43 protein-coding genes and 2 pseudogenes (1 of these 45 running past the window's edge) are annotated in these 57,252 nt (G+C 70.1%); 21 read left to right on the top strand and 24 right to left on the bottom strand.

Going from position 1 to position 57,252, the window contains the following annotated elements:
* Positions 1–1,881: the 5' portion of a hypothetical protein gene (locus tag WMF19_RS11440; RefSeq protein ID WP_437899115.1), read on the bottom strand. Its footprint begins 168 nt before the window's first position; the window shows 1,881 of its 2,049 coding nt (coding positions 1–1,881); it begins with the start codon at positions 1,879–1,881; its stop codon lies beyond the left edge, outside the window.
* Positions 1,882–2,326: 445 nt separating this feature from the next.
* On the opposite strand from WMF19_RS11440, the gene WMF19_RS11435 reads away from it, so the two are divergent.
* The gene (locus WMF19_RS11435; protein ID WP_437899114.1) at positions 2,327–2,758 is read left to right on the top strand and encodes a hypothetical protein; all 432 of its coding nucleotides are present in this window, start codon (positions 2,327–2,329) and stop codon (positions 2,756–2,758) included.
* A gap of 246 nt (positions 2,759–3,004) precedes the next feature.
* Here WMF19_RS11435 and WMF19_RS11430 read toward each other — a convergent pair whose 3' ends face one another.
* Positions 3,005–5,092 carry a hypothetical protein gene (locus tag WMF19_RS11430; RefSeq protein ID WP_437899113.1) on the bottom strand — a complete coding sequence of 696 codons (2,088 nt, stop codon included), beginning with the start codon at positions 5,090–5,092 and terminating at the stop codon, positions 3,005–3,007.
* Between the two features lie 155 nt (positions 5,093–5,247).
* Here WMF19_RS11430 and WMF19_RS11425 point away from each other — a divergent pair, with 155 nt between their 5' ends.
* Positions 5,248–6,039, top strand: a complete 792-nt coding sequence (locus WMF19_RS11425; RefSeq protein WP_437899112.1) for a sulfite exporter TauE/SafE family protein — start codon at positions 5,248–5,250, stop codon at positions 6,037–6,039.
* A gap of 58 nt (positions 6,040–6,097) precedes the next feature.
* On the opposite strand, the gene WMF19_RS11420 is transcribed toward WMF19_RS11425, so the two are convergent.
* The gene (locus WMF19_RS11420; RefSeq protein WP_437899111.1) at positions 6,098–8,026 is read right to left on the bottom strand and encodes a DUF6798 domain-containing protein; all 1,929 of its coding nucleotides are present in this window, start codon (positions 8,024–8,026) and stop codon (positions 6,098–6,100) included.
* A gap of 135 nt (positions 8,027–8,161) precedes the next feature.
* Between WMF19_RS11420 and WMF19_RS11415 the strand changes: the two genes are divergently transcribed.
* Genes WMF19_RS11415 through WMF19_RS11405 form a run of 3 tightly spaced genes read left to right on the top strand, consistent with a single transcriptional unit; the run spans position 8,162 to position 11,243 of the window.
* Positions 8,162–9,079, top strand: a complete 918-nt coding sequence (locus WMF19_RS11415) for a methyltransferase domain-containing protein (RefSeq protein ID WP_437328709.1) — start codon at positions 8,162–8,164, stop codon at positions 9,077–9,079.
* Between the two features lie 18 nt (positions 9,080–9,097).
* A complete protein-coding gene (locus WMF19_RS11410; protein ID WP_437899110.1) occupies positions 9,098–10,099 on the top strand; it encodes a glycosyltransferase family 2 protein in 1,002 nt (333 codons plus the stop codon).
* Positions 10,092–11,243 (top strand): lysylphosphatidylglycerol synthase transmembrane domain-containing protein, encoded by a 1,152-nt coding sequence (locus tag WMF19_RS11405; RefSeq protein ID WP_437899109.1) that lies wholly within the window; start codon positions 10,092–10,094, stop codon positions 11,241–11,243. Before WMF19_RS11410 ends, WMF19_RS11405 begins: the two co-directional genes overlap by 8 nt.
* Before the next feature lie 36 nt (positions 11,244–11,279).
* On the opposite strand, the gene aqpZ is transcribed toward WMF19_RS11405, so the two are convergent.
* The 3 genes from aqpZ to WMF19_RS11390 form a co-directional block, all read right to left on the bottom strand.
* The gene (gene aqpZ, locus WMF19_RS11400; RefSeq protein ID WP_437899108.1) at positions 11,280–12,011 is read right to left on the bottom strand and encodes an aquaporin Z; all 732 of its coding nucleotides are present in this window, start codon (positions 12,009–12,011) and stop codon (positions 11,280–11,282) included.
* A gap of 349 nt (positions 12,012–12,360) precedes the next feature.
* The gene (locus tag WMF19_RS11395) at positions 12,361–12,750 is read right to left on the bottom strand and encodes a DUF4156 domain-containing protein (RefSeq protein ID WP_437899107.1); all 390 of its coding nucleotides are present in this window, start codon (positions 12,748–12,750) and stop codon (positions 12,361–12,363) included.
* Between the two features lie 158 nt (positions 12,751–12,908).
* Entirely contained in the window at positions 12,909–14,831 is a 1,923-nt protein-coding gene (locus WMF19_RS11390) for a GNAT family N-acetyltransferase (protein ID WP_437899106.1), read from the bottom strand.
* Between the two features lie 272 nt (positions 14,832–15,103).
* Here WMF19_RS11390 and WMF19_RS11385 point away from each other — a divergent pair, with 272 nt between their 5' ends.
* Together WMF19_RS11385 and WMF19_RS11380 are read left to right on the top strand one after the other, a co-directional pair.
* On the top strand, positions 15,104–15,337 hold the full coding sequence (locus tag WMF19_RS11385; RefSeq protein ID WP_272101652.1) for a DUF433 domain-containing protein: 234 nt from the start codon (positions 15,104–15,106) through the stop codon (positions 15,335–15,337).
* Positions 15,306–15,722 carry a DUF5615 family PIN-like protein gene (locus WMF19_RS11380; RefSeq protein WP_437899105.1) on the top strand — a complete coding sequence of 139 codons (417 nt, stop codon included), beginning with the start codon at positions 15,306–15,308 and terminating at the stop codon, positions 15,720–15,722. The genes WMF19_RS11385 and WMF19_RS11380 overlap by 32 nt, the downstream gene beginning before the upstream one ends.
* Before the next feature lie 49 nt (positions 15,723–15,771).
* On the opposite strand, the gene WMF19_RS11375 is transcribed toward WMF19_RS11380, so the two are convergent.
* Complete coding sequence (locus WMF19_RS11375; RefSeq protein WP_437899104.1) at positions 15,772–16,575, bottom strand: class I SAM-dependent methyltransferase; 804 nt, start codon at positions 16,573–16,575, stop codon at positions 15,772–15,774.
* A gap of 281 nt (positions 16,576–16,856) precedes the next feature.
* On the opposite strand from WMF19_RS11375, the gene WMF19_RS11370 reads away from it, so the two are divergent.
* On the top strand, positions 16,857–17,399 hold the full coding sequence (locus WMF19_RS11370) for a DinB family protein (protein WP_437899103.1): 543 nt from the start codon (positions 16,857–16,859) through the stop codon (positions 17,397–17,399).
* An 82-nt stretch (positions 17,400–17,481) separates the two neighbouring features.
* Here WMF19_RS11370 and WMF19_RS11365 read toward each other — a convergent pair whose 3' ends face one another.
* On the bottom strand, positions 17,482–18,597 hold the full coding sequence (locus WMF19_RS11365) for a hypothetical protein (protein ID WP_437899102.1): 1,116 nt from the start codon (positions 18,595–18,597) through the stop codon (positions 17,482–17,484).
* On the opposite strand from WMF19_RS11365, the gene WMF19_RS11360 reads away from it, so the two are divergent.
* Positions 18,581–18,994: a hypothetical protein gene (locus WMF19_RS11360; RefSeq protein WP_437899101.1), complete on the top strand. Its 414-nt coding sequence runs from the start codon at positions 18,581–18,583 to the stop codon at positions 18,992–18,994. The genes WMF19_RS11365 and WMF19_RS11360 overlap by 17 nt on opposite strands.
* A 615-nt stretch (positions 18,995–19,609) precedes the next feature.
* The gene (locus WMF19_RS11355; RefSeq protein WP_437899100.1) at positions 19,610–20,434 is read left to right on the top strand and encodes a hypothetical protein; all 825 of its coding nucleotides are present in this window, start codon (positions 19,610–19,612) and stop codon (positions 20,432–20,434) included.
* Positions 20,435–20,494: 60 nt separating this feature from the next.
* On the opposite strand, the gene WMF19_RS11350 is transcribed toward WMF19_RS11355, so the two are convergent.
* A complete protein-coding gene (locus WMF19_RS11350) occupies positions 20,495–21,460 on the bottom strand; it encodes a LysR family transcriptional regulator (RefSeq protein WP_437899099.1) in 966 nt (321 codons plus the stop codon).
* Positions 21,461–21,659: 199 nt separating this feature from the next.
* On the opposite strand from WMF19_RS11350, the gene WMF19_RS11345 reads away from it, so the two are divergent.
* On the top strand, positions 21,660–22,283 hold the full coding sequence (locus WMF19_RS11345) for an RNA 2'-phosphotransferase (RefSeq protein ID WP_437899098.1): 624 nt from the start codon (positions 21,660–21,662) through the stop codon (positions 22,281–22,283).
* Positions 22,284–22,365: 82 nt separating this feature from the next.
* On the opposite strand, the pseudogene WMF19_RS11340 reads toward WMF19_RS11345, so the two are convergent.
* A pseudogene (locus WMF19_RS11340) lies at positions 22,366–22,491 on the bottom strand (GFA family protein); the annotation flags it as partial.
* A gap of 553 nt (positions 22,492–23,044) precedes the next feature.
* Between WMF19_RS11340 and WMF19_RS11335 the strand changes: the two are divergent.
* Both WMF19_RS11335 and WMF19_RS11330 read left to right on the top strand, forming a co-directional pair.
* Positions 23,045–25,801, top strand: a complete 2,757-nt coding sequence (locus WMF19_RS11335) for a PKD domain-containing protein (RefSeq protein ID WP_437899097.1) — start codon at positions 23,045–23,047, stop codon at positions 25,799–25,801.
* A 98-nt stretch (positions 25,802–25,899) separates the two neighbouring features.
* The gene (locus WMF19_RS11330) at positions 25,900–26,292 is read left to right on the top strand and encodes a hypothetical protein (RefSeq protein ID WP_437899096.1); all 393 of its coding nucleotides are present in this window, start codon (positions 25,900–25,902) and stop codon (positions 26,290–26,292) included.
* Between the two features lie 182 nt (positions 26,293–26,474).
* On the opposite strand, the gene WMF19_RS11325 is transcribed toward WMF19_RS11330, so the two are convergent.
* From WMF19_RS11325 to WMF19_RS11290, 8 genes are all read right to left on the bottom strand, one after another.
* Positions 26,475–27,953 carry a hypothetical protein gene (locus WMF19_RS11325; RefSeq protein WP_437899095.1) on the bottom strand — a complete coding sequence of 493 codons (1,479 nt, stop codon included), beginning with the start codon at positions 27,951–27,953 and terminating at the stop codon, positions 26,475–26,477.
* Positions 27,954–27,980: 27 nt separating this feature from the next.
* The gene (locus WMF19_RS11320) at positions 27,981–29,063 is read right to left on the bottom strand and encodes a hypothetical protein (protein WP_437899094.1); all 1,083 of its coding nucleotides are present in this window, start codon (positions 29,061–29,063) and stop codon (positions 27,981–27,983) included.
* Between the two features lie 66 nt (positions 29,064–29,129).
* Complete coding sequence (locus WMF19_RS11315) at positions 29,130–29,441, bottom strand: hypothetical protein (protein WP_437899093.1); 312 nt, start codon at positions 29,439–29,441, stop codon at positions 29,130–29,132.
* Between the two features lie 23 nt (positions 29,442–29,464).
* Positions 29,465–31,354, bottom strand: coding sequence for an ATP-binding protein (locus tag WMF19_RS11310; protein WP_437899092.1), 1,890 nt, complete (start codon positions 31,352–31,354; stop codon positions 29,465–29,467).
* Positions 31,355–31,515: 161 nt separating this feature from the next.
* Entirely contained in the window at positions 31,516–32,790 is a 1,275-nt protein-coding gene (gene ltrA, locus WMF19_RS11305; RefSeq protein ID WP_437894755.1) for a group II intron reverse transcriptase/maturase, read from the bottom strand.
* Between the two features lie 437 nt (positions 32,791–33,227).
* Positions 33,228–35,579, bottom strand: a complete 2,352-nt coding sequence (locus WMF19_RS11300) for a protein kinase domain-containing protein (RefSeq protein WP_437899091.1) — start codon at positions 35,577–35,579, stop codon at positions 33,228–33,230.
* 175 nt (positions 35,580–35,754) lie between these two features.
* Positions 35,755–37,509: a sigma-54-dependent transcriptional regulator gene (locus tag WMF19_RS11295; protein ID WP_437899090.1), complete on the bottom strand. Its 1,755-nt coding sequence runs from the start codon at positions 37,507–37,509 to the stop codon at positions 35,755–35,757.
* A 335-nt stretch (positions 37,510–37,844) separates the two neighbouring features.
* Entirely contained in the window at positions 37,845–38,135 is a 291-nt protein-coding gene (locus tag WMF19_RS11290; protein WP_437899089.1) for an RtcB family protein, read from the bottom strand.
* A gap of 77 nt (positions 38,136–38,212) precedes the next feature.
* Here WMF19_RS11290 and WMF19_RS11285 point away from each other — a divergent pair, with 77 nt between their 5' ends.
* Both WMF19_RS11285 and WMF19_RS11280 read left to right on the top strand, forming a co-directional pair.
* Entirely contained in the window at positions 38,213–39,115 is a 903-nt protein-coding gene (locus tag WMF19_RS11285) for a haloalkane dehalogenase (protein ID WP_437899088.1), read from the top strand.
* Entirely contained in the window at positions 39,112–39,948 is an 837-nt protein-coding gene (locus WMF19_RS11280; RefSeq protein WP_437899087.1) for an RNA polymerase sigma factor, read from the top strand. The genes WMF19_RS11285 and WMF19_RS11280 overlap by 4 nt, the downstream gene beginning before the upstream one ends.
* A 50-nt stretch (positions 39,949–39,998) precedes the next feature.
* Here the strand turns inward: WMF19_RS11280 and WMF19_RS11275 are convergent, their stop codons facing one another.
* Together WMF19_RS11275 and WMF19_RS11270 are read right to left on the bottom strand one after the other, a co-directional pair.
* A complete protein-coding gene (locus tag WMF19_RS11275) occupies positions 39,999–41,561 on the bottom strand; it encodes an RtcB family protein (protein WP_437899086.1) in 1,563 nt (520 codons plus the stop codon).
* A gap of 238 nt (positions 41,562–41,799) precedes the next feature.
* Positions 41,800–43,701, bottom strand: coding sequence for a hypothetical protein (locus WMF19_RS11270; protein ID WP_437899085.1), 1,902 nt, complete (start codon positions 43,699–43,701; stop codon positions 41,800–41,802).
* A gap of 942 nt (positions 43,702–44,643) precedes the next feature.
* Between WMF19_RS11270 and WMF19_RS11265 the strand changes: the two genes are divergently transcribed.
* Positions 44,644–45,981, top strand: a complete 1,338-nt coding sequence (locus WMF19_RS11265) for a hypothetical protein (RefSeq protein WP_437899084.1) — start codon at positions 44,644–44,646, stop codon at positions 45,979–45,981.
* On the opposite strand, the gene WMF19_RS11260 is transcribed toward WMF19_RS11265, so the two are convergent.
* Together WMF19_RS11260 and WMF19_RS11255 are read right to left on the bottom strand one after the other, a co-directional pair.
* Entirely contained in the window at positions 45,970–49,209 is a 3,240-nt protein-coding gene (locus WMF19_RS11260; RefSeq protein WP_437899083.1) for a serine/threonine-protein kinase, read from the bottom strand. The two genes, WMF19_RS11265 and WMF19_RS11260, sit on opposite strands and share 12 nt — an antisense overlap.
* Before the next feature lie 33 nt (positions 49,210–49,242).
* Entirely contained in the window at positions 49,243–50,637 is a 1,395-nt protein-coding gene (locus WMF19_RS11255; protein ID WP_437899082.1) for a sigma 54-interacting transcriptional regulator, read from the bottom strand.
* Between the two features lie 338 nt (positions 50,638–50,975).
* On the opposite strand from WMF19_RS11255, the gene WMF19_RS11250 reads away from it, so the two are divergent.
* From WMF19_RS11250 to WMF19_RS11230, 5 genes are all read left to right on the top strand, one after another.
* Positions 50,976–52,124, top strand: coding sequence for an endonuclease/exonuclease/phosphatase family protein (locus tag WMF19_RS11250; RefSeq protein ID WP_437899081.1), 1,149 nt, complete (start codon positions 50,976–50,978; stop codon positions 52,122–52,124).
* Between the two features lie 317 nt (positions 52,125–52,441).
* Positions 52,442–53,128: an RNA polymerase sigma factor gene (locus WMF19_RS11245; protein WP_437899080.1), complete on the top strand. Its 687-nt coding sequence runs from the start codon at positions 52,442–52,444 to the stop codon at positions 53,126–53,128.
* Positions 53,125–53,853, top strand: a complete 729-nt coding sequence (locus WMF19_RS11240) for an NrsF family protein (protein WP_437899079.1) — start codon at positions 53,125–53,127, stop codon at positions 53,851–53,853. The genes WMF19_RS11245 and WMF19_RS11240 overlap by 4 nt, the downstream gene beginning before the upstream one ends.
* A 277-nt stretch (positions 53,854–54,130) precedes the next feature.
* Positions 54,131–54,394: a hypothetical protein gene (locus WMF19_RS11235; protein ID WP_437899078.1), complete on the top strand. Its 264-nt coding sequence runs from the start codon at positions 54,131–54,133 to the stop codon at positions 54,392–54,394.
* Positions 54,395–54,684: 290 nt separating this feature from the next.
* Positions 54,685–55,083 (top strand): hypothetical protein, encoded by a 399-nt coding sequence (locus WMF19_RS11230; RefSeq protein ID WP_437899077.1) that lies wholly within the window; start codon positions 54,685–54,687, stop codon positions 55,081–55,083.
* Positions 55,084–55,219: 136 nt separating this feature from the next.
* On the opposite strand, the pseudogene WMF19_RS11225 reads toward WMF19_RS11230, so the two are convergent.
* Positions 55,220–56,655 (bottom strand): annotated as a pseudogene (locus WMF19_RS11225) (DUF2252 domain-containing protein).
* Positions 56,656–56,749: 94 nt separating this feature from the next.
* On the bottom strand, positions 56,750–57,058 hold the full coding sequence (locus WMF19_RS11220) for a hypothetical protein (protein WP_437899076.1): 309 nt from the start codon (positions 57,056–57,058) through the stop codon (positions 56,750–56,752).
* Positions 57,059–57,252: the final 194 nt, after the last annotated feature.

The following is a 57,252-nucleotide window of genomic DNA, read 5'->3' as shown; positions in this document are numbered from 1 at the left end:
GAGCGCGCTCCGCGCCCGCTCCAGCGCGCCCCGCGCGCGGGCCGGCAGATCGCCGCGGCCGAGCTGCCGCTCGAGGCCCGCGGCGAGCATCGCCTGCTGCCACGACCAGGTGACCGTCCCGTGGTAGTGGGCCGCCGTGAACTCCCTCCAGAGCGCCGGATCCTGCGCGAACGCGGGGTTCGCGACGAGGATCCCCACCGGCGTCCGCAGGCCGGCCGGGAACGGGCGGATCAGGCGGCCCGCGATCTCCTCCAGCGCAGCGGGCGGCGGGTCCGTGAACAGCATGACGAAGCTGTCGTCGGAGTGCATGATGGGGATCGGCTTCCCCTCGCTGTCGAGCGCGACGGCAGGAAACGAGAGCGGCCCCGAGAGCGACGCGAGCGCCGGCGCCGCGTCCAGGCCCAGCGACTCCGCATAGGACGACACGCGGCGCCTGGCCTCGTCCTCCGGCAGCTCCACATGGAAGAACACGCCGGCGTCCTTCCAGGCGCGCGCGAGCCGCTCCGCCCGGCCGGCGCGCTCCGCGTCCGCGCCGAGCAGCGGGCTCGCGAGCAGCCGCGCCGACGCGCGGAGCGCGGCCGGAACCAGCGCGGCGTTCACGTCGTAGGGGATCCGGCCGCCCGCGAGGCCCTGCTCGCTGTCACGCCACTCGCCGACCTTCGTGCCCGCCTTGAGCCCGACCAACTTCATCGGATCCCCTGTCTCGGCGAACGGGGCGGCGAGGTGGAGCACGAGCGACACGTTCCGCGCGAGCGCCTCCGCGTACGTGTCGCCCCGCGGCGTCCTGCGCGACAGGAACTCCGCCGCGCGCTCCCGGCCGGCCGCGGTGCCGAGGAGGTACTCGGCGGCGACCGGCGCGAGGAGGAAGTCGCCGTCGATCATCTTGTAATCGTAGATGGGCTCACGCAGCGCCCCGGGGATGCGCGAATCGAGGTGCATGAGCGCGGCGTACTCGCCGATCGCCTCCTCGTGCGCGACCTCGCCGGCCAGGCTCAGCCGGTCGAGGACCGAGCCGATGCCCGCCTCGGCCACCGCCGGCTCGAGGACGGGCAGGAGCATCCTCACCGCGAGCAACGTGTCCCGGCCGAAGTACGTGAGGAAACGCCAGGACCCGGCCAGCAGCTTCTCCCGGTACGCGAGGAAGCCGAGCGCCTGGCGGTGGCGCAGATCGTCGCTGGCGCGCTCCGTCACGAGCTCCTCGAGGGGCACCGGCGTGAGCGGCGCCTCGTCCGAGAGCGCCGTCACCCGGACACGGAGGCCGCTCGGCCCCGCCGCCAGCTCGATCCGGCCGTCGTCCCCGAGCGCGGCCGTCGTGCCGTCCTGCGGCTCGATGAGCAATTCGAGGTGGTGCTCGCCGTCCAGCGTGGTGCGCCGCACGGCGATCGCCGCCCCCCGCGGCGACGCGAACGCCTCGACATCGTTCCGTAGCCAGGCCGGAACCTCGGCGTCGCGCCCCACGTCGCGGAGCGTACGGACGCTCCCGAGGATCACCCGATGGACACGCAGCGCCGGCGCCGCGCTCGCGAGGAGCGCCGACACGCCGCGCATGACGCCGGGCCGCTCCGCGCGATCCATGCGCTCGACGCGCTCGACGCGCTCGACGCCAGAGAGGTCCCCCTCCACCGAGAGATCGACCGGCGCGGGCAGAGAATCGAACCACACAGCGATTCCCATGTTGCCCGCCGGAAAAGCGACGATGAGCCGCGGCGAACCACCCGAGGTCGTCAAGAGATGGGCGGCGATATGACCACGACGGAAGAAGTGGTTGTCTATCAGGCCTTCTCGCAAATCGAAGGCCAGGAGCTCGGCAGGTGGCGGCGCGGAGGGCGCCTCGCCGTGCGGTGCGCCGGAGACGCAGGAGGCGGCAAGCAGCGTGGACAAGGTGGTTCCCCTCAGAAATCGCTCGATCTTCGCGGGCCTCGTGGGCACCGCGGGACCGTACCCAGCCGCGGCGCGCCTGCCAAGGACCAAGGATCTTCCGGTGGCCGCCAGCTTACGTCTCCGACGCGCTGGCCGTTTATCGCGTGTTTTCAGCGAATTTACCGAGGCAGAGCGGATTCGGCAGCACGCCTGGAAGGGCGTCGCCGCGGCCTCACGCCGCGCGGCACGTCTGGCCCCGGGAACGGACGCAAGAGGCAATGGACGCAACGGACGCAACGGACGCAACCAACCAGAGCGCCAGAGGGCGCGATCGTGATGACCAGATGACAAAGAAAGAGTTCACGCCATTGTTGCCCTGTGATAACCCATCCGAGAACTCGGTTGTTGATAATGGGTTGGCAGCAGGCGAATGGCCTGCGAGCCATTTTGAGGAAGGGGGTTCGAGATGAACGAGAGCATCTCCGGCCAGGCCGCGTCCGGCAGCAATGGTTCCGATCGCGCGAGGCTCAGCATTCCGCAAGAGGGCCTGATCTACACCTGGGTTGACGGCAGCCTCGGCGTCGTCGAGGAGGTCGTGCGCGCGGGGTTCGGCTTCCTCGAGGACGTGCGCGTCGAGACGCAGGAGCGGCTCAGCGCCACGCTCGACCTGATCGAGGGGGTCGATCGCAGCGTGTTCCGGATCGCGCGCAAGACGCTGGCCCGCGTGGACGGAATCAGCGAGCGCGCCCTTTCGAGCAGCCAGATCGGCTGGTTCGCGCTGCTCGGCACGATCCGCCGCACGTCGCAGGGCGCGGCGGGGCTCGCCTCCGAGACGGTGGTCGCCGTCGTGGGCGAGCGCAGGGCGACGCAGCAGCTCATCATCCAGCAGTCATCCTGAGTTCGACGAGCCCCAAACGCCGCTCGGCCCGCCGGCGATAACCCTCTTCACAATCCTAGCGGGGCGCAGATCCGTGGGATACGGGCTCAGCCGCCAGGCAGGCGAGTGAGGCGTACGAAAGTACGCCGCAGCGAGCCGAACGACGCGGATGAGCCCGTAGCGCACGAAGATGCGCCCCGCTAGAGCGGGTGCAGATCCGTGGGATACGGGCTCCGCCGCCAGGCAGGCGAGTGAGGCGTACGCCGGTCAGCGCCCCTCGGCCCCCCGCCCTGGCTTCCCACGGCGGTAGAGCCCGATGGCCAGCGCGAGCACGGCGGCGCCCAGCGCGGCCGCGGCGATGAGCCGCGCCGTCGTGCTCCACCGGCCGAGAGGCCAGGGGCTGGCCTGTCCCGCGCCGTCTGCCTCGCCGCCCGCGCGGGGGAGCGGGACGAGCGCGCGGCGCGCCGCCGCCGCCTCGGCGCGCGCGCGGCGGACGCCGGCGGCGTCGAGCGAGGCGCCGGCCGGGATCAGGGCGCGCAGCGCGGAGCGCGCCCTGAAGAAGGGGGCGCCGTCGGCGCTCCACGCGGCGGGGGCGCTGTCGAGCGCCTCGTCGAGCGCGGCCGGGATCACCTCCTTGACGATCGCGTCCACCGCGCCGGGCGACGCCGACCTCGCGAGCGCGATGTAGCCGGCGTCCTGGATCCCGCGGCGAAGGCTCTTCAGGCGCATCGAGGGGAGCACGCCGGGAAAGCCGACGGATCGGGAGGAGAACGCGCCCCGCTGCGTCCCGGGATAGAGCAGCATGCCGTCGCCGAGGCACGCGTCGCCGTCGCGGTTGTGGAAGTTCTCGGCGACCGTGAACGGGTCGATGGGCCCTCGGCCGCCGCGGTTGCCGTCGTGCCAGAACGCCGTCTCCCACAGGAACCAGCGGTCCACCTCGTGGGAGGCCGCGATCCAGCCGTCGGCCATGAGCCCGGTGAGCGGCGCGTCGATCATGAACGTGCCGGTCCGCGGCAGCGCGCCGTTGTACACCCAGAGCCGCTTGCCCGCCTCGCGCGCTGCCCGCGCCCACGCGGAGTCGAAGCGGTTCGCCGGCGTGAGCACGAGGTCGACGTCCTGCTCCACCGGAGGGACCTCGCCGCACGAGTGCCCCACGAGGACGCGCGACGACAGGCGCGAGCCGCGGATCAGCCGGCGCCAGCCGGGCCCGCGGGGGCTCTCGCACTGCTCGTCGATCGCGTAGAGCATCACGTCGTCCACCGCCGGCGGGAGGAGATCCGCGACCGCCTCGACGCGGCGGAGGGCCGCTTCCCCGGGATCGCCGAAGCCGCCATAGGCGCCGAGCGCCACCGCCGCGGGCGGCACGCCCGCGCCCGGCCCCCGGTAGCCGTGGGCCTCCGTGAAGAGCGAGCCGTCGATCGCCGCGCGCAGCCGCTCGACCTCGGCGGGGCTCCGGACCGACGCGAAGCCGTCGACGTGGTGCTCGTGGAGCAGCTGCCAGAGCTGCTGCTCCACGGCGGGCCCGTCGCCGACCCGCGCGGCGACCTCGTCGACGTCGTAGAACGCGATGAAGTCGACCGCGCCGTACGGCAGCGTCGCGGGGGCGACGTCGAGCCTCAGATCGAGCGACGCGAGCTCGCCGTGCGACGCCGATCCGACCACCACCCTCCCCTCGTACGCGCCGGGGATGGCGCCCTCCGGGACGTGGAGATCGATCCAGACCGCCCGGGTCTCGCGCGCGCCGACCTCGAGCGGGTACGGCGCCCAGGGGGGCGCGAGCTCGACCGGGATGAGCGCGTCGGGGAGGAACCCGAGGTGCAGGTCGTCGGGCGGCCGCGCCGCGGGGCTCCACCCGAGCGACTCCCGGGGGCGCTGCTCGTTGCGCGAGCGCTGGGTGATCTCGACGTAGTGCTCGACGAACCGGCGGATCGAGATCGCCCCCGCGGGCGCCGCGCCCGCGGCCTGTCCAGGCGCCGTTCCCTGCCCGTGCGCGGGCTGCTGCGGCGCCGGCGGCGCCTTGGCCGGCGCGCCAGGGCCGGCCGCGGGGCCGAGCGCGGAGAGCTCGACCGTGACGCCGCGCACGGGCTCGGCGCCGGCCTCGACGACGACCTGGAAGGCGACGACCTCCGCGCGGAGCGCGCCGAGCCGGATGGGCTCGCCGGGCCGGAAGACCGCGTTTCCTTCGCCGCGCGAGAGCGGCAGGCCGACGTCCTCCCGGCGGACGCGCGTGCCGTCGTCGGCCACCCAGACGCGCGCGCGCTCGGGCTGCCCCTCGCCGGCGGCCGCTGGAGCGAGCGCGCCACAGGCCATGGCGAAGAGCAGCGCGGCGGGGAGGTGCGGGAAGGATCGCGGCATGTCGCTCGGCTCTTCGAGGAGGAGCGACCGCCGGTGTCGGCCGCGATGCCATCCTAGGGGCGCCGCGCCCGCCCGCTCAAGCGCGGCGCGGCCGGCGGCGCGCGGGCGGCGGCGCGGCGGTTGACAGGCCGGCGGGGCTCGGGCGATCTCGCGCCGTGGATCTGACAAGAGCGGCACTCCTCGCCGGCGGCGCCGCCGTGGCCGGCGCCATCAACGCGGTGGCCGGGGGCGGCACGCTTGTGTCGTTCCCCGCTGCGATCGCGGCGGGGCTGCCCCCGCTCGCCGCGAACGCGACGAACGCCGTGGCGCTCACGCCGGCGTCGCTCGCGTCGGCGTGGGCGTACCGCCGCGAGCTCGCCCGGGACTACCGGGTCCTCGGCGTCCTGTTCCTGCCGTCGCTGCTCGGCGGCGTCGTGGGCTCGGCGCTCCTGCTCGTGACCCCGCAGCGCGTGTTCGACGCCGCGGTGCCGGGGCTCGTGCTCATCGCGACGCTGCTCCTGCTCTGGCAGAACCTGCGCCCGGCGAAGCCCTCCGCGAAGGACGGCGCGGACCCCGGCGCGGAGCGCTTCGCGCTGCCCTCCCGGCCGTGGGTCGTGTTCCTGCTCCAGTTCCTCGTGAGCGTCTACGGCGGCTACTTCGGCGCGGGCATCGGCATCATGATGCTGGCGCTGCTCTCCTCGTTCGCGGGCGACGTGGACATCCACCGGCTGAACGGGATCAAGACGGTGCTCGCGAGCCTGATCAACGGCGTGGCGGCGCTCGCGTTCCTGTTCGCGGGCGCGGTCGACGCGGTCGCCACGCCGATCATGATGGCGGCGGCGGTGGTCGGCTCGCTCGCCGGCGCCGTGGTCGCCCGCCGCATCGAGCCAAGGAAGGTGCGGTGGTTCGTCGTCGCGCTCGGCCTGACGCTCACGGTCAAGCTCGCGTGGGACCGGCTCGGCGCATAGCCCGGACGCTACGCGACCCGCGGCGAGCTTCAAGTTCCGATCAAGTCCCGATCACGTCTCAGCCGGCGAGGGCGAGGATCACGAAGCGCGAATTCTGATAGACGATCTTCCCGGGCAGATCCCTCTGCCGGCCGCGGCCCACCACCACGTAATCGAACTTGTATTTCTTCTGCAGCGGGTCGAGCCGGGCGGCGTCGAGATCCCCGTAGCCGTCGGCCAGGTCGTCCGAGCGCCGGAAGCCCTTGCGCCCGGAGACGTCCTCCAGCCGCCGGTACCATTCCACCAGCTCGCTGGGCACGTAGGCGCTGCCCTTCCAGTCGACCACGATGGCGCGCTCGCCGAGGAGCCGGAAGCGCTCCAGCTGAGGCGGCGTGAGGAACACCGCGTCCTTCGGGGTGTTGGCGCGGATCCAGGCGTACATATCGGCCTCGGGCCCGCGCATGCCCTTGATCACGTTGGACCGCTCCTCGTAGCCCCTCACCTTGGGCACGCCGAAGCGGAGGCAGGCGAACGCCGCGTAGGCGACGATCGCATAAGCGCCGAAGCGCAACAGAAATGCGCGCGCCGGGGCGAGACCGACGCCCCGGCGCTCGAGCAGCGACGCCGCCGCGCCGACGAGGGCGCCCGCGGCGCCGGGCGCGAGGGCCAGCAGGAGCGGCGGCGCCAGATCCCCCTCCTTGTCGAGCATGGCCAGGGCGACGAAGCCGCCCAGCGTCAGCGCGAGGCCCGCGGACGGGATGCGCCGGAAGAGGGAGGGGCGGGCCGCGATGCTCGCCGAGGCCGCGCAGGCGAGCAGCTGCATGAGGAGGTCGAGGAACGGCGCGAAGCGCCACACGAAGAGCTGCGCGACGCGCGGGATCTGCACCCAGGTGGTGAGCAGCGTCCCGGTCCAGATGACGATCGCCATCGCGAGCACCACCGCGCCGAGGCGGCGCCCGCGCCCCTCCCGGCCGCGCAAGAGCCACGCGCCGGCGCCGAGGCCGAACATCTGCCACGCCGCCACCGGGAAGAAGTTACCCTTGTAAGTCCTGGGCGCGTAGTGGTGCGGCGAGCGGATGTTGAAGAGGATCTCCTGCGCGAACGCCGCGTCCGGCGAGCGCACCGAGCGGAGGATGAGCGGGGAGAGGAGCAGGAACACCGCGATGGCCGGCCCGACCTGCATGGCGATGCGCCGCGCCAGATCCTTCCAGCCGTCCCTCCAGCCGAGCAGGAGCTGGGCGAGGCCGAAGGTGCCGATCCCGAGGACGAGATAATTGGCGTGGAACAGCCCGCTCAGACCGAGGAACACGCCCGAGAGCAGGGTGCGACCGGCCACGAGGGGAGGCAGCGCCGCGAGCAGGAAGAGGCTGCCCAGGGTGGAGGGCTGCAGGATGAAATCGAAGATGTAGCTGGACGCAACGCTGTCGGTGCGGGTGACGAAGGCGATCGCCATCACCAGCAGGAAGGTGGCCAGCGCGAGGCGCCGGTCCTTCAGCAGCTCGGCCGCGAGCCAGTACACGCACATGGCGCCGAGCGTCGCGGTGACCACGAGGCCCCAGCCCACCGCCGCGCCGCCGCGGTCGATGGCGAGCAGCAGCCAGCCCACGTAGGAGAAGGCCGGGTGGTAGTTGGCCGGGCCGGTCGCGTACCAGTCCTTCGTGAGCACGCTGGGATCGAGCAGCCGGAGGGCGCCCAGCATGTACGCCGTCTGGTTGCTGGCGCCGTAATTGACGCCGTAGCTCAGCCCGAAGCAGACGGAGATGACGAGCGCGATGAGCGCGGCCGGCAGCTCGGGGAGGAGCGGCGCGAGCCTCTGCCGCGGCGACGGCCGCGCCGGCCCGGCCGCCGGCGCGGCGGCCTCGGGCCCCGCGGCGCGCGGGGAGCTCTCCCCGCCGTCTGCGCCCTCCGCGCCGGAGCTCTCCCCGCCGTCTGCGCCGGCGGTGGTCTCGTCATCCCCGGCCATGTCGGCCTCGGGTGCACCGGGCCCGGTCCCCATCTTGGTCCCCATCTCGCGGCGCGAGCCCTAGCACAGGTGACACGAGGCGTGCGTGATGTCTTGACAGCGCGCGGCGGGTTCGGCCAAGTTCCGGCCGTGATCGCGGAGCTGCTCCGAAGCCGCCGTTCCTTCGGATCCTCTGGGTCCGTGGAGGCGCCCACCTGCCCCATTCCCTCCTTCTCGGGCGTGCGGGCGCGTGTCTTCCTCGACGTGCAGGCCGAGGAGGGCGTGGAGTCGTCGTGGGGCGTGCGCACCAGCGAGGCGCGCATCTTCGAGTGCCCCGCCTCGGGCCTGCGCTTCCGGCTGCCGGCGCCGCGCGAGAAGATCGCGGCGTTCTACCGCTCCGAGTACCACGAGCGGATGGGCGGCGAGGAGGACGCGCGGCGCGCCGAGGCGTACCGCAAGGAGAACCAGGAGCGCGTCGGCGTGCTGAAGCGCTACGCCCCGTCGGGCCGGGTGCTCGACGTGGGCTGCTCCACCGGCCAGTTCGCGGCCCAGCTCCGCGAGGCGGGCTACGACGCGCTCGGCTGCGACATCTCCGAGGACGCCTGCCGGAAGGCCGCGGCGCTGCTCGGCGAGGACCGGGCGCTGTGCGGGCCGGTGGAGTCGCTCCTCGACAGGCTGCGCGGCTCGCTCGACGCCATCACGATGATGGACGTCATCGAGCATTTCGACGACGTGGTGTCGCCGCTCCGGGCGATGCGCGAGATGCTCCGGCCAGGCGGGACCCTCTTCCTGCGCACGCCCACGCTCCGCTCGCCTTTCTACAAGGTGGCCGACCTCAGCTACCAGCTGAGCGGCGGCCGCTACAAGGACGCGGTGCTCAAGATCTACCACGCCGAGCATTTCTTTTTCTTCACCGAGCGGGCCATGCGCGCGCTGCTCGAGGACACCGGCTACGAGGTGCTGGCGATCGATCCCGACCCGCTGCTCTGGGAGAATTTCCGCTCGGCGGAGATGCGGCAGGGTCCGCTGGTGAACTCGGTGCTGGCGGCTGTGTACTTCGCCGGCCGCCTCGCCGATCGCGGCCACGGCATGAAGGTCGTCGCGCGGCGGCCGGGCTAGCCGGCGGAGGGCGCGGCGGTGAGCGTGGACATCTCGGTCGTCATCCCCGTCTACAACGAGGAGCCGGCCATCGAGCACAGCCTCGAGGTGGTGCGTGCGCACCTCGACAAGATCGGCCGGAGCTACGAGCTCGTCTGCGTGGACGACGGCTCCCGCGACCGCACCCTGGAGCGGCTCCTGGCCGCGGCCGCGGCGGATCCGCGGGTGCGCCCGGTGCCGCTCGCGCGCAACTTCGGCAAGGAGGCGGCGATGGCCGCCGGCCTGAGCGAGGCCCGGGGCCGCGCGCTCATCTTCATGGACGCCGACCTGCAGCACCCGCCCTCGCTCATCGCGCGCATGGTCGAGCTCTGGGCCGAGGGCTACGACGTGGTGAGCGCCGTCAAGGAGACGCGGGCGCGCGAGAGCCTCGTCTACCGGATGATGACCTGGGTGTTCAACGCGCTCATGGCCGGCGCGGCGCGGGGCGACTTCCGGGGCGCCTCCGATTTCAAGCTGATCGACCGCCAGGTGGTCGACGCGCTCATGCAATGCGCGGAGCGCAACCGCTTCTTCCGGGGCCTCGTGACCTGGGTGGGCTTCCGGACCACCGAGATCCCCTTCACCGTGGCCGAGCGCCTGCACGGCACCACCAAATGGTCGGTGGTCGGCCTCATCCGCTACTCCATCCGCAACCTCATCGCCTTCTCGGCGCTGCCGCTGAAGATGGTCACGGCCATGGGCTTCGGCACCCTTGTGTTCGCGGCCGGGCTCGGCGCGCAGACCCTGTGGCGCTACCTGGACGGCGAGGCGCTCAGCGGGTTCACCACGGTGATCCTGCTCCAGCTCATCCTCGGCGGGCTCCTGCTCACCAGCGTCGGGGTCATCGCGCTCTACGTGGCGGTGATCTATGACGAGGTGAAGCACCGGCCGATGTTCCTCGTGCGGCGCCCGCGGCCCGGGGAGGACGGCGGCGCGCGCGAGGACCGCGGCGCCCCGGCCCGGGCCGACGCGGACCGCGCGGGCAGCGGCGCCGATGGCTGAGCCGGCCCCGGTCCACGAGGGCGACGCGCGCGCCCCGCGCGCCGCACCGGCAGCCGGCAACCTCGCCCGGCGCCGCGCGCTGGGGCTCCTCGGATCGCTCGTCGTCGCGGGCTGCTTCGTCTGGCTGATGCGCGCCGGCACCCTGCCTGTCGTGCCGGCGGCCGAGCACCTCGCGCGCGTGCCCGCGTGGGTCCCCGTGGCCTACGGCGCGGTGTGGCTGCTCGTGCTGACCCTGCGCGCGATGCGCTGGTACTGGCTGCTCCGGCCGCTGCGCCCGGTGTCGATGCGGCGGGTGCTCACCGTCTCGTTCATCGGCTACGGCGCGCTCCTGCTCCTGCCCTTCCGCATGGGCGAGCTGGTGCGCCCCGCGCTCATCCGCCAGCAGGGCGGCATCTCGGGCTGGGCGGCCACGGGCAGCGTGGGCGCCGAGCGGGTGCTCGACGGCCTCTACCTGAGCGCGCTGCTCTTCACCGCGCTGCAGATCGCGAGGCCCCTCGACCCCCTGCCGGACCGCATCGGCGAGCTGCAGGTCTCGGCGGCGGTGGTCCCCGGCGCCGCGTACACCGCGCTCGCCGTCTTCTTCGCCGGCTTCGTGACCATGGGGGTGTTCTACTGGCGGCGCGCCTGGGCCCGCCGCACCACCGAGCGGGTCGTCGGGCTTGTCTCGCCGCGGCTCGGCGTCTGGCTGGCCGACCGCGTGGAGCACGTGGCCGACGGCCTGCGCTTCCTGCCCCGCTTCCGCTACACCGGCCCGTTCCTGGCGGTCACGGTGGTGTACTGGGCCGTCAATGCGGCCGGCATCTGGATGGTGTGCCGGGGCGCGGGCGTCGCCGGGCTCACCTTCGGCCAGGCGTGCGTGGTGATGGGCGTGCTCGCGCTCGGGGTGCTCGTGCCCAACGCGCCCGGGTTCTTCGGCGCGTTCCAGATCTCGGTCTACGCCGGGCTGTCGATGTACATCGCCCCGCGCGACGTGGTCGGCCCCGGATCCGCCGCGGTGTTCTGGCTGTACGTGCTGCAGATCGGGGTGACGTTCCTGGGCGCGGGAGCGGCGCTGCTCGTCGAGCGGATCTCGCCGAAGGACGCGCTGGCCGCCGCCGGGGATCAGCAGGCCGAGGCCGGCGAGCCGGGCGCAGGGCCGGCCTGATCCCCGCCGTCGGCCTCCTCCCCTCCCTCGGTCGCCTCAGATGACCGGCGGCGACGTGACGACGACCCGGCTCGGCCTCGGGCCCACGAGCACCGGATAGAGGACGCCCGCGAGCACGCCGCCGGCGAGCGGGGCGAGCCAGAACAGCCACAGCTGAGACAGCGCCCCTCCGCCGACGAACAGGGCAGGACCGGTGGAGCGCGCCGGGTTGACCGACGTGTTCGTGACCGGGATCCCGATGAGGTGAACCACCGTGAGCGCGAGCCCGATGGCGATCGGCGCGAACCCGCGCGGCGCGCCGTGCTCGGTCGCGCCGAGGACCACCGTCACGAAGCCGAACGTGAGGACGATCTCGGCCAGGAGGCTCGCGAAGAGCGAGTATCCGCCGGGCGAGCGCCCGCCATAGCCGTTCGACGCGAACCCTGCGTGCACGGTGAACCCGGCGGCGCCGCTGGCGATCGCATAGAGGATCCCGGCGGCGACGATGGCGCCGGCGATCTGGGCGAGGACGTACGGCAGGAGGTCTCGCGCGGGAAAGCGCCCGCCGGCGATCAGGCCGATCGTGACGGCGGGGTTGAAGTGCGCGCCCGAGATGTGGCCCACCGCGTAGGCCATCGTCAGGAAGGAGAGCCCGAACGCGATCGCCACGCCCAGGAAGCCGATCCCCAGCCTGGGATACGCGGCCGAGAGCACGGCGCTCCCGCAGCCGCCGAGCACGAGCCAGAACGTTCCGAGAAACTCTGCGGCCGTACGCCTGGACAACGACATCTCCATCTCTTCATCTCCCCCTGCGGCAGGCCCCCTCGGCGCGGATCGGGGCGCGGCGGCGGCCGCGCCCGACCGTGGAGCCATCCCGACGGCTGGCGCAGGCCGCACGTTCGACCGGCGGGCACCCCGCCGAGGCGACGCTCCACCGGCCCTTCGTCGACATTGGATGAGCTCCGGCCCGCCGCGTTGCGGTCGGACCGTTTCGAGTGGGCTCTCCCGGTCGAGCGCGCCTCCCCGGCGCGGCCGGACGGGCCGCGCGGCCAGAGGAAACGAGGCTCCCGCCGGCGGCGCCTCCGGGAGCCTCGCGCCGCGGACCATCGCTGCAGCGACCTCGCGGGATCGGGGCGTCTTACAGACCGACGAGCTGCGGCGGGCAGCTGTACGCGTTGCCCATGTGGGTGACGTCGGTCTGCTGGCCGGAGATGTTGCCTCGGTCGCCGGAGATGGTGGTCCCGGCGTTCGTGTTCTCCAGGACCACGTAGTTGCCGCCCAGGCCATGGGCCTTGTTCTTCATGTCGTTGACCGCGCCCTCCTGCAGGTTCGCGTTGCTGGTGAACGCTCCAGACACGGAGCCGCCCTGCTCCCCGATCACCGTCCCCAGGAACCGGCACCCCTGCGGGGCCGGCTGCTTGGTGACGATGACCCGCTCGGCGCCCGGGTTGAGCTCGACGGCGGCACAGGCGGGCAGGGTCATGCAACACACGAGGAGAGCGAACGCACCGTGGATCGATGTCTTCATGGCAAGCACCTTGTGTCGATTGCTACGTGTGCAGGCGAGCGCTTCTTCCTCGCTGAACCTCCAGGACGGCAGGATTCCAACAGGCCTCCTCCACGATCGGCGTCGCGTCGCTCTCTCTCGTGCCGATCTCCCTCATGACGTCGCGGTTCGAGCGCCCCTCACCGGTGCTCGATCTTCCGCAGCCGGTACGCCCGCGCGTCCCACAGCGAGAACGCCAGCTCGCCGCTCGCGAGGACGTCGAACCCGTGGCGGGCCGCGAGCCGCGCGACGTCGGCCGCGTCGCGCGCGGGGTCGCCGCGGTACGAGTAGCCAAGGACGACGAGCTCCCCGCCCGGACGCAGCGCCCGGCGCGCCTCCGCGACGAGCCGATCCACGACCTCCGCGCCCGCGGCGACGATGTACGGGAACGAGTCGATCGCGTACACGAGATCGAAGCGGGCCGACGGCGCGTCGCCCAGATCGACGCCCGACGAGACCGCGAGCACGACGTTCGAGCGCCCCGCGCAGCGGCGGCGCGCGGCCTCGATCATGCGCGGCGAGACGTCGAGCCCCCACGCCTCGCGCACCCTCGGCGCGAGCGCCGCCTCGAAGCGGCCGATCCCGCAGCCGATCTGCAGGATCGTGCGGTCCTCGCCGATCGCGCCCCACCGCTCGAGGAGCTCGACCACCTCCCGCGTCGCCCGCTCGAGGAGCTCCGGATCGCCGAGCGAATACGCAGCGACGCTCGCCTCCTCCGAGCGCTCGCAGAGCTCGTCGAACAGCCGCGCGGTGGAGCGACAGGCTCCCCGCGCGTCCTCCCCGGCGACGCGCGCGCCCCGGTGCGCGCCCAGCATCGCCGCCACGGTCGCGCACCCGGCGCGCCGCTCGTCCAGGCAGCGGCGCAGCGCCTCGAGGCGCGCCGCCCGCTCGCCCTCCCCTGCCGCCAGCCGCGCGGCGTCGATCGCGCCCGCGGCGGCCTCGAGGTTCCCCGCGGCGTCGAGCAGCCGCACCAGGCCGACCTCCGGCGACGCCTCGCCGGACATCACGGCCTGCACCGCGCCCTCGCCGTCACCCTCTCCGACCTCCCGCCAGGGCCTGCGCGCGCCCCGGCGCCGCAGCCGCCGGCGGAACGTCCAGCGGTCGACGGCGCCCCAGTCGTACTTGTACGGCTCGCGGCCGCGGAGGAAGTCCACGGTCCGCGCGCCCTCGCGCGCCGCGTGCTCGATCGCGCTGGCGAGCATCACGAGCCCCGGGCTGTACCACGCGAGCTCCGGATCGAAGCCGGTGATGTACGACGCGAGCCCGCCGCGCTCGGCGAACCCGTAGAGCGACGCGATGATCCGCCCGTCGAGCCGCAGGCCGAAGAGCCGCAGCGCGCCCCGCGCGCACAGCGCGCGCGCGGCCTCGCGGTGGAACGGCCGGAGCGCCTCGTCGAGCACGCCCCCCTCGCCGCGCGAGCGCCAGCGCGCCTTGTGGTTGGCGAACAGCGCCTCGAGCAGCTCGTCCACGCTCGCCGCGTCGGCCACGTCGAGGCGCAGGTCCCCGGCCCGCGCGAGCCGCTTCCGCGCGCGGGCGACGCGCGCGCGCATCCCCGGCGGGAACAGCTCGTCCGGCCCGGCGCCCTCGGGGATCGTCACCGCCGGACACGCCTCGTGCTTCTCGACCTCGTCCGACCAGCCGGGAGGCGCCTCGGCCAGGAGCAGCGGCGACGACGCGCGCAGGTCGTGGAGATCGGCGACGTCCCACGCGTCGGCGCGCTCTTCGAGGCAAGCGAGCGCCGCGTCCGCGACCGCGCGCTCGTACCCGGACGCGGCCAGGACATCGTTGTAATCGGAGGTCCCGGCGCCGAGCAGCGCGACGACGCGCTCGTCGCCGATGCGGTGAACCGCGAGGGGCGCGAGGCCGACGAGCCCCTCGTCCGACCGGAAGACCAGGGCGAGCACCTCCTCGGGCCCGAGCGCGCGGCACCACGGGATCAGCCACTCCGGCCGCTGGAACGCCGTCGCCGCCGGGCAGCGCTGCCACAGCGCGCTCCACGGCTCCCGCAGCGCCTCGAGCTCCTCGCGGCGGCTCAGCACCTCTACGTCGAGTCGTTCGCTCACCTGCCCTCCGAGCGGCAGGCTCAGCGCTCCTCGGTCGTCGTCGAGCGCGCGCGGGCGCTCACCGGGCTCCCCCACCCCTGCCGGCGCCGTATCCTCGCAGACGCGCGCGGCCAGGCAACCGACGCGCGCCACCTCGGCGGGGGTTCTGGAAAGCTCGCGCCGGCCCGCCCGTCGCCCCTGGCCGCTGGTTGCCGAGCTTGCCAGCCCCCGCCGGGTCAGGCGAGGACGGCGCGTCCCGGCCGGTGTATCCTCTCGCGGGAGATCCTCGGACCATGCGAAATTTTGACCGGATCACCGCGCACCCTGGCCGAATGAACGGGCAGCCGTGCATCAGGGACCTTCGCCTGACGGTGAAGCGGGTGCTGGAAGTGCTGGCGACCTATCCGGACCGCGAAGAGCTGCGACGCGACTACCCGGAGCTGGACGACGAGGACATCCGGCAGGCCCTGGCCTTCGCCGCCGCCATGATCGGGGATGAGGTCATCGACCTGCCCCGGAGCGCATGACGCCGACCTTTCGATTGCTCCTGGATCAAGGGCTTCGCGCTCGGCGGCAGAGCGGTTACGCGCGGCCGGCGTCGACGCGATCCATGTAGCCGAGATCGGGATGTGGGCCGCGCTCGATGAGGAGATCCTCGAACAGGCCCGGCAATCGAAGCAGGTGGTCGTGACGCTCGATGCAGATTTTCACACACTGCTCGCACTTGCTGACGCGAACGCCCCTTCTGTGTTGAGGCTGCGGGTAGAACGACTGAACGGAGAGGCATGTGCCAGGATGATCCTGGATGTGCTCGCGGTGTGTGGCTCAGAGCTCCTTGCGGGCGCGGCGGCGACAGCGGACCTTACCCGCGTCAGGCTCCGGCGATTGCCGCTGACCGATCCAGGACGATAGACCGAGGCCTGAGCGCGCTCAGCTGTGGCCGAGCACCGGGTGCGGCCGGTCAGCCGTCGGCGCGCGCCACGGCGAAGATCAGATGACGTTCCAGCCGGATCCCCTCCGGCGCGCGGCGGCGCTCGAGCTCGGCCGCGAGCGCTGCCTTGACCCGCGCGGCTCCCGCTGGATCGAGGTCGGACAGGAAGTTGCCAAACGAGCTGGCCAGGTAGAACGCGACCACGTCGTCCGTGTCCGCGAAATGATCGGTGAAGGACCGGATCTGGAGCCTCGGATCCTCGAAGCCGGCGAGCAGGAGGGTGCTCGTCAGGTCGTCCGAGGTCACCTTGTAGGTCGTGCTGCCGAGCGTCTCCACGGTGCCGGTCAGGCCGAGAGACGACAGCACCCCCTCGATCACCCGCTCGAACTCGTGCGGGCGCTCCCTGGCGGCCGAGCTGATGCCGAGGCGCCCTCCCCGCCTGAGCACCCGGCGCGCCTCGCGCAGCGGGCCGAGCTTCTCGGGCAGCCAGTGGAGCACGCTGTTCAGGAACACGACATCGAAGCTCCCCGCTGCGAACTGCGAGAGATCTTCGGCCTGGCCGACGCTGGCGCGGAAGTTCGGCCGGCGCTTCCCGTTCGCCAGCTCGACCCGGAGCGGCAGCGGATCGACGCCGGCCACCGCGCCGGAGGGGCCGACCTGATCGGCGACATAGGCCCCGAGCCGGCCCGTCCCACACCCGACGTCGAGGACGCGCTCGCCCGGGGAAACCTGGAGATCTTCGATGAGCAGCTTCCCGTGGTTGAACTGCCGATCGCTGACGCGATCGTAGGTCTCGGCCAGGACAGCTGAATCGAGCGAAAGGCTGACCATCATGGCTCCTTGTGAGAGGAGGTGGAGATCGGCGAAAGACGGCTCCGAATGGAATGTCTCCCCGAGCACCACGTCTGTTATCGAGGACAATAGTCCGCCATAACGGACCGAGCAAGCGCGATCTCGACGGCTGCGCGCGATGGCGGCGATGCGCCCGAGGCGCGCGGTCCGGGGGTGCGCGCCGGCCGTGACGCCGCGGGCGACAGCGACGCCGCTGTCCAGGTTTCACCGTCGCGGGCGGGCGTGGTAGCGTTCGCCGGCTCTCGAACAACGAGGAGTCGCTCATGAGCTGGATCGACCAGTACCGCGCCTTGGCTCGCTACAACCTGTGGATGAACGACAAGCTCTTTGCGCTGGTCGGCAAGCTCGACGACGTGGAGCGCAAGCGCGATCGCGGGGCCTTCTTCCGGTCGATCCACGGCACGTTGAACCATATCCTGCTCGCCGACCGCACGTGGATGGGGCGCTTCACCGGCGACGCGGAGCGGTTCGTCTCCCGCGATCCGAGCGGGAAGGCCATCGAGATCACCGCGCTCTCGCAGGAGCTCTATGCGGACTTCGGCGATCTCTCCCGCGAGCGCGCCACGACGGACGCGGACATCCTCGCCTGGGTGCACGAGATCGACGAGCGGGCGCTCGCGGGCGACCTGACGTACACGCGGAGCGGGACGGTCTACACCTCTCCGCTCTGGTGGTCCGTCGGGCACCTCTTCAATCATCAGACCCATCACCGCGGTCAGGTGACCACCCTGCTCACACAGATGGGAATCGACCCCGGCTCGACCGATCTGATCGCGATGCTGCGGGACGAGAAACGCGGGCCGTGACACGCGCACACGCGCCCCACGGCGAGCGCGGCTGTCCGGTGGTTCGATAGCACCTGGGCAGGCGGGCGAGGCCAGCCCTGGATCACCGGGCTGCGCGCCGCCGGCTGTCCTGTCGCGCCTGGCTCGCCGCCCTGACCTCGACGAGCGGATTGCGCGCCTCGGCGGCGCGCAGCCGCTCGAAGCGCTCGATCCGCGCGCGGTTGCCGCTCTGCCGCAGCGTCCGCGCGAGCACCACGCTCTCGGCGAGCCGGATGAACCGCAGGCGGTGGGCCGAGTCCACGTCCTCGACGTCTCTCCTGCCCACCCCGGGCCCGAACTCGCGATGGTAGGCGGCCCGGAGCCGGTGCTCCCCATGGAGGCCCAGCGCGTCCGAGAGCCCCTCGAGGGCGGCCCGCTCCGCCGGGGTCGACCACGAGAGGACCCTGGAATAGGGGGTCGCCATGGTCTCGTGATCGGGCTTGTTGACGTAGCGGCGCAGGAACACATCGGACGTCGCGACCGGCACATCGCCCGTCTCCTGGTGGAGGAGGGCGTACGCGAACGCCTCGTTCATCCCCACGAGCTGGTTCCGGTCGTAATCGGCGCCGTCGACGCGCTTCCCGAGGCGATCGACGCCCGAGAGGGCGGCGAAGAAGAAGCTGCTGAAATCGGTGTAGTCCGCCTCGTCGATCTCGGGTGTGCAGCCCGACGCGGGGCGGTCCCGGGTCGCCGCGAAGAACCCGACGATGTCGCGCTCGACCAGCTCGCCGTCGGGTCGGCCGCCCTCGAAGAGGAGGTTCGCGAAAGAGCCGGAGTAGCACTGGGCCATGACGAGGACGACGGGGGTGCCGGCGGGCAGCTCCTTCATGCGGGCAGCGAGGTCGCGCACGGACAGCGCTCCGCCGCCCCAGAGGTCGAACACGTTGTTGTCGAGGTCGTGCCCTGGATCCGGGCTCCCGTGGCCGGCGAAATAGAGCAGCAACGGGTCGGCGGGGCGCGCGTGGACGAACCTGCGCCAGATCGCGTCGAACCCGGGGCGGGTTGTCGCCCCGTCGATACGCGGCAGCCTGGGCGCGCGGTAGCGCGTCTGCTCGCCGTCGAGGAACTGCACGCTCCGCGTGCCGCGGCGCCCGTCGGCGAAGAGGACGCGCCGCTCCGCCGTGGCCGGAAGCAACGACTGGAAGTACCGGATGTGGCCTTCGATGGCCACCTGGTTCATGGGCGGCCTCGGGCCGCCGCCCACGACGAGCGCGCGCCAGGCAGCGGGCTCGGGGGAAGCCGGCGCAGGCAGGGCCGGCGGGGCAGGCGAAGCCGGGGGCGCCTGCGGGGTGGCCGGCGCAGGCAACAGGGCCTGCGGGGCGGCCGGCGCAGGGCGCGGCGGGCGCCCCGGCGAGTGGGGCGGCGCGGGGCGCGGCGGGCGCCCCGGCGAGGGTGGCGGCGCGGGGCGCGGCGGGTGGGCCAGCGAGGCCGTCGGCGCCGGGCGGGGCGGGCGCGCGCCCGCCGTCGCGGCGGTCGCCGTGGCAACGGCGATCACAGCGACCCGGAGGAGCAGATGGTGCGCGGCGGTCACGTCCTCGGCCTCGGCAGCGCGCCTCGCGGCGCTCGATTCTAGGTAGCACGACCGGCTCACCCGCGTCGACATGCGCTCCCTCGATCTCTCGGCCGCCGCCCACCCGGGTTGGCCCAGCCCACGTGGGCTGCGTCGAGCGCGAGCTACAATGGGGACGCCTGGTTCCGTGGCGAGCGCGCCACCGAGAGAGACGCCGTCGCAGCGTACGCGTGTGCCTCCGCGAGGGTGCCGTGCGCCCCCCGTCGGGCTGTTTCAGTCAGCCAGGCAGTCTGTCTGTCAGCCGTCAAGCAGCCTGTCTACCGGGCAGTCTGCCTGCCTGTCTGCTTCAATCCGAGCCAGGACAACGCCCTCGATTTCGAGCGAGGACCTGCGCCGACCGGCAGTATTTCGCCGCAGGCGGGGCAGATTGCATCGCCGAGCCCATCCTCGGCCACTGCAGAGCTCCCCTCCTTTCACCACGGTCTCGGCCGGTGATCGCGGCGCGTCGGCTGCGCGACGGCACGGCTCGCGGCGGGAGGGATCGGCGGCGCGCCACGCTCGCTCCAGGGAGCCACCGTATGGCCGAGGTCGGTCATCCCCTGCGCGGATCTTCTCATCGGCCTCTGGCACGCAGATTGCCGTTCTGCGCGCCATCGAATGCACGAACACAGGAGGGAAGATCATGTCGGCCAGCTCATCAAAGACGACCATCGCTCATGACGAGATCCGCCAGTGGGCCGAATCGCGCGGAGGCCGCCCGGCGACGGTGAAGAGCACCGAGGAGGGCGGTGAGCCTGGCATCCTCCGCATCGATTTCCCCGGGTACAGCGGGGAAGACACCCTGGAGGAGATCTCGTGGGAGGACTTCTTCGACAAGTTCGAGGCGTCGAACCTCGCCTTCGTGTACCAGGAGAAGACAGCGGACGGGCAGCCGAGCAACTTCTCCAAGCTGGTGAGCCGCCCGGACGACATGGTCCAGAAGGGCAAGCCGGCGTCGCGCGCGGCAAAGGGCAGCACGGAGAAGGCGAGCAGCGCCAGGAGCACGAAAGAGAAGCGCGAGAAGGCCGAGCTCGACGTCGAGGTGGAGGTCCAAATCGATCTCGACGAGGAGCCCGGCGGCGCCGAGCAGCGTCCTCGCGGGAAGCAGGCCCGCCCGAGGGGCGCCGAGGGCGAGCACGCGTCCCATATGACCATCGACCACGACGAGATCCGCGCGTGGGTCGAGGCGCGCGGCGGCCACCCGTCGACGGTGGCGCGGACCGAGAAAGAGGGGGAGCCCGGCGTCCTCCGGATCGATTTCCCAGGGTACAGCGGGGAAGACACCCTGGAGGAGATCTCGTGGGATGATTTCTTCGACAAGTTCGAGGCGTCGAACCTGGCCTTCGTGTACCAGGAGGCCAAGGCGAGCGGCGAGCCGAGCTACTTCTCGAAGCTGGTGAGCCGCCCGGACGACATCGGCGGCAAGAAGGCGAAGCAGAGCAAGCAGAAGTCGAGAAAGGCGGCCTGAGCCAGGAAACGAGGACCGGGGAAGGAGACCGGCGGGCCGCAGGAAAAGCGGTGCTGAGGCTCAGCGCCGGCGCGCGGGCCCCGTCGGGGCGGCATGCGGCGCGCCGGACACGTCCGAAGAGCCCGGTATGACCGGTGCGCCCGACGCATGGTTTCCCTGCCACGCCGAGGCGTTCGTGAGCAGCGCGTCCCGGAGCTCCGCGGCAGCGCCCTGGAGCTCGCCGCCGCGCCTGCGGACGAGATGGAAGACCTTGCGCGGCAGCTCGGGCAGCGGGCGCGCGACGAGGCCCCGGGGGAGGCGGCAGCAGGCGTTGACCACCGCGATGCCGACGCCGAGCTGGACGAAGTGGACCATCAGCTCCCAGCCGTTCGCCTCGACCGCCGGCTCCCAGCGGACACCTGCCGAGAGCAGCGCCTGAGCGAGCAGGGCCCGGTGGGGCCGCGACGGGCCGGGGACGACGAGCCGCGCCCCCTCGAGGTCGCGCAGCCGGACCTGGCGCTTCCGGGCGAGCGCGTGGCCTTCGGGGACGACGAGGACCTGCGCCACCTCGGTGAGGCGATCCGCGGCGAGCCCGTCCGGCGCCCCCTCGAGCGGCGCGACGCCGAGGTGGGCCTCGCCCGCCGCGACGGCCTCGAGCGTGCCCTCGCGGTCGCGCGTGAGCAGCCGGAGCGGGGCCGCGGCGCGCGCGGTGAAGGCGCGGATCCCCTCGCCGAGCAGGTAGAGGTACGAGCCCTCCCCGGCGCAGAGCACCACCGGCTCCCGGCTCTCGCCGTGGCGGAGCACGTCGAGGAACGAGCGCGTCCGCTCGCCGACCTCGCGCCCGAACGCCGCGACGCGCTTGCCGTCGGCCGTGAGCTCCAGCCGCTGCCCGCGCCGCTGGTAGAGCGTGACGCCGAGCGCCTCGCCCAGCTTGCCGATCTGGGCGTGGAGCGCCGGCTGCGAGACGTGGAGCGCCCGCGCCGCGCGCGTGAAGTTGAGGTGCTCGGTGAAGACCACGAAGGCGCCGAGCCAGTCGAGGTTGAGCATGGCGGGAAGCTATCGCGAAACGCGATAGCGACTCCAGAAATACTTCTTCCGGATGATAGCCGGGCGTCTATTCTTTCTCTCGCCGATTCCCTTCACGGTTTCGGTCCCGGTCCCGTCCAGGGACCTTCCGGAGGCCTCTGCCTGCCCGCGCGGATCGCGGGCCGCGGCTCCGGTTCACGAGACGAGAATGGAGCTTGAGATGGGCCGCGATCGCTTGACCGACATGAGCAAGAAGCTCTCCTGGCTGCTCCGCCACGCGGCGCCCGCGCAGGGCGTCGCCATGGACGACGCCGGCTGGGTGGCCGTGGACGATGTCCTCAAGGCGCTCCGGATCTCCCGGTCGGTGCTCGACGAGGTGGTGGAGAACAACACGAAGAACCGCCTCGAGATCCGCGGCGACCGGATTCGCGCCTCGCAAGGGCACTCGCGCGACGGGATGCCGGTGACGCTCGCGGGCCTCGAGGCGTCGTGGGAGGAGGTCCACGGCGACGCGTCGATCTGGCACGGCACGAGCGTGGACGCCGTGAGCGGCATCGCGCGCGAGGGGATCCGGCCGACGGCGCGCACGCACGTCCACTGCACCGACGCGCTGGGCAGCGCGGTGGGCAAGCGCGCGAAGGTCGACGTGATGCTCGAGATCAGCCCCGCGAGGCTCCGGGCGCGCAGCGTGCGCGTCTTCCGCAGCCAGAACGGGGTGATCCTGGTGCGGGAGGTGCCGGTCGAGTGCCTCGTGGGACTCTTGCCGATCGCCGCGCGGGCGCAGCGGGAGGCCGAGGCGCTGCGGGCGATGCTCTTCGGCGAGGGGTCGCGCGGGGCGGCGTGATGGCCTTGTCCCGCAAGGGATTGAGCCGCGCGTGGGAGTTGCCCAGGGCAACCCGTACCGGTGACGAACATCCGGCCAAGCGTTATCGCATGTGCTCGATGTCTCGCGGCATGGTCACCCAGCTGTGCATTCGCTCCTCGTAGACCGAGAATGTCGGCGCAGGAAAGCTTGGGTCAGCGAAGGCGCCAACCGGAATGGCGATGCTCTCCTCGTGCCCGGCCATGACGGGAGGCGCTGCTGCGTTACGTGCTGCGACCCCCGATCGCAAAGGAGCGCGTCGAGCCGCAGCAGGACGGCCTGGTGCGGCTCTTGGCGCGCAAGCGCATCGGACCGCGCCCTGCGAAGCCAGAAGAGCCTACGAAGGCGGACGATGACGCCGCTCCGATACGCAAGCGTGGCGGCTATCGAGTGGTCGACAAACCGCGCCGAGCTCTTGCGCCGCACATTGCGATCGATGTCCTCGAGTGCACAGCTTGCAAGGGGCGGATGAAGCTCGTGCTCGACCGCTCGGGGCATAAGTGAGTCCTGGCCCCTGAAGCGTTCCCAGGTTGGACGCAAGTCCTCCACGCCCGCCTTCGTGCGCGCTCGCGGCCGCTTCACCCGAAACGCGGGATTATTGGGCCGACGGTCGATTCCGTCGATGTGAGGCTCGCGTGCACGCAGCGAGCGGCGCGAGCCGCATTGGCATCAGAGAATCCATGATTCCCAACTCGATACGTCCTCTTGCGGTTTGTGCCCATGTTCCGATTCTCCTGGCGACCATGTTCGCGGCCTGCGCGGACGGCGACGCGCGCCCCGACCCGGTCCAGTCGATCCAGTTGAAGGCGACGTCGGTGCCGAACGGATTCTCGTTCCAGACCGTGCTCTCGGGACTCGAATTGCCCACGATGGTGCGGTTCTCTCCCGACGGGCGCGTCTTCGTTTCCGAGAAGAGCGGCAGGGTCAAGGTCTTCGATTCGCTCACGGATACGAGCCCGACGCTGCTCATCGATCTGTCCACCCAGGTCTACGACTACTGGGATCGCGGCCTCCTCGGAATGGCGCTGCACCCGAGCTTTCCGACCCAGCCCTATCTCTACCTGCTCTACGCGACCGACATCGTTCCCTACGGAGACACGTGTCCCGATCCGCCCGGCGCGACGAACGACGGATGCATGGCGAACGGGGCGCTCGTCCGGATCACGGTCGGCACGGACAACACGGTGCTAGAGACGAGGGATCTCCTCCGCGGAAATTGGTGCCAACAGTTCCCCTCGCATTCGATCGGCTCACTCGAATTCGGCGCGGACGGCGCGCTCTACGTCAGCGCGGGCGATGGAGCGAGCTTCAACTTTACGGACTACGGACAAGCCGGCGGAGATCCGAAGAGCCCGACGCCCCTCAATCCCTGCAACGATCCCCCTCTCGAGGGTGGGGCGCTCCGAAGCCAGGATCTGCAGACCACGTCCGCCTCCGACCCGGTGACGTTCGACGGCGCCATCCTACGGATCGATCCGCTCAGCGGCGAGCCGCTCCCGGGGAATCCGCTCCTCGGAGGCGATGCGCGTGACGATCGGATCGTGGCCTATGGGCTGCGCAATCCGTTTCGAGTCACGACGAGGCCTGACACGTCTGAGCTCTGGATCGGCGACGTCGGCTGGGAGACTTGGGAGGAGATCAATCGCGTCCCCGATCCCACTGCGTTCCCGATCCGGAACTTCGGCTGGCCGTGCTACGAGGGCACGGGTCGCAACCCGAGCTACGATAGCGCGGACCTGCCGATCTGCGAGAACCTCTACAGTACCACGGGCGCGGTGACGCCTCCGCACTTCACGTATCAGCACGGCGTTCCGCTCGAGAGCTGCCCGGAGACTCCCGGGTCAACCTCCGCCATCACCGGGCTCGCGTTCTACGCGGGAGGGAACTACCCGGTCAGCTATCAGGGTGGGCTGTTCTTCGCCGACTTTGCCCGCGCATGCGTATGGGTGATGCTCCCGGGTACCGATGGCCTTCCGTCGCCTTCGAATATCTCCCTTTTCGCGAAGGACGAACCAGCCGTCGCCCTCGTGCGCGGTCCCGGTGGCGACATCTTCACCGTCGACCACAACGGCGGCACCATCCGACGGATCGTCTTCGCTGGCGCCGGCAACGCTCCGCCGACTGCCGTTGCGCAAGCCACGCCGACGCGGGGGAGCGCGCCGCTCGCCGTCACCTTCGACGGGCGCAGCTCTTTCGACCCCGATGGCGATACCCTCTCGTATAGTTGGGATCTCGACGGGGATGGTCAGCTGGACGATGCGTTCACGTCGATGGCATCGTTCACGTACAGCACGCCGGGCACATACGTCGCCACGCTCGGCGTGTCGGATGGCCGCGGCGGCACGGCGACGAATTCGGTCACGATCGCGGTCGCCAACGACGCGCCGTCGGCGACGATCATCACGCCGGCCGTGGGGACGACGTGGGGCGTGGGTGACACCATCAACTTCTCCGGGCAGGGGACGGATCCCCAACAAGACCCGTTCCCGACGTCGTCGATGCGGTGGGTGCTCGACCTCCGTCACTGCTCGCCGGACCAGCCGACCGACTGCCACACGCATCGGCTCCAGGAGTTCGTCGGTGTTCCCTCGGGGAGCTTCGTGACGCCCGATCATGAATATCCGTCGCACCTCGACCTCACCCTCACGGTGAGGGATGCGCTCGGCCTGAGCGATTCGGAGACGCTGTCGCTTTACCCGCGCACGATCGATCTCTTCTTCGACACCCAACCTCCGGGGTTCGCCCTCGTCGTCGGCAGCGCGCAGAAGAACGCGCCCTTCACGCGAACGTTCATCGAAGACTCCATGACGACGATCGCAGCGCCGACGCCGCAATCCTTCGGCGGAGCGACGTACGACTTCGAGTCGTGGTCCGACCGCGGCGCGCGGTTACACACGATCACGGCCTCCGCTGTGGGCACCCTCGCCGCGACGTTCGATGGTCGGCCCGTCGCGGTCGCGACGGCGACGCCAAGCTCGGGGCAGGTTCCGCTCACCGTCTCGTTCTCGGCGGCGGGCTCGAGCGATCCGGACTCCGATTCCCTGAGCTACGCGTGGGATCTCGACGGCGACGGCCAATTCGACGACGCGACGGGCATCACAGCCTCGTGGACGTATTCGGTCGCCGGCACCCACATCGCGAGCGTTCGGGTCACGGACGGAAGGGTCGGGGTCGCCATTGCGACCGCGACCGTAGCCGTCTCCGAGGCACCAGCGAATACACCGCCTGTCGCGGCCCTCGACGCCAGCCCGACCTCGGGCCTTGCTCCGTTGACCGTCAACTTCTCGGCGGGGCGATCCTTCGATGCCGACGGCGACGCGCTCACCTACAGCTGGGATCTGGACGGCGACGGGGTGTTCGGCGATGCCTCGGGAATCTCGCCCACGTGGACGTATTCGAATCCTGGGGCTCGGCTGGTGACGCTGCGCGTCTCCGATGGGCGCGCCGGGACGAGCGCGGCAACTGCGAAGATCCGCGTGCGGGGAGGCGGTTCGCATTGAACGCCTCGTTCAGACCGCAGGCGTCGAAAGACGCCGTGTGGTCAGAGGAATACCCTGCGCGCGCATGGCCTGATCTTCAATCACGAAAGGATCGAACGATGAATCTCAAGTCGTTGGTCATTGCTGGTGTGTTCGCTGCTTCCAACCTGTTCGCGCTGGCGTCGAAGGCGGAGGGCCAGCCCTTCGCAAGGGTAAACTCCCACCCGGTCCCTGGTTCGACCGTGAGCGTCGGCGGCGGGGGCGTCCTGGAAGAGGACGGAACCGCGCACGGCGTCATCGCCCCGTCGATCGAGGGCGATCTCTTCATCGCCCTCCTCGACTCCTGGACGCTCGTCGACGACACAACGGTCGAGATCTGCTACACCCTTCATTGGATCGGCTATAGCGGTGGCATTCCCGACATCGACCTGTGTCAGGAGTACGTCCTCAACACGTGCAACCTGAACGATGACGGGGACGCCTACATCTGCGTGGATGAGGTCGGGCCTTGATCCGGTTCGGCTCGCGGAGGGCGCGGCGGCGTCGTGTCGATATCGTCCACGGTGAACATGACGCGCAGGTAGCCGAGGGGCTCATGCCGATCACGGCGCGGGCGCAGCGGGAGGCCGAGGCGCTGCGAGCCCTGATCCTCGGGGGGTGAGGGCGGCGCTGGCGTGCGCGCTCCTCCCGCAGCTCAGCGCCCCCCTGTCAGCCTCGCTGGCTCCTCGGCTCCGCACTTGCTGCTGACGCCGAGCAGCTCGCAATACCTGTCGCCTATCCACCGCTTCTCTTTGTCCTCGCAATTGCATAGCGATAGGGTGGGCACAAAACTGAAGTCTTGCGCCTTCACCGCACGATGGCAGCCCAGGCAGCTCGACCGCCTCGCCACAGGCGCGATGTCGCACGGCCCTCGCGAGGCGGCCCCGCCCGGCGCGCTCGATCCCACGATATAGGTCTCGATCACCGAATTCCTCAGCGTCGCCGGCTCGGGCTTCGACCCGCTGTGCGGCTTGTACTGCACGCCGATGAGCTGGTAATGCTGGAGCACGGTATCGTTCGACTTCAACCAATCGCGCGCCTGCGCGTTGAGCTTCTGCACTTCCGGCGGGATGGGGTCGACCCGCGTGATCTGCGTTCTGCACACCGTGGAGCCGTTCACATGCACCTGCTTGCTCGTGTTGGGACGGCACGTCGACGCGTCACACCTGGGATCGTTGAACGAGGGCCCGCTGGGCGCCTCGGCAGGCGTCAGGTTGTCCACATGCTCGAACGTGGACCAGATCCAGTCCCCGTAGGGCTTGGATTTTTGCATGATGTGAAAGCCGATCAGGCCCAGGCGGATCTTGCCGTCCCCGGCTCCCGGGCCCGACGGCCGCGGCGAGGCGAGCCTCTGGAGGAACCGACCGCTCTTGCTCTCCGCGTCGGACAGCCGCTTCCAGGCGAGCTTGATCGCCATCGTGCCGACGAAGTCGAAGGTATCCGCTCCGGAGTCTGGGCCCCGGGCCTTGCACTGGCCCGTCCTGAAGTCGATATAAGCGGCATTCGCCGTAGGCTGAGCAGACGCCTCGGCCTCCACCGCATTCATGAGCGTCTCGTGCCACCTGTCGTCCAGCCTGACTTCGTAGAGCACCGTTTGCCCGTTCTGATCGTACACGACCCGGTGCGGCTCGGAGGCCTCGCCCGCGCCCCGCCGGAGCGAGTCCGTCAGGCAATCGCCATGGCAACTCCATCCCAGCGGGTCGTCCAGCTCCGGCGAGTCGTCGTCGGGATCATCGTTCAGACTCCTGTAAATCTGCTCTGGCGTGTACCAGCTATTCCAGCGGGGATAGACGCCCCGAGCGTTCAGCCGGTTGAGCTCGCGCTCGGCCGTCCAGCCGCCGGGATAGGGGACCCGTCCAGGCCAGTTGAGCGCGATGAACAGGCGCCAGGCGAAGAGCTCCATTCCTCGACGCTCCTGGCCGGGATCCTCGCTCCACGGCGAGACGCAGTACCATGTGGCGGGCAGGTTGATGAGCTCGTAGCCGCTCACGAAGGGGAACCCTGGTGCTTCTCCCACGGCCGCCCCGGGGCCCTTGACGCCGGGGGTGAGGCTGCCCCCACGTCCGCTCGCCGTCAGGCACGCGCTCCCGGCGAGCAGGGTGAACAGTGCACCTACGATCGCGATCGTGCGCATGTAAAACCTCTGTCTCTGCGTCTATCGTCAGAACACCGAAAGAACCGGCGCGAAGCCAAGATACCCCTTGGCGCCGAGGCCTTGCCCCGCATGAAGCGTGATCTTGACGTCGAGCCAGCGATGAATACGGGCCTCGGTCGAGACCGAAGGGCTCGACTCGCGGGCGCTCCCCGGCCAGGCCTGCAGCGCGCGCCGCTTGTCGGGGGCACAGAGCCCGTGCTCCTCGAGCAGCTCCAGCAGCGCGCGCCGCTCGGGGTCCAGGCGCGCCGGGTGGTCCAGCTGAAGCTGCGAGAAGGCGACAGCGACGTAGGGCAGGAGCGCGTGGTCGAGCGCGAGATCGAAGTAGACGGTGTCGTCCGCCGTCTCCTGGGTCGAGAAGGTGCTCACGAGCTGCTCCAGCGAGTCGAGCGGACCGGGCCAGCCGAGATCCTTCAAATAACCCACCAGCTGCGCCCTGGGGACGGCGCCGTAGAGCTTGATCGTCGCCGGCTCTCTGGCCAGCATGAACGATACGTGGATGATGCGACCAGAGAGCGGGAGGCCCCTGAAGCAAGCCTTCATCACGCTCCGGTTGCTCGCGGACAGCACCCCCTCGAAGGCTCGGGGGAGCGCAGGCGCCAGGAGATCCAGGCAGCTCTCGTAGGAATCCTGAGGGTCCCAGGCAGCCGAAGAGCTCTCCGTGGTCAGGTACCCAGGGTCGACGCAGACGCAGAGCGACGGGGACTGCCGCGCCGCCGGGCGCGTATTCACGTGGTCGAACTCGAGCCACAGGAAGGGCATCCTGCTGGGCCCTCCGTGGGCGAGCGTCGACCAGCGGCGGATGACGTCCCAGGTGAACTGCCAGGCCGGGTCGCGCGTGAGCTCGTCCGGCGGCTGGTCGGCCGCGGCGCGGATGCTCCGCAGGGCGTCGTCGTCGCGGGAAGGGGCCACGCAGGCCAGGAAATCGACCTGTTCCTGCCCCGCCGGGAGGCGGCACTCGATGTAGTACGAAGAGAACAGGTCGGGGAGCCGCGCCGTGAGCGCGCCGATGCTGGACTTCACGGCGTGGTCGACACACGCGCTGGGGATCCTCGGCGCGACCAGCTCGCTGATGTCATGACTGGACCACATATTGGCTCCGAATCCGTCCCATGGTCAGGTGTCACGGCGCTCGAGAGACGCACGCTGCGGCGAGGGTCACCAGATCGGCGGGGTCGGCGATACGAGCTCCTCGACCAGGAGCTTCTGGCAGAGCGCCTTGAGCGCGCGCTCGTAATCCGCGGGGCTCGTGCTCACCTTGGCGACCTTCACCACCTCGGTGGCCACGGCGCTCCCCCTCGGGATACCGAACTGGCTCTCCATCGTGGCCAGCATGTCTTCGTGGAAACGCGCGCGTATCCTGGCGTCGTTCTTCACCCAGTACATCAGGGAGAGCAGCCCTTTCGGCTTCTTGCCAGCGCCGGCCACCATCTCTTCGCGCCTGGCATCACCATGATTCGAATCGCTCACGATAGACCTCCATCCTGTCAGAATCATTCCATCGGAGAGACGAGCTCTCCGGAGAGCTCGTCGAGCATCGCCTTGGCCGACCTCAGGTGCGAGGTGTCGAACCCCTCCGTGAACCAGCTGTAAGGTCCGACCAACAGCTGTCGAGCGGCGGCGCCTCTCCCCTGACGATGCCAGAGGCGCGCCAGGCTGAGCGCGGCGCGCAGCTCCAGCGATCTGGAGTGATGGCGGCGAGCGCTCTCGACGGCCTTGAGCAGGGACTCCTCGGCCCGGTCCGCGCCCGCCGCGGTCGGGTCCGCGCGCAGGATCAGGTCGCCACGGAGGCGATGAAGCTCGGCTTCGTAGAGGAGGCTCTGGGTCTTGACCGCTTGATCGAGGGCGTCGTCGACGGTCGCCAGCGCTTCTTCAACCTGGCCGAGCTCCCCGAGCGCCTCGGCCAGCCCTACCGAGAACTCGGGGTAGCCGCAGCGCTCGCCCGTATCCCGTATCCTCTGGAGCCCAGCGCGGATGTCCTCGACGCCGCGGGCCGCCTGCCCCTCCAGGCAGAGGGCCCGGCCTCGGAGGAAGATGCTCGCGGCGTGCCACAGAGGAAACCCTTTGTCCTCGGTGATCGCGAGGAGCGACGGGATCTCCTCGAGCACCGCGCCGCCTTCACCGCGCAGCGCGGCGATCTGGAGGGCGCGAAACAGGCTATGTACATAGCTGTGCACGTGCCCCCGCGCTTTGGTCTGGGCGACCGCGGTGCGCGCCTTCTGGATCGCCTGATCCGGATAGCCAAGAAACCAGAGGGTCATGGCCAGGTACGCCATGCTCGCCGTCCCGGGATCATAGGAGTAGATGGCCGTCAGGGGGCCGTGCGCAGCGGCGTCGTAGAACGACATGGCTCGCTCCAGGTGCTCCTGCGCGGTCTGGAGCTCGCCCCGCCACATGTGATTTCCTCCGTGCAGCAGGTGGGCGGGCACGAGGAGCGCCGGATCACGCTCCTTCTCGGCGACGCTCAGGGCGCGCACCGAGAGCTGGACAGCTGTCTCGAGCTGCGCCCGTACGCAGTTGAACGCGCTGAGCCCCCAGATGACCGGGAAGTTTTGCCTGGAGTCGCCGAGCTCGTCGCACAGCTCACGCGCCCTCTCGTACGCCGCGCCCACCGCCGGCGCGCCGTAGCCATGGGCCCCCATGAGGGCCACCGACAAGGAGAGCCGCAGTCCGAGCTCCTTGGCGGCGCGGGCCGGCGTGTCCGGCTGGGTCGCGAGCAGCTCGAGCGCGCGCTCGAAATGCCGGATCGGCTCCAGGCTGGCGGATTGCTGGAGGGCCTTCTGCCCTGCTTGGCTCCAGTACGGGATCGCTTGCTCGACGAGCTCGGCCTCGGTGTAGTGATGAGCGACCAGCTCCGGATGGTCGGTCGCCCACTGGGGATGGCTCGACTCGAGCACCCCCGCGATCCGCGCGTGGACCTCCCTCCGCATCTCCCGCGGCAGCGACTCGTACGCCGCGTCCCGGACGAGGGCATGCTTGAAGGCCCACCCCGAGGCCTTCATCCGGCGCCTGCGTATCAGGAGCCCGACGTCGACCAGCTGATCCAGGTGCTCCTGCAGCGCGGCGGCGTCGAACGGGCTTATCGCCGACAGCACCTCCACGCTGAACTCCCGCCCCAACGCCGCGGCGAGCTGCGCGGTCTTCTTGGCGCGACCCAGCCGGTCCAGGCGCGCCATCAGGAGATTTCGCAGCGTGCTCGGGATCTCCTCCCGCGCGAGCGGGCGCGCCAGCTGGTACCCTTCGTCCCGCTCGATCAGCACGCCCGACTCGACGAGCATCTCGGTCAGCTCCTCCACGAACAGCGGCACCCCGTCCGTTCGGGTCACGACCTGATCGATCACCTCGGAGGGCAGCGACTTTCCGCCGAGGAGCGCCGTGACCATCTCCGCCACCTGCGCACGCTCCAGGCGGGCCAAGGGGACCTGTTGAACGCCGGAGGTCGAGAACGGGGGGTCGGGTAGGCCGAGGAGAGCGCCCTGAAGGACGCCCTCCCCGGCCCCCCACGGATCCGGACGTGCAGAATTCCCGCATCCGGCTCTTCAGATCATGGATTCGCTGCTCGCGGCGTGTATGGGCGCGCAATACGCGGCTGCTGGAGCGGGTACCGCTCCAGCAGCGCGTGCATCCGGTCCCAGTTCACGCGGGCGCGTTGCGAGCGGCGATCAAGCCACTTGCGCCACGCGCGGGTGACCTCGTGCAGAAAGCGTCGAAGGGCCTCCACGTTCCCGGTGATCCCGAAGTACCCGTAGTGCCCCATGAGCTTCTGCACGAGGGCTTGCTGTTGCGCTCGTAGGTCATCGTGCCGGTGCTTGCGGCACCAGTCGGCAACCCGTCGGAGCGCTCGTCGAAAGCGGTCCTTGGCGGTCGATCGACGTACGATCCACTTCCCGGCGCGTGACTTGCCCCAGTAGTGGGTGAAGCCGAGCAGATCGAAGGTCCCTGGCCGGAGCGGTGCGCCACCGCTCACGAGCGGCGCGCGTCGATCAGGCCGCCGGAACTCGACCAGCCGCGTCTTCTCCGGATGCAGCGTCAGGCCGTACTTGCCGAATCGCTTCGGCAGCACGGCCATCACCCGGCGCGCGTCCTGCTCGTGCTCGAAGAGGAGCACAGCGTCGTCCGCGTAACGGACGACGTGCGCTCGACCCGACAGACGCGGCTTGACCTCTCGGTCAAACCACACGTCGAGCACTTCGTGCAGGTAGATGTTCGCCAAGATCGGCGACACTACCCCGCCCTGCGGGCTGCCCGCGTCCGGGTACATGATGCCCCCGGCCTCGAACACACCCGCAGCGAGCCACTTGTCAACGAGGCGCAGCAGCACCCCGTCGAGCACCCTGCGGCGCAGGATCTCCCGGAGGCGTCTGTGATCCAGCGTGTCGAAGAACTTGCGCACGTCGACGTCGAGGATCCACCCGCCCGCAAGCCGCGTCGTCTGGAGCCAGAGAGCTTGCAGCGCTTGATGCGCGGAGCGACCAGGCCGGAAGCCGTACGAGCCGTCGATGAAGTCTTGCTCGTAGACAGCCTCCAGCATCATCGCCACCGCGCGTTGCAGGACCTTATCCTCGAAGGTTGGAATGCCGATGGGCCGGGTCTCCGTCCCATCGCTCCCCTTCGGGATGTGGACCCGCCGCACGGGCGGCGCGCGGTACGTGCCCGACTTCGCGCGATCAAGCAGCGACCGGAGGTTGTCCTCCAGGTTCGCCGCGTACTGCTTCGCGGTCTGCCGGTCCACGCCCGTCGCGCCGTCCTTGCGCGTGCGCCGGTACGCCTCCTGAAGCCAGGCGAGATCGACGTGATGGGCGAGTGTTGTGAACGCCATGCCGGGCGCCTCCCGCGCCCGCGATGCTATCCGTTCGAGTTTCGTGGAGATGGTGGCGGAGCTCGGTGTCTTCGTCATCTTTCCCTCGAACGGGTCCGTGACCTGGTGCCGCCCTTTGCTCGGCGGGGTCCCTCGGGCCGGTTCCCCCGCGTCACTGCTCGTACTGCGGCACTCCGACTTCCCGACGCCCCCGCTCCGCTCGCTTGCGCTCTGCTCGGCGGTTCCACGTACCGTGGAGGTGTCGGGATCTCCCAGGTTCCTGGGGAACCCTCCCGTGCATGCCCTGCTCTCCGACCTCGGCGGGACCGCTGCACCGGACCATCAGGGCAGTGCCCATCCTTGGGCGCAGCGATGTTGCCTTCCACGTTTTCAACCGCGTCGGCTCCCGCAACAACCATAATTTCGAGGCTCAATCGCACGGCCTGCACGCTCGCTGTCTACGCTTCGCAGCCACGGTCGCCCGTGCACCACGCAAGACTCACTTCCGGCTGGTGGCCCACCTTGGCCGGGCGGGGTTCGAACCCGCTGGGTTCCACCGCGAGGTTTCCGCTCTGGTTCGCTACGTCATCGCTTCCTCCTCGCCCAGGCTTCGCCTGGCGCACTGAAAATTCAGGTCGTGCGGTCATGAACACTGACACCGGTGCTGAAGGAGCCTCGTGGACGAGATGCGTGAGTTGCTCGAGGGTCGTTGTATCGGACCAATGCAAGTCCTCTGCCACCAGCATCAGCGGGCGCTCCTCGGACATACCGAAGAGCAGCAGCAACACGGCGTTCAGGGTCAGCTCCTTCAGCCGCTGGGGAGAGACGTCGAGCGGGGCGTAGGGCGGCGCCATGGGCAGGGAGAAGAGCGGCAGGAAGAGCGGCATCGCGTCTGCCAGCGTGAAGCCGTGGCCCGACAGGAGCGCTTCGAGCCGCGCGATCCGGCCCTCGGGCGAGGGCTCCTGATCGAGGCCCAGCGCGCGCCCGAGCATCTCGACGACGGGGAAGAGCACGCTGTTCTGCGTGTCCGGCGCGCAGCGGAGCTCCAGGAAGGTGTGGGGATCGTTCGCCAGCCTGGCGCGCAGCTCGCGCGCCAGGCGGCTCTTGCCGATGCCGGGCTCCCCCGTGATCAGGGTGCATTGCCCGGCGCCTGCGCGCGTCCGGCGCCAGCGCTCGAGCAGGATCGCCATCTCCTGCTCCCTGCCGAGGAGGGGCGCCCCGCGGCCCTCTTCGTCCGGCGTCGGCCGAGCGCCTCGCTCCGATCGCAGCAGGAACAGCTCGCGGGGCGCGCCGGCCCCGCCTGCGCGGCGCGGCCCCTCGCCGTCGAACGCGAAGGCGCTCCGCAGCAGCCGATGGGCCTCTGCTGAGACGGCCACGGCGCCTGACGGCGCGAGCGCCGCGACGCGCGCGGCCGTGCTCGGCGTCGCGCCCACGTTGAGCCCGACGTCGCGGAGATCCCGGGCGACGAGGACGCCCGTGTGAACCCCGAGCCGCGCGTCGAGCCGCACGCCCCGCTCGGCGAGCCGCGCGCGCTCGGCCTGCGCCTCGGCCGCGATCTCCAGCGCCGCCCGGGCGGCGCGCCGCGCGTCGTCCTCCTCGGCCCGCGGGTAGCCGAAATAGATCAGCATCTGATCGCCGAGCGTGGCGGCCACGTGCCCCCGGTAGCGGCACGCGATCTCGGCGCAGCGCGCGAGCTGCGCGCGCAGCAGCTCGTCGGCTCGCTCCACGTCGAGCGCCTGGGGCGCGTCGACGAGCACCCCGATCGTGCAGCACACCGCCGTGAGCTGCCGCCGCTCCCCGTCGGGCGCGGGCCTGGGCGGAGAGCTGGACCGGGCCACGACGGTGGCCTCGAAGAGGGCGTGCGCCCGCCGCGGGCCCCCGTGGAGGCTGCCACGGAGGGGCGCGCCGCCGCCGACCATCATCTCCCGCGACAGATCGTCGAGCTCGCAGGCTTCGAGCGCGGGGACGAGCGCCGAGGCGCGCGCGTCGCGCGCGTCCACGTTCTTGTCGGTCACGTGGCGGAGCAGCCCGCCCAGCCAGTGCCCAGCGAGGGCAGGCGGGATCGGCACGGGGTCCGGGCTGAACTGCGCGTACAGGATGTCGGCCGGTGAATTCCCGGTGAACACGGGCTTTCCAGTCAGGCACTCCAGGAACACGAGCCCCCACGAGAACAGGTCCATGCGAGGCGTCGGGTCCAGGCCGCGGAGCTGCTCGGGCGCGGCATAACCCACCGTGCCCAGCGCCTCGCCCGTGCCGGTCAGCTGGACCATCTGCTCGGCATCGGAGCCGACGAGCGCGCCGATGCCGAAGTCGAGCACCACCGCGTTGCGGCGCGCGCCCGAGGAGAGCACCATGATATTGCGCGGCTTGAGATCGCGGTGGATGACGCCTTTCGCGTGGGCGCACGCGAGCGCGTCGAGCACCTGCAGCATCAGGTGCCGCGCCTCCCGCGGCGCGAGCGCGCCCTCCCGGGCGAGCACGTCCGCCAGCGTGTCTCCCGGCACGAAGGAGAACACCGTGTAGAGCAGCTGCTCCCCGACCTGCCCGAAGTCGACGAGCTGGACGATGTTGGGGTGGTGGAGCTGCGCGCAGAGCCGCATCTCGCGGATGAACCGCGCGATCCGCCGCTCGATCTGGGCTGCTCCGTCCTGCTCGGGCAGCCGCATGATCTTGAGCGCCACCTCCTGCCCCGTGGTGAGCTGACGCGCCTTGTACACCGCGCCGAAGCCGCCCACCCCGAGCTCCGACAGGAGCTCGTACCGATCGGCGAATGCAGCTCCGCCCGCGAGCAACGACTTGCTTGGATGCATGCCCGCCCCTTCCGTGGTTTGTCGTCCGCGATTCCCGCGCGACGCGACACGGCGCGCAGCGCATCCGCCAACGCCTCACATCGATGAAACCGCCGCGCCTCCTCGGGTGTCAAGGAGCGTCGAGCTCGGCGCGCTGGCCTTTCCTCCCCTCCCGTCCAGCGCGGCGGCGCGTGGGTCAGCGCCCCTCCGCCGGCGTTTCGACCTCCTCGTTGAGCAGCGCGGCGAGATCGGGATCGATCTCGTATCCCAGCTTGTCGGCGAGCTCCCGGACCCTGTCGAGCTCCCGCCGCAGCGCTCGGTGATGATTGCGGTTCTTGATGAGCTGCTGCTGGCCGAACAGGGTGAAGGCCTCCTCGCGGCTCCCCGTCCGCCGCACCGCCGCGCCCAGCACGAGCCCTCGAAACACCTCGACGAGCTCGAGCGACAGCGGCGTGCCTTCGCGCGCGCGCCGCTCCGCCTCCTGCACGAAGGCGTGCGCCGCGCGCCAGAGCTGCGTGAGCAGCGCGCCCTCGTCCGGCGCGCCCTCGTACGCGAGCGCGCGCTCCACGTGGCCCCGCTGGAGCACCAGCTCGCCGCCCGGGCCGCCCCGCTCGGCCAGCGCGAGCGCGTAGGCGCGGCGCACGATGTTGTCGAGCTGCCGCAAGTTGCCTGGCCAGGGGACGTCGAGCAAGAGCTTCACCGCCTCAGGCCCGATGCGCGCGACGCCCTGGCCGCCCCCTTCGCGGTGGCGCCGGCTCAGCATGTAGTCGGCCCAGAGCGGCACCTCGTCGAGCCGCTCGGTCAGGGGCGGGAGCCGCACGGGCAGCACGTTGATCCGGTAGTAGAGATCCTCGCGGAAACGGCCCGCGCGCGCGGCCACGCGCAGGTCGGTGTTGGTGCCGATGAGGAAGCGCACGTCCGCGCGGCGCTCGCTCCCCTCGTCGCCGAGCGGCCGGTAGCGCCGCTCCTCGAGCACGTGGAGCAGGCCCGCCTGGGCCTTCAGCGACAGCTTGTCCACCTCGTCGATGAAGAGCGTCCCCTGCGCGGCGCGCGCGATCGCGCCCGGGTTGTCGCGGATCGCGCCGGTGAACGCGCCGCGCTTCCAGCCGAAGAGCTCGGCCATCTGCAGGTCCTCGGGCACGCTGAGCAGGTCGAGCGTCTCGAACCGCTGCCCGCGGCGCGCCGACTGCTCGTGGCACCAGCGGGCCAGCCGGGACTTGCCGGCGCCGGTCGGACCGCTGATGAGGATGGTCTCCTCCTGCCGCGCGAAGACGCGGAGCAGGTCGATGAGGCTCGCGGTGGTGGGGCCGACGACCGGCAGGAACTCGTCCGCGCGCGCCGGGGTGGCGGGCCGAGGCGGCAGCGCGCGCAGGTAGGGCGCCGCGGCGCTGGCGAGGAGCTCGAGGAGCTCGTAGCACCCGCGCCAGACGAGCTCCCCTCCGATCGCCTGCTTGCAGCTGACCTCCAGCGCGATCATCCCCTCGACCGCGCCGCCCGGCGCGCGCAGCGGCACCACGTGGACGTGCGTGGCGTCGCGCCCGAGCATCCGCTCGCGCGTCTCGCTGCCGGGCAGGCCGGCCCCCTCGCGCCGCTCGACGTGCGCGGGCGCGCCGTCCGCCAGCCAGGGGCGCAGCACGCCGAGCTGGACGTCGATGGAGACCGAGCAGCGGTGCTCGACGAGCCAGCGCCAGACGCTGCCCGACGTGAGATACCCGGTGCCCTCGACGCGCGCTCCGCTCCGGTGCTCCAGGCCGAAGAGGCGCTGATAGCCGCCCTCGGGGCGAAGGTGCACGACCCCGCGGAGCACGCGCCCCTGCCCCATGAGCGGGCTCGCGGCCAGCGCCGCTTCGACGCCGGTGAGCATGTCCTTCAGCACCGTGGTCGCGGCGTCCTCGAAGCAGCCGGCCCCCATGAGACTCGTGATCAGCTCAGGGAGCAGGTCATGGAGCATGAAGACGTAGGCCAGGGTACACGCACTCCCCCCGGCTCGGACGAAAATTCATGGCGGTCCTCTGGCACCCGGGCTGGCGCATTCGGCGAACCCGAGTGCGCGTCCGGAGCCGCCGGCGTCTTGAAGAGACGCTCGCGCGTCTCGCCGGGACACATGCACTTGCCCGGGCAGCTCGCGCGTCGCGAGCTCTGTCGACCCCGGATCGTCCTCGGGGAGGAGCGTGGGGCTCAGGGCGGTTGATGCCGTCGCGTCCCCACGGGACACGCTGCCTCCTGCGGAGACGCGGCCAAATGTCATCTGGCCAGCAGATCAGTCCGCCCCGCCCGGGGCGAAGGTCAGGTGAAAGGCGCCCCGCGCCTATCCCAGCTCCGGCATCGGCTTTGCTTATGTTTCGTGGGACGATCGAGGTCGTTGCCAAAGAACCCCACCACCTCGCGTGGCGGAAACTCGATTGCACCCGCGAGCACCCGGCACGAGTCGCCCATCGAGCCGGGGACGATCACCGGGTCACCGGTGTACGAGAACGCTCCGCCCTCGCCCTCGGGCTCCCCGGCGGGCGTCGCGCCCTTGCGGTGCAGGTAGCGCGGCTCGGCCCCGTCGGGCTCCCGAGGTCGATTTCCGGTCACACGGACAGGGCTCCCCGTCTCGAACCCGAGAGAAAGGTCGGACGCCGCGTGCGTACGGCCGGGAAGGACGGGATCCCATGGGTACGAGCTCGAAGAAGAGAGTTTGCATCGAGGGCCACGAGATGGCCTATATCGACCAGGGGATGGGCGCGCCGGTGGTGTTCCTCCACGGGAACCCGACGTCGTCGTACCTGTGGCGGAACATCGTTGGACCAACCTCGGCGCGGCATCGCTGCCTCGCGCCGGACCTCATCGGCATGGGCGACTCGGCCAAGCTGCCGGAGATGGGCAGGGAAGCCTACGGGTACGCCACACATGCGAGGTTCCTCGACGCCTGGTTCGACGCGGTCGTGCCTGAGGAGCCCGTCGTGCTCGTCGTACACGACTGGGGCTCGGCGCTCGGCTTCGACTGGGCTCGGCGGCATCCGGATCGCGTGCGCGGCGTCGCGTACATGGAGGCGATCGTCGGATCGATGCCGCTCGGGAAATGGCCCGCACCGGCGAGGGAGTTCTTCGAGGCGATCCGCTCCGACGCGGGCGAGATGCTCGTCCTCGAGCAGAATGTCTTCCTGGAGCGGATGATCTCCGAGGGCAGCATGCTGCGTCCGCTCTCCGACGAAGAGCGCGCCGAGTACCGTCGTCCGTTCCTCGTGCCGGGCGAGGGGCGGCGGCCGACGCTCTCGTGGCCGCGACTGCTGCCCTTCGACGGAGAGCCGAAGGCGATCTGCGCGCTCGCCGACGCCTACGTCGCGTGGCTCACGGCATCGAGCGTGCCCAAGCTGTTCGTGAACGCGGAGCCGGGCCGCATCCTCACGGGTGAGCTCCGCGAAATCTGTCGCCGGTTCCCGAACCAGCGGGAGGTCACGGTGCGCGGTCTGCACTATCCTCAGGAGGACTCGCCCATGGAGATCGCCGACGCGCTTGCAGGCTGGCTCGATACCCTCGCTCCGCCGACGCGCGCGCAACCGGTAGCGTCATGAGCGAGGCGGGTCTCGACGTGCTGGCGATCCGCGCCTGCGCGGGCGACCGAGAGGCGCTCGAAGCGCTCGTGCGAGGACTGCAGGATCCGCTGTTCCGCCTCGCGCGCAGGTTCCTCGGCCACCCCGAGAACGCGCGCGACGCGACGCAGGAAATCCTCATCCTCATCGTGACGAAGCTCTCCACGTTCCGAGGCGAGAGCTCGATCTCGACGTGGGCGTATCGCGTCGCGTGCCGACACCTCCTCCGCGCACGCGCGACGTACCGCCGCCTGACCTTCGAGCAGCTCGTCGACGAGGATCTCGCCAAGGCGCCGAACGCCATCGGCGCGGAGGTCCTCGAGAGCGCCGAGGCGCGTCTGCTCGAGGAAGAGGTCTTCCTCTGTTGCACTCAGGCGATGCTCCAGGCGCTCGACAGGCCGCTGCGCATCGCCTACGTGCTCGGCGGCATCTGCGAGCTCGAGTCGGCCGACGCGGCCTACGCGCTCGGCATCACGGAAGCTGCCTTCCGCAAACGACTCTCCCGCGCGCGCGCGGCGCTCGACGCGTTCGTGTCGAAGCACTGCGGTGTCGCGAATCCAGCGAATCCGTGTCGCTGTGCGTTCCAGGTGAACCACAACGTGGCGCTCGGGCGTCTGAACCCGCGCGGCCTGGTTCACGCGAAGCCGACGGAGCGGACCTCTCTCGAGGCGCTGCAGGCCCTCGGCGAGATCCGCGCCGCGCGCCGCTCGCTCGAGCTCTACCGAGCGCAGCCCGCGTTCGCCTCCCCCGACGACCTCGCCGCGCGGGTGCGATCCATGATCGCAATCGGCGGGAGCAGTCTCTTCGATGCGTGAAGACATCCGGCGCGTGCCCCGGCCTGCGGAGCACGCTCGGATCGTGTTCCCTATCCCTTCACCGTGACGAGCGGCCACAACCGCGCCACGCGCCGCGCGATCCCCGCCTCCTCGACGGAGCGCACAACCGGCGTGATGGGTTTGTAGGCATAGGGCGCCTCCTCCTTCATCCGCTGGTGGTACTTCGCGAGGATGTCGCGCCGCCGCCGCACCTGGGGCGCGTCGGGGTCGAGCGGCGTCACGACATGCAGCTTCTCGACCGCGCGCCGGTAGACGTCCTCGTCCGCGTGCGCGGAGCGGCCGCGCGTGAGGCTCCGGCCCGCGCCGTGGCACGCGCTCGCGAGCAGCGCCGCGTGCCCTGCGCCAGCGAGCACCCAGCTCGAGTCGCCCATCGAGCCGGGGATGATCACCGGGTCACCGGTGTACGAGAACGCTCCGCCCTCGCCATCCGGCCCCCCGGCCGGCGTCGCGCCCTTGCGGTGCAGGTAGCGCGGCTCGGCCCCTTCGGGCTCCCAGATGAGGTTGTGCGGCGCATCGTACACGAGCGTGCTCGCGACCTCGCGGCCAAGGACCTCCCGCATCGCGCGCACCACCATGAGGCCCAGGAAGAGGCGGTTCGCGAACGCGAAGTTCGCGGCGTTCCGCATCGCATCGAGGTAGACGGAGGCCTCGTGGGCGTGGGGGCCCACCGCCGGCAGCACATAGAAGCCGTGCGCCGGATGGGGCACCCCCGCGGGGTACAGCGCGCGGGCGCGCTCGTTGAAATAGCCGCCGACCGCGTGTCCGAGCCCGACGGAGCCCGCATGGGCCATGATCGTGACGGCGTTCTTCGTCAACCCGAACGAGCGCGCCGTCGCGCCGTCGACCAGCTCGTCGACGGCCTGTATCTCGACGAAATGGTTGCCGCCGCCGACCGTGCCGATCTGGATGTCACGCCCGTCCGCCCGGCCCGACGCCTGGATGTACGCGTCGAACGCGAACGTCCCGCGCGCGGGGAGCCCGCCGTGGAAGTGCACGCGATCGAGATCCGCGCGCTGCGCGCGAGGATCGTAATGCGCCCACAGGCCGGTGCGGGCGTTGTCCGCCGCCGTCTCGTGCAGCCCGGACAGGCCGTCACGGAGCATGGCCGCGCGCTGCCGCGGCGACATGGGGATATCGCGCTGCCCCTGGAAGAAGATCGCGCGGAGCCGCTGCTTCAGGGCGCCGACGTGCGGCGCGAGCTCGTCCCGATCCACGTCCGTCGCGAGCAGGCGCATGCCGCAACAGACATCGTTGCCCACGGCCTGCGGCACCACGAACCCGCGGGCATCCACGACGGTGCCCACGGGGATGCCCGCGCCCTTGTGAAAGTCGGGCGTGAGCACGATGGAGCGGATCTCGCCGGCTGTTCCGCCCCAGAACGGGGCAATCCTGCCGGCCTTTTCCCATGTCCGAAGATCGCGGAGCGTGCCTTCAAGCGAGGCGAACCGGAGGAGCTCCTCGATGCCGTCGGCCTCGACGACGACATCTTCCCTCGCCACGAGGGTGATCGGAATACCGAACGGATTGTCGATGCGGGCCGTCGCGCCATCCAGGCGACGCACCACCGCATCGAGATGCAATTTGCCAACCATGCTGCTGTCCAATCCACGAAGACGCACGCGGCCGACGCGTTCACGCGACGGGGCCGCGGCTCACTCTCCCCCGATCTGGACCCGGTGCGCGCACGAGGGAAGCGCACACCGCAGCAGCGGGGCTCAATATAGACGAGCGTCGCCGCCCGTCAAGCGGCGCCGGCCGGCTCCACCTGCCCGGCTGGCGCGGGGCCCGGGCGGCGCGTTCGGTCGCCGCGGGCCCCGCGCTCATCGCGATTCAGTGGACGCTCAGCAGCGGCAGCCGCAACACCTGGAAGGGTGGGATTCCAAGGCGGAACGAGCACGACTGGTTCGCGAGGCTCGCGAGGGCCTGCTTGCGGTTGTCCATCTCCGCGAACGAATGGCTGAGCCCACGGTTGTCCGTCACCGTCAGCGGACCTTGCAGGAAGGCCGAGATGCTGGGGACGCCGCCGGGCCCCGCGGGGCGGATGTGGTAGAAGAGCGTGTCCGTCTCGCCCGTGTGGCAGCCGCTGCACGTGTTGGACGAGAACCGAAAGCGCGCTTCGAGCTCCGCCGGCGTCTCCAGGTCCGGGTGATCCCAGAAGGTCCCGGCGTTGTAGGTCGACGCGCCGCCCATGAAGGGCACGCCCCCGGGGGCTTCGGGCATCGTGTAGCCGGGGTTCATGGAGGCCAGGATCTCCGTGAGCAGCGCGTCGCTGCCATTCAGATCGATCGGCGCCGGGGTCGTGCCCGGAACCGACGTGAAGCTCGCCTGGTGCTCGCGGGGGTTGTTCTTGGTGGTGGTCTGTTGCAGAGGTCCGCTCCCGGGGCGGATCACGAACTCGCGCATCTGCCAGATCCCCGTGAGATCGATCTCGTTCGTGCGCAGCTGGTTGAGCGCGTTCTGGTTGGGGTTGCCCGGCGCGGCGCCGTTCCTCACGACCTGCTCGGTCAACGCCTCGAGCGCCGTGCCGTAGGCGGGGTCACCGGGGAGCAAGGCGCTCAGGTTGACCCACTTGTTCGCCCAATCCTTGATGTCGACGCAACTCGTGATGGGCACTCCGTACTCGAAGATCGCCGCGGCCTCGATCGGCTGGCAGGTGTCCACGCCGTCCCTGGCGTCGCCGTCCCGATTGCCGTCGCGAACCTCCATCAGCCCGAACACGAAGCGGAGCTCGCCTCCGTTGTTGCCGGCAGCCCCGCCGAGGTAGGGCGAGCTCTGCGCGAGGTCGGGGCGGTACAGGATGGCCTGCAGCCGGAATGGCGCGATGCTGAGGTTCAACGCGCCCCCGCCGCTCCTCTGGCGCCAGGGGTTGATGATCATGCTGTCCACGTTCGCCGCGGCGGCCGCGCTCGTAGCATCGAGGACCAGGCTGCCCGAGCTCGCGTTGACGATCTGCTGGGTGCGCCAGGAAGCCAGCCACTGCTCGACGAACTGGCTCGCGGTGAGCCCGGACCCGATGGCCATCTGTTCCATCAGGTAGCCGAAGGTCCACTTCTTGAGCGGGGCGTTCGCGGCGCTCGAGTCGCACGGGTTCATGGTGCGCGCCGGGTCCTCGATCACCGGCAGTGAACGGATCAACAGCGATTTCTGCGGGTTGATGGCGGCAGTGGTCGCGCCGCCGAGCGTGCGCAAGGGGCCGAGCTCCGCGAGGTTGGGCAAACGGATGGTCGCTCCCTTTTTCAGCGCCTCGATGTCGATCGCGTTCGTTTGCGAGATCTCGATGGCCTTGGAAGCGATACGCGACCCCGGATCGAACGTCTGGAGCGTGCGGGTCTTGAGCTTCGAGATCTCGCTGTTGATCTGGCTCAGCCGTTCCAGGTCGATGGGGATCGAGGCGGAGAACAAGCCGTCTCCCGCCTTGAGATCCGGCTTGGTTCCCGAGTCGTTGAAGGTGACCGCCTTCTCGCGCGCATCGAGGCTCATCTGGAACGCCGCGCCTTTGTTCTCTTCGATCACACGCTTACGGTCGCCCGGTGCGAGCTCGAGCGAGAGCACCCCGACGCCATCCGACGTGAGCCGCAGGTGCAGTTGTTCGACCTTGGGCGCCCGCCTGGAGGGCGCCACGATGAGCGAGTCGCTGTTCGATGCGGCGAGCTCCGGCTCTTCCGGCTCGGTGCCGCAGGCGGTCAGCAGCAGGGCGCAGGTCAACGCCGCGCCTATCGATCGATTCTTCATGGAATTCTCCGTCGCTGGTCGTTGGTGCGCGCGGCGCGAAAGGCTCCCGCGCGTGACGAGAAGCTCCAGACGTCTGCAATCCTCACGCAGAGCTGGACGTATCCCCTGCCCCTGGCCGCGGATCCCGGGCCGATTGATGGCTATCCGGGCGCCTGACCGCCCGGTCGGGGAGACGCTTGCCGGCATTGCAGCTCCGGTGCCAACCGGACGGACGATCGCGTGTGGCCAGAGCTGGCCCTTCAAGCGCGTGCCCAATACCGACGCCCGCGCCTCGACCGGTGATGCCGAAGGGCTGGACATGCCGTTCCATGGCGGCGCATCGTTCATGGCTTCACGCCGAAACCGACCGCCGGCCCGGCGCATCGGTACTGTCGCCCTCCTGTGACGCCCCCTGGCTCCGCGCCGCGCGGTGCAACAGCGGGGCGCCCGACCTGTTACGGGGACACGTGCGCGCCGCGTTTTTCCGCAGCGCAACACGGTGTATCACCGGCGTAACACCCCGTTTTATCGCGGGCGCCGGGCTCGCCGCGTCGGCGCTCTGCGCTGCCTCGATGGGACGGCGAACGTGCCGCTCGCGGTCAGAAGCAGGCATCCAGCCACGCTGGTGAGCAACGGCGCGCAGCGTACACCGTGGCACGAAAGATGCCTCGGCGGCGGCAATAGCCATTCAGCATCGATGCGGCCAGCTGGCCAACCGCTGCGCGTCCGTGTCAGGATGCGCGCTCACGAGGGGCGCTCACCTCGCGATTCGAGTTCAGGAGAAGGAGAATACCTGTGGCCATAGGCCGTTTGTACATGGCGCTAGCCTGCATCGGCGTGGGTTCTTTCCTGGGGTGCGGCGGGTGCGTCATCGTGACGACTCCCGGCGGGCCTGTGACGCCGGCGCAATCGGCTGGGCCAGCAGAGCCGGTCGCTCCCCCGGGACAGCTGCCTCACAACGGCATGCCCAAGAACGGCATCAGCGTGGAGGCGCTCCGCGCGAACAGTGAATTGCTCGAGCGCCTCAAGGTGAGCAAGCTGAACAGCCTGAAGCTCGACGATGTCAAGCCTTTCAGCACGCAGGACCCGACGCTCGAGCCTCGCGCCGTTCAGCTGATGCACTACATCGTATCTTTTGCGCTGAATGAAGGCCAGAAGGTGTCGGCCCGCGTGGGGAACAAGCGCTACGAGTGGAATGGGCAGATCGGGGCATGCGCCGGCGGGGGACCCTTGGGGGACTGGTTCAACAACCTTCCGTCCCCGGAATGCCTGCAAGCGGTCTCCGCAGGCGTGCTCGCCCGGGTGAACGCGCTCAACAAGGTGGTCGTGGTATCCATGCGCGGCCCAGGGGATCTCGTCGCGCTCCATGACAAGGTCCCCGCCGAGACAAGGTCTCGAGAGAGGAACACCAGCACAGGCGAGGCCACGCAGATCGAGAGCTTCGCCGCTTGCAACCCTCCCGGCGGACCGCGTCGGGCGACGAGCGACTGCGGGTGGACGGCGCGTTACGTCGGGCAATGCCTGGCGCAGAGGTCAGGCGATAGTGGACCGAGGACGGTCAGGCTCAAGCTCGACTCGGCCCACGCCCGCTCATCTCCGGTGTTCGTGCGTGTATGCGCGGGTATACATGGATGCAACCACGTGGACTACGACGCGGGAGATCCTCGGAGCAGGTACATCAAGCACATCAAGAGCGATGCGCTCGACGGTCCTGGCGACACGGTTGACTTCACGTGCCCCGCGAATGGCCCTGCTGGCACAGGCATTGTCGACGAGGCGAGCTCCACCCCCGAACAGGTTGGGTACTTCAGCGTGATGCTGTCGGAGCGAAATTTTGCGGTCGACGTGAAGTTCGCGAGCTCCGATGGGGTGAGGTATCCGGCGAAGGAGGTGGAGCTGTTCAGATACCGCGAGGGCGGGTTCTACGGGAACATCTTCGATTCGAACCCCGGGGGGGCTCGGCCCGACGGGGTGCTCTTCGACAAGCAGTACGCGTGTTATGGCGAGGACTGGAATCAAGGCATGGCGAACCTCGCCGACAGGCTCTGCGCCCTCCCTGCGTCCGATGCGGCAGCGCAGTGCTTCGTCCATGAACCGAAGCCATGCTCTCCTTTCAACGGGAATCCGGGCGCTTGCGTTCGGTCTGCCGGTGCCAGGCGATCCATCTACACCCCATGCGATGAGGCGGGCGCGCAGTGGAAATACCCCGTCACGGTCTATTTGAACCATCCATGCGATCTCAGGAGCGACTCCGGGTGCTCTTCGTTCAAACCCTGGTTGATCGACCGTTCACTCAAGTAGCCTCGCCGCGAGCCGCCTCATCGATTCGACCGCCGGGACAGGGGCGTCCACCGCCGACCACGCCTTGATCACCTGCTGGGCCAGCCCGAGGGCCCTCTGCCTGTCCCCGCGCCTCGCCGCGCGCTCCGCCTCGCGCACCGTCTTCAGGCTCGCGCCGTTCAGGGCCTCGCTGTCGTCGCGGCTCGCCCGCTCCAGCCGGTCGACGAGCTCGTGCTCCCCCTCGCGCTCATAGGTCGCGACCATGGCGTCGCCGAGCACCTCGACGAACGGCTCAGGCTCCTGCAGCAGCGGGCGCCACGCCAGCGCGGCGCCCCGCTGGTCTCCGCTGGCATAACGCTCGGCTCCCGTGATGAAGCTCTCGGTGTTCGGCAGCTCGCCTTCCGGGAACCTGACCCGGAGCTTGCGAAGCCGCTCGAAGCAACGCCGCGACACCGCCCGACTGGCACGGGCGCAGACGGCTCCCATGCGCAGCGGGACGCTGATATGGGTGCCCTCGAGGAGGGGTGGCTCCGGGTCGAGGAAGCGGGCGACGATGAGGTCGGCCGTCTCGCGCTCGCGCCCAAGGACGAGCGCGAGCTCCAGCGCGCGCCAGGCGATCTGGAGGCGCTGCACGCGAACGAACCCGGAATCACCGGGGGAAATGGCCATCGCGCGCCTCGCCCGCTCGAGGGCGGCGCCGATGCCGGCCTCGCTCGCCTCGACGCGGATGAGGAGGAGCTCGCTGCCGACCTTGTGCAGCACCTGGCTTCCCTGGCTCACCGCGAGCGCTATCCCGCGCGCCTCCTGGCGCGCTCCATCCTGGAGGAGCCGATCGACCAGCGTGTCGGCCACGTTCATGTCCAGGGGCGAGAGGACATAGGCACGCCGCGCGAACCCGAGGGCGCGCGTACGAGCATGCTGATGGGGAGCCTCTGCCGCTCCAGGGTCGGAGTCCTCGAACAGCCACCCATACGCCTCCCAGGGCATCCAGGCCCGCATGCCCTGCAACGCGCTCGCCGCGCTCGGGGTCCCGTGGGTCACCGTCGCCAGCTGCACCCAGGGCGCGCACCACTCCCCGATCGGGTTCTTCGGCTCGGCCTGCACCGCGCTGAACGCCATGTCCTTGGCGAGCGTCGTCCTCTCCGTGGCGCGCTCCTCATCGGGCGACGGCAGCAGGCAGGATATCGTCGCTGCGAGGGTCGAGCGTCCCCAGGCCGACGCCTCGCGATCATAAAGGCGCTGGAGCTCCGCCACGGCCATCGGATCGACAGCACGCCGCATCATGAGATCGACGCGGGCGCGCGCGGCGAGCTCACCCGGTGAGGCATTGGCGCCGACCGGCGGGAGCGTGACCACGGGAGCGGGCTCGCCGAGCGTGTAGGCGCAGCGGAAGCGCTCGCCTGGTCCCATCTCCGCGAGGCCGCCGCCGCGCGCCTCGAACCGGGCGCACTCCTGTCGGAGCCCGCCGGCGTTGTGGGTCATGGCCAGCGTCAGGTCGAGCAGATCCAGCGCCCCGTCGACCGTGCGCGCCCTCGAGAAATCGGCCACGGCGTCGTCGAGACTCGGGGCCTTTGGCAACACCCCTGCATCGACCCAGGGATCCATGGCGTTCCTCACGGCTTCATAAAGCGCGCGCGCCCTGCCGACCGAGGACGCGAGCTCCCTGCCGTCGGCGGCTCGCAGCGTGACCGTGAGCTGAAAGGCGCGGGACGGGTCGAGGACGATCGCCCCGTCCACATAGGCCGCTCCCCTCCTGCGCGCCGCGTCCAGCGATTGCGCGCGAGCCTCCGGCCCGGCATAGGGATCGATAGGAACCGTGTCCGCGTGCGGCCGTGGGAGCGAGAGCAGCTCCGCAGGGACCAGCGTGCGCGCCGCGCGGCCTCCGAGGAGGACCCGAGCCCGCTCGCACACCGTCGCCGCGGCGGCCGCTCCCAGCCATCCGGCCGGCTCCTCGACCCCGGAGGCCTCCAGGATCGGGCAAGCGAGGACGGTGTTGTCGGGCTCCAGCGGAGATCGCATGACCGTGGGTGGAGGAGCAGGCGCTGGCCGGTGAGGGAACGCCCACCGGACGGTGCCCAGACCCAGGGCGGCCAGCGTGACGCTCGAGGCCGCGATCCAGCGCCACCGGCGCGACCGATGCACGATGGCCTGCGGCTGCCGAGGGGAGCTCGGCTCCGTTGCGTCGCTCTCGGACTCGGAGCGAGGCGGCGCGGGGCCGGGCCCCCCTGCGCCGGCCACCGAGTCCGTGCGTCCCACTCCCTCGCTTCCGCCCAGGTGCCCGTCGGACTGGAACGTGTCGGTCCACGTCGATTGCTCGTCGACGGGCGGCGTCCCCTCACGCGCTTCGGCCCCGGCGGGCTGCTGTGCTGGCAGCTCGTAGCCTGGCACGCCGAGCGCTCGCGCGAGCGCCCCCACGGCGGCGCCCGCGGTCGGGAAGCGCTGGCCCGGCGCGAGCGCCGTCGCGCGTGTGAACCAGGCGTCGAACGCGGGCGGCAACGTCACGCCGTACCGCGCGGCGCGCTCGCACGCAGGCTCCTTGGGGCCCTGCAGCGCGACGAGCGCGAACGCGACGGGGCTTTCGCCGATGCCGACTTCTTCTTCCCAGTAGGGTCTGCCGACGAGGAGCGAGTACGCGATCAACCCGAGCGCGTAGATATCGGCGGAAGGTGTGATCCTGCCGCTCTGGAACTGCTCCGGCGCCATGTAGATCGGCGTCCCGGCCGCGCCGGTCGAGCCGCGGGTCGCGCCCTCGTGCAGCACCTTCGCCACGCCGAAATCGAGGATCTTGATGCGCGGGGCGTCGTGCTCTCGCTGCTCCAGGAACAGGTTGCTCGGCTTCAGGTCGCGGTGGACGATGCCGAGCTGGTGCATCTTGTCGATGGCCGGCGCGGCTTGACCGAGATAGACGAGCACCTCCTCCGGCGCGTGGCCGCCCACGCGCGCGAGCCGCTCGCTCAAGGTCTCGCCCCGGAGCAGCTCCATCACGAGGAACGGAGTCCCCGTTGCGTCATCGACGCCCGCGTCGACGACGTCGACGAGCGCGGGGCTGTCGACCTGGCCGGACACGCGGGCCTCCAGCGCGAATCGCTCCCTCAGGTCGGCGCGCTCGACCGTATGAGCGTGCATCACCTTGAGCGCCCGTCGGCGCTCCGTCTGGAGGTCGATCACCTCGTAGACAGCGCCCATCGCGCCCGCGGCCAGGCGACGCAGGACGCGGTAGCGAGCCGCGACGACCGTGTCCGGCGTCATGCCCGCCTCATCCCACGGCCGCGGCGCAGCACCTCAGTGGCGGAAGTCATCCGGGTCGATCTCGTAGCGCTTCAACCAGCGATGGATCTGCATCCTGGCTTTGCCCATGGCGCGCGCCACGCCGGCGATGTTGCCGCTGTGCGCGCGCAGGAGCGCCTTGAGCTCCTCGGGCCGGGTAGGATCGTCTCCCTGCTCCGTGGCGTCGGCGGCGCTGCGCCTCAGCGCGCTGTTCAGGTGATCGAGCTCGATGGTACCCCGCTGCGCCAGCACCACCGCGGTCGTGATGCACTGCTCGAGCTCGCGCACGTTGAGCGGCCAGCCGTACGTGACGAGGGCGCGCGCCGCGCGAGGGTGCAGCTGGACGTGCTCGGCGCGCTCTCCGTCGACGCGCCGCAGGATCGCGCCGAGGATGAGGCCGAGGTCCTCCCGGCGAGCCCGGAGCGGCGAGAGCTCGACGGCGTGGCCGGAGAGCCGCGCGAGCAGGTCGGAGCGGAAGTCGCCCGACGTCGCCATGCGCTCGATCGGCCGGTGTGTGGCCGCCACGACGCGGAGGTCCACGGAGATCGAGCGCGTGCCGCCCACGGGGCGCACCTCGCGCTCCTGGAGCACGCGGAGCAAGGCCACCTGGGCGGACAGGGGCAGGTCGCCGATCTCGTCGAGGAAGAGCGTCCCGCGATCGGCGCTGCGCACGAGCCCGGGGCGATCCTCGGTGGCCCCGGAGAAGGCGCCCTTCCTGTGCCCAAAGAGCTCGCCTTCGACCAGATCCCGCGGCAGCGCACCGCAGTTGATCGCCACGAACGCGCCCGGCCTGCCCGAGAGCGAATGGATCGCGCGCGCCACGACCTCCTTGCCTGTGCCCGTTTCGCCCTGGATCAGCACGGGGATGGTGGAGGCCGCCACCACCCTGAGCTGCTCGAACATCTCGAGCTGCGACGGGACGAGGGAGAGCAGCCCAGGGACGTGCGCGGCGAGGCTCGACGCTTCCAGCAGGGTGACCTGCTCGGCGCCGCGGGGAATCGCCGAGCGGTAGAGGAAGAACGTGCGGCCCAGCTCGAGCACGTCGCCCTCCCCGAGCTCGGCGTGCTTCCGCGGCGCCCCATTGAGGATGCTGCCGTTCTTGGAGCCGCAATCCTCGAAGCACCACCGGCCGAGGACCCGCATGATCCGCGCATGCCTCGACGAGAGCCAGGGGTCGTCGAGCTGGATCTCGACGCGCCGGCGTGTGCCGCTGTCCGCGACCTCCAGCCTCCGGGCATTGCCGCGGCCGATAACGACCTCCTCGACGTCGTCGAGGGCGATGCGCGCCGACGACGCGAGCGGCCGATGGCTGTCCGCGACCAGAAACAAAAAGCTGCCGTTGCCTGATTTGTCCAGATACCGCTGTCCGCCCGTGGCGGATAGCGTTCGTTGATCAGGTTCACCCGGCACGAACCAGTCGTACCCAGTCGGGCAGACGCGGTCAATATGCCAGGGGCGGCATTCCGAGCGGCAGCCGTGCGGGTTGCTCGTCGTCCACGGGCGTGCGCTGCATCGGGTCGTCGATCGACCAGGAATGGTCCAGCCGCGGAGGCGCGTGCGTCGCGCCTCGCCGGACGCGGGCCACCCCGGCCTCGATCGGGCGTCCAATCCGGGCCGGGTCACCAACCCGGGTCGATCCGCGGCGTGGCGTGATCGCCAGGGGCTCGCAGAGGAAAATGTCACCGGCGCCGAGAAGCGGCGTACACTCATCGGGAGTGCGCGCGCTCCCCACGCTTGCCGTGGGCAGGATGGAGCTCGATTGCACCACTCGCCCAGTCGATGCCGTCGCGCTGTACCATTGCACCAGGAAATCGTCACCTTCGAGGGAGGGCCCCATGGCCAAGAGTTTCGCCATCGCGACGTTCAACACCCTGAATCTCCTGCACCCCGGCGTGTTCTTCGCTGGACGCCCGAACGACAAACCGTATTCGACCGGAGTATACGAGGACAAGGTCGAATGGATCGCCCGCGTCCTCAAGGAGGGCAACGTCAGCCTGGCGGGGCTTCAAGAGCTCTTCAGCGCCACGGCGCTCAACAAGGTCACGACGCTCGCCGGGTTTGACCACACCTATGCCCCCGACATCAAAGACGGAAAGAACATCACGAGCGACGCAAACGATCGAAAGGAAGCAGCGGGCCCCTTCGTGGGGCTGATCTCCAAATATCCGATCATCGCCGCGAGAACCGTCGTCGAGTTCCCCGACGAGGTCAAGGGAATCGAGATTCAGAGCGGAGAGGCGGCCACCGACCTCAAACGCCTTCCCGTCACCCGCTTTCAGCGCCCTGTGATCCAGGCCGACGTCCGGCTACGGGACGACGTCACGGCCACGGTCTTCGTCGCCCACCTGAAATCGAAGCGCCCGCTGCTCCTCGAGCGCGAGATGGGCGACGAGAAGAACCCGATCGTGACCGCCGCGGGCAGCGCTCGCTCCCTCATCGTTCGTGCCGCGGAATCCATCGCGCTCCGAAAGCTGATCGTGGACGCCACCCAGGACAACCAGAAGCCGGTGATCTTGTTCGGCGACCTCAACGACGACCTCTCGGCTGTCACGACCCAGATCATCGCCGGCGAGGAGCCCTTCCGCTTCGCGCGCCTCGAGGACAAGAAGGTCGAGTGGGACCGCCTTCTTTACAGCGTTCACGATCTCGAGGAGCAGGAGAGCTATCGCGACGTCAGCTACACTCATATCTTCAACGGCCGCTACGAGCTCCTCGATCACATATTCGTCAGCCAGGAGTTCTTCCATCGCAATCCCGATCGCATCGCCACCGTGCGCAACACCCGCATCTTCAACGACCACCTCCAGGATGAACGCCGTGCGGTCAACCCGGGACGCGGGCCCTCACGGCGAAGCGATCACGGCATTCCGGTCACCGAGATCGAGTGGCAACGCTAGCCGACTGCCACGACGCAGACCCATGACTCACACGACCGACTCACCGCAGCACGACCACGCCGTCGGCGTCCGGTTTCCCCTGGGGCGGCTGGGAGCAGGCGAAGGACAGAACGGTCGTTTACCGGGATAATCGGCACGCACGTCCGGCTGCACCTTAGGAACCATCGCTGAGACGCTCGGCCCCGCGCTTGCGGGCGCGGCCTTCTCGTCGCGGTCTCCCGACCTGCGCCGGGTCGCCGCAGCACGACGTCGTAGCGTCGAGGTCGCAGAAAATGTCACCGGCGCACGGACGCGGCGTACACCCGTCGGGAGAGGACATGACCTCCAACGTGACCATGGGCGGCGCAGAGCTGGTTGAGCGCCCGCTCCCCATTTGTCCTGCCGACCCTCGCACGGTTACCGCGACTGAACCGTCGCTGGTCCGCGCTGCCGCGCGGCTCAACGGCGTCATGCAGCGTTACGCGGCGGGTGAGGCGACCGCCTTCGGCGAGCTGTACGAGGCGCTTGCGCCGCGCCTGCACTGTTTCTGTTTGCGCCTCGCACGAAATCGCAGCGACGCGGACGATCTCTTCCAGGACGCGTTCCTCCGGCTCCACCGCGCACGCGCCTCCTACATACCTGGCGCGCCGGCCCTCCACTGGGCATTCGCGATCGCGCGCTCCGCGCATCTGGATCGCGTCCGTCACCGCCAGCGACGTCGTGAGGACCTGCACGACGCCGATGGCGGGCCCATCACGTGCCGCTCGTTGCCGAGCCGCGACGGCTCGCCGGAGGACGACGTATGCACGCGCCACATGCTGCTTGTCGTCGATCGCGAGATCGGGCGAATGTCCGAGAAGAACCGGAGCGCCTACGTCCTCCTGCGGGAAGAGGGGCTCAGCGTCGCCGAGGCGGCGAGCGTACTCGGCACGACCGGCGATGTCGTCAAGCAGCGCGCCCATCGCGCCTACGAGCAGATCAGAACTGCGCTACGCCACGCAGGGTGGGACGAAGGCAAGCCATGATCGAGAAGGATTTTGCACACGAGATCCCCCGTCGCTTCGAATCGGCGCCGGGTCCGCCGGATGAGCTCCACGCCCGCCTGGCCACGGCGATCGCGGAGACGCCGGCGCCACAATGGCCGCTCCGACATCGCCTGGCGCTGGTCGCCTGCGCGCTTCCGTGCGCCGTCGCCATCACGCTGCTCGGGCGCCACGCGCTGTTCGGCCGGCCGCTGCTTCGCGGCGACCTACCCTCTCTTCCAGACGAGCAGCTGGTGCTCGAGCTCGCCCTGCTCGGACTCCTCACCATCGGCACCACCGCAGTCGCGGTCCGGCCCGGCCCGGCCGGCTTCGGATCAGCGGCGCGACTGCTCGGCGCCACGAGCCTTGTGATAGCGCCCGCGTTCCTCGTGATCTCCCTCTTCTTTCCGCTGGAGTCCGCCAATCACGAGGACATTCTTGCGTCTGCGCGGCTGCATCCCTTCGGGCTGCCGTGCATGGTCCTCGCCGCGATCATCGGCACCGTCGCCCTAGCAGCGCTCTCCTGGGCGCTGCGTCATGCCGTCCCCGTATCCGCAAGGCTACGCGGCGCCGCCGTGGGGGCCGCGAGCGGCGCGTGGGCGGGCCTCGCCCTCGTCATCCACTGCCCCGCCTCAGCACCGCTGCACGTCCTCGCCAGTCACGTCGCGCCGATTGCGGTGTTCACCGCACTCGGGGTGCTCGTGGTTCCTGCCTTCCTGCGGCCTTGATGGGGCCGGATCGCGAGCTCTGCGATCCCGAAGACCACAAACGACAAATGCACGAGCATCATGTCACCGCGCTCCACCGGCGGCGTAGAAACCATGTAGAGTCGAGTTCATCCGCAATGCGGTGACGGGAGCACGCACGTCTTGCTCTCCGGCACGCCCCGCAGCTGAGGCTCAACTCGTTGGGGACGGGTAAGCGCGGCGAAGTGGACTGATGCCACCTTCCTGGGCGCTTACTTTTCCGCCATGACGTGGTGATTGTTTTGCCAAGGAGACCATCATGAACGAGAAGCCTGTGCAGTCGGGAGTGAAGAGAGAGCTGACATCGGTGGAAGAGGCCAACCTGAAGGTGCTCCAGAGGGTACGGCCCTCGATCGTCGGTGTGGTCAACGCCGTATTGGCGTCGCATGACCTCGGCGTCGTGGTGGCCCGAATCGATTTTGCAGACGCCACCTCTGAGCTGGGCCGTGAGGCCCAACGCCAAAGCCAGTGCCCGATGTGCTGCTGCATTGGGGGGTACTACTCCTGCTGCCACGTCTGCTAGCGATTTAGACGCATCGCTCACGCGGGATTCGCGACGAGCGCGCTCGTCCACGGCCACGGTTCACCGCTCACCCCTCGCCAAGGTGATGGGGCCAGGTAGCGAGTTGGAACGTTCGTGAAGGAACATGCCACGAGCAGTGGCTCGCACCGCCGAGCCACCGCCGCCGACGGATAGCGGCACGATGAACCGGCGAGCACGGCTGGCCCATCGAGCTGCCCCTCTCCGCGGTAAAGGCGCACAACCATTCGACAAATCCGCTTAACACCATCCACGCAAACCGGAGGAACGCCATGATTCACAAATACATTCTCATCTCATCTCTTCTCACCGCGCTCGCGCTCACCGCTTGCGTTGCTGCCCCTGAGGAGGCGGACAACGAGACGATCAACGGCGAATATGACGCCGAAGAGTCCACCGAAGAGACTGCGCTGGAACTCTCAAATCTCACATTGTACCCAGGCCAACAGGCGACTTTCCCGACATGGAGCTGGTGGGGATGGACCAATGTGAAGATCACGAATGAATCCGGGACGGACTGGGGATGCGTGTCGCTCAAGGTTTGGAACGCGCCCTCGGAGCAGCTCTGCACGCCGCCGGGGACGAGCGCGTCTGTCGCCCGCCAGTGGGCGGGATACCAGCTCCTTGTCACGAATGCATGGAATGTCCCGCTCCGGGTTGAAGTGTGGTGATGGAGGACTATCCTCCGTCACTGACGTCAGGCTGTTCTAGACCTCCGGCCTGACTGACCTCCTGCAAGGCTCCGTCTCTCCCAATCCGCAATCCTTCGCGCGCTGTCTCGCTCCCGCTCGTCCGCGTCGTCGCCGCTCAGAGCCCGCTCTCGGCCTGGATGCGCCCGCTCCTCACCGCGGTCGCCAGCGCCTGGTGGTCGCGCTCCGTCTGATCGCCGTAGGCGATCGCGAACGCGGCGATCGCCTTATCGAAGGTGTCTGCCTTCCCGAGGTACGCCGCTATCGCGATCCGATCCCCCGAGCGCGCGTGCGCGCGCGCCAGGGTCCAGCCGCAGAGGCCGCCGTACGTCGTCAGCAGGACCCGATCCAGCGCGGCGATGTCCACCGAGAACTTCCAGTCGCGCAGCTGGCGCACGTAGAAGTCGCGCTCGATCCCGTCGGCGCCCTGCACGCGCTGCCAGCCGAGGAAGATGTCGCTCGCGGCCTGCATCAGCCGCTGGCCCGCCACGACGCGCTGGCCGCTGTTGGGGTACGCGCTCTTGCCAAGGAACCGCTCGAGGACCGACGCTTGCGCCTCCTTCGCCTGCAGGAAGAGCGGGTCCTGGTCGTCACGGCCGAACAGCAGGATGATCCAGGCGCGCAAGCCGACGCTCCCGACCCCGACGACCTTGTGGGCCATGTCCGCGAAGTTGTACCCCTCCAGCACGTGCCGCCGATCGGCCTGAAGGGTGCTGCGATAGCCGCGCAGGATCTCGCGCACCTGCTGCTCGAGCTGCTCGCGGTCCAGGCCCTTCACGAGATCTTCCATCGGGACGATCAGGGGAGGATCGCTGATGATTCGCCGCCGGCCGCCACCTCGCGGGTCAGCTTCTCGTAGGCCTGAAGGCTGTCCTTCGTCCGGGCCTTGGCGACGTTGCGCTCGGTGACGTTCAGACGATCGCGACCCACCTGCGAGCGGAAGCGGTCCAGGATCTGCTGGATGTCGAGGCTCGCGTACCAGACGTCCAGGTTGCGGAGCGCCGCGAAGCTCCGCATCGCCTCACGGTACGCGCGAACGGTCGTCAGGACGATGTCGGACCGCGCCGATTTCGAGAAGCCGTTGTCGCGCCCGGCCAGCTCCATGCTGGCGGCCAGCCGCTTCACGTCCCAGTCCCACGGTCCCGGAAGCGTCTCGTCGAAGTCGTTGATGTCGAATACCATGCGGCGCTCGGGGGATCCGAACACCCCGAAGTTCGAGAGGTGCGCGTCGCCGCAGAGCTGCACCCTCAGGCCCGAGCGCGTCGTCGCGGCCAGATCGGAGGCCATCACGCACGCTGCACCCCGGTAGAACGTGAACGGGGAGACCAGCATCCGGCCGTAGCGGATCGGCACGAGCTCTGGCACGCGGGTCTTCGCTTGCTCTTCCAGAAGCGCGATCGGATCGGGCCGGTAGGGCAGCGCCTCCCAAGTCGCGTGCGCGGCACGTGGGATCTCCGCGCGCTCCGCCTTGCCACGAGCCGCATGCTCCTCCGCGGAGAGGTGCGGCATCGCCCACTCCCCCGTGACCGTGGATGATCCGTCGACTGTGACCATCTCCCTCTTCCGTCCCTCCCTCGGTGTTCATCCCGCGGCAGCGCGGGACGAGCCGTTCAGATCCTCGGACATCCGCCAGACGCACGAAGGATGTTCAATTACCCATCGTGCGCCGCAGATCGATCATCGCCTGCTGGCTCACCTGCAGAGCCCCCTCCTGCGGGCGGTCGAGGTCGGCGGTCAACAGCATGACGACCGAGAGGCTCATGACCAGCGTCGCGACCGCAGGGGACCGGCGCGTCTTGACCAGACCGGCGTGATAACCGACGGCCATCAGGTTCAGGATCGCGACCGCGAAGAGCGCCGCCCACAGGACCCCTGGAATACCGCTGCGGACGGCCACCCTGACGCGCATCGTGTGGAGTTCGATCGTCCGGTTCAGCGACTCGATGAAGAGCGCCACGACGGGCGAGGAGCGGAATTCGATCGAGCGGTCCAGGCACGGGCATCGACGCACCTCGCTTCAATCACGGCTCTTCGCCGTCGCGGAGACGGAGCATGTCGTCGCGGCGCCGGCCTGAACGGTCGCTTTCAGTCCGACAGTCCGGCTGGCGCTGGCTTCAGGGTCGCGATTCCTGGCGGAAGGTCAACCAACCC

The sequence above is a fragment of the Sorangium sp. So ce124 genome (assembly GCF_051525235.1).
Classification (GTDB): domain Bacteria; phylum Myxococcota_A; class Polyangia; order Polyangiales; family Polyangiaceae; genus Sorangium; species Sorangium atrum.
The sequence above is the reverse complement of the archived record's forward strand: the minus strand, read 5'-3'. Positions and strand labels throughout refer to the sequence as shown.

Excerpts from the sequence above, each read along its gene's own strand:
- WMF19_RS11435 (WP_437899114.1), top strand. The coding sequence starts at position 2,327 with ATGAACGAGAGCATCTCCGGCCAGGCCGCGTCCGGCAGCAATGGTTCC.
- WMF19_RS11430 (WP_437899113.1), bottom strand. The coding sequence starts at position 5,092 with ATGCCGCGATCCTTCCCGCACCTCCCCGCCGCGCTGCTCTTCGCCATG.
- WMF19_RS11420 (WP_437899111.1), bottom strand. The coding sequence starts at position 8,026 with ATGGGGACCAAGATGGGGACCGGGCCCGGTGCACCCGAGGCCGACATG.
- WMF19_RS11405 (WP_437899109.1), top strand. The coding sequence starts at position 10,092 with ATGGCTGAGCCGGCCCCGGTCCACGAGGGCGACGCGCGCGCCCCGCGC.
- aqpZ (WP_437899108.1), bottom strand. The coding sequence starts at position 12,011 with ATGTCGTTGTCCAGGCGTACGGCCGCAGAGTTTCTCGGAACGTTCTGG.
- WMF19_RS11395 (WP_437899107.1), bottom strand. The coding sequence starts at position 12,750 with ATGAAGACATCGATCCACGGTGCGTTCGCTCTCCTCGTGTGTTGCATG.
- WMF19_RS11385 (WP_272101652.1), top strand. The coding sequence starts at position 15,104 with ATGCGAAATTTTGACCGGATCACCGCGCACCCTGGCCGAATGAACGGG.
- WMF19_RS11380 (WP_437899105.1), top strand. The coding sequence starts at position 15,306 with ATGAGGTCATCGACCTGCCCCGGAGCGCATGACGCCGACCTTTCGATT.
- WMF19_RS11375 (WP_437899104.1), bottom strand. The coding sequence starts at position 16,575 with ATGATGGTCAGCCTTTCGCTCGATTCAGCTGTCCTGGCCGAGACCTAC.
- WMF19_RS11370 (WP_437899103.1), top strand. The coding sequence starts at position 16,857 with ATGAGCTGGATCGACCAGTACCGCGCCTTGGCTCGCTACAACCTGTGG.
- WMF19_RS11360 (WP_437899101.1), top strand. The coding sequence starts at position 18,581 with ATGGCCACCTGGTTCATGGGCGGCCTCGGGCCGCCGCCCACGACGAGC.
- WMF19_RS11365 (WP_437899102.1), bottom strand. The coding sequence starts at position 18,597 with ATGAACCAGGTGGCCATCGAAGGCCACATCCGGTACTTCCAGTCGTTG.
- WMF19_RS11355 (WP_437899100.1), top strand. The coding sequence starts at position 19,610 with ATGTCGGCCAGCTCATCAAAGACGACCATCGCTCATGACGAGATCCGC.
- WMF19_RS11350 (WP_437899099.1), bottom strand. The coding sequence starts at position 21,460 with ATGCTCAACCTCGACTGGCTCGGCGCCTTCGTGGTCTTCACCGAGCAC.
- WMF19_RS11345 (WP_437899098.1), top strand. The coding sequence starts at position 21,660 with ATGGGCCGCGATCGCTTGACCGACATGAGCAAGAAGCTCTCCTGGCTG.
- WMF19_RS11335 (WP_437899097.1), top strand. The coding sequence starts at position 23,045 with ATGTTCGCGGCCTGCGCGGACGGCGACGCGCGCCCCGACCCGGTCCAG.
- WMF19_RS11330 (WP_437899096.1), top strand. The coding sequence starts at position 25,900 with ATGAATCTCAAGTCGTTGGTCATTGCTGGTGTGTTCGCTGCTTCCAAC.
- WMF19_RS11325 (WP_437899095.1), bottom strand. The coding sequence starts at position 27,953 with ATGCGCACGATCGCGATCGTAGGTGCACTGTTCACCCTGCTCGCCGGG.
- WMF19_RS11320 (WP_437899094.1), bottom strand. The coding sequence starts at position 29,063 with ATGTGGTCCAGTCATGACATCAGCGAGCTGGTCGCGCCGAGGATCCCC.
- WMF19_RS11310 (WP_437899092.1), bottom strand. The coding sequence starts at position 31,354 with ATGGTCACGGCGCTCCTCGGCGGAAAGTCGCTGCCCTCCGAGGTGATC.
- ltrA (WP_437894755.1), bottom strand. The coding sequence starts at position 32,790 with ATGGCGTTCACAACACTCGCCCATCACGTCGATCTCGCCTGGCTTCAG.
- WMF19_RS11300 (WP_437899091.1), bottom strand. The coding sequence starts at position 35,579 with ATGCATCCAAGCAAGTCGTTGCTCGCGGGCGGAGCTGCATTCGCCGAT.
- WMF19_RS11295 (WP_437899090.1), bottom strand. The coding sequence starts at position 37,509 with ATGCTCCATGACCTGCTCCCTGAGCTGATCACGAGTCTCATGGGGGCC.
- WMF19_RS11285 (WP_437899088.1), top strand. The coding sequence starts at position 38,213 with ATGGGTACGAGCTCGAAGAAGAGAGTTTGCATCGAGGGCCACGAGATG.
- WMF19_RS11280 (WP_437899087.1), top strand. The coding sequence starts at position 39,112 with ATGAGCGAGGCGGGTCTCGACGTGCTGGCGATCCGCGCCTGCGCGGGC.
- WMF19_RS11275 (WP_437899086.1), bottom strand. The coding sequence starts at position 41,561 with ATGGTTGGCAAATTGCATCTCGATGCGGTGGTGCGTCGCCTGGATGGC.
- WMF19_RS11270 (WP_437899085.1), bottom strand. The coding sequence starts at position 43,701 with ATGAAGAATCGATCGATAGGCGCGGCGTTGACCTGCGCCCTGCTGCTG.
- WMF19_RS11265 (WP_437899084.1), top strand. The coding sequence starts at position 44,644 with ATGCCCAAGAACGGCATCAGCGTGGAGGCGCTCCGCGCGAACAGTGAA.
- WMF19_RS11260 (WP_437899083.1), bottom strand. The coding sequence starts at position 49,209 with ATGACGCCGGACACGGTCGTCGCGGCTCGCTACCGCGTCCTGCGTCGC.
- WMF19_RS11250 (WP_437899081.1), top strand. The coding sequence starts at position 50,976 with ATGGAGCTCGATTGCACCACTCGCCCAGTCGATGCCGTCGCGCTGTAC.
- WMF19_RS11245 (WP_437899080.1), top strand. The coding sequence starts at position 52,442 with ATGACCTCCAACGTGACCATGGGCGGCGCAGAGCTGGTTGAGCGCCCG.
- WMF19_RS11240 (WP_437899079.1), top strand. The coding sequence starts at position 53,125 with ATGATCGAGAAGGATTTTGCACACGAGATCCCCCGTCGCTTCGAATCG.
- WMF19_RS11235 (WP_437899078.1), top strand. The coding sequence starts at position 54,131 with ATGAACGAGAAGCCTGTGCAGTCGGGAGTGAAGAGAGAGCTGACATCG.
- WMF19_RS11230 (WP_437899077.1), top strand. The coding sequence starts at position 54,685 with ATGATTCACAAATACATTCTCATCTCATCTCTTCTCACCGCGCTCGCG.